The 57,671-nt window shown below is 45.5% G+C and carries 38 protein-coding genes and 1 pseudogene (1 of these 39 running past the window's edge); 16 read left to right on the top strand and 23 right to left on the bottom strand.

Annotated elements, in window-relative coordinates; genetic code table 11:
• The 7 genes from QUA54_RS22865 to QUA54_RS22835 all read right to left on the bottom strand — a co-directional run.
• Positions 1-1,034, bottom strand: the 5' portion of a protein-coding gene (locus QUA54_RS22865; protein ID WP_333416421.1) for a response regulator. The gene continues 511 nt to the left of window position 1, outside the view; 1,034 of the gene's 1,545 nt are visible here — the first part of the coding sequence; its start codon is at positions 1,032-1,034; its stop codon lies beyond the left edge, outside the window.
• Positions 1,034-6,961, bottom strand: coding sequence for an AAA family ATPase (locus QUA54_RS22860; RefSeq protein ID WP_333416420.1), 5,928 nt, complete (start codon positions 6,959-6,961; stop codon positions 1,034-1,036). Before QUA54_RS22860 ends, QUA54_RS22865 begins: the two co-directional genes overlap by 1 nt.
• 1,343 nt (positions 6,962-8,304) lie before the next feature.
• Positions 8,305-9,123, bottom strand: coding sequence for an MlaE family lipid ABC transporter permease subunit (locus tag QUA54_RS22855; RefSeq protein WP_333416419.1), 819 nt, complete (start codon positions 9,121-9,123; stop codon positions 8,305-8,307).
• A gap of 240 nt (positions 9,124-9,363) precedes the next feature.
• Entirely contained in the window at positions 9,364-10,401 is a 1,038-nt protein-coding gene (locus QUA54_RS22850; protein WP_333416418.1) for a patatin-like phospholipase family protein, read from the bottom strand.
• Between the two features lie 75 nt (positions 10,402-10,476).
• Complete coding sequence (mtnB, locus tag QUA54_RS22845) at positions 10,477-11,112, bottom strand: methylthioribulose 1-phosphate dehydratase (protein WP_333196659.1); 636 nt, start codon at positions 11,110-11,112, stop codon at positions 10,477-10,479.
• 190 nt (positions 11,113-11,302) lie between these two features.
• Positions 11,303-11,971 carry an HAD-IB family phosphatase gene (locus tag QUA54_RS22840; protein ID WP_333416417.1) on the bottom strand — a complete coding sequence of 223 codons (669 nt, stop codon included), beginning with the start codon at positions 11,969-11,971 and terminating at the stop codon, positions 11,303-11,305.
• Between the two features lie 266 nt (positions 11,972-12,237).
• Positions 12,238-13,071 (bottom strand): Crp/Fnr family transcriptional regulator, encoded by an 834-nt coding sequence (locus QUA54_RS22835; protein ID WP_445301574.1) that lies wholly within the window; start codon positions 13,069-13,071, stop codon positions 12,238-12,240.
• Positions 13,072-13,427: 356 nt separating this feature from the next.
• Between QUA54_RS22835 and QUA54_RS22830 the strand changes: the two genes are divergently transcribed.
• Positions 13,428-14,408, top strand: coding sequence for a DALR anticodon-binding domain-containing protein (locus QUA54_RS22830; protein WP_333416416.1), 981 nt, complete (start codon positions 13,428-13,430; stop codon positions 14,406-14,408).
• 101 nt (positions 14,409-14,509) lie between these two features.
• Here the strand turns inward: QUA54_RS22830 and QUA54_RS22825 are convergent, their stop codons facing one another.
• The 4 genes from QUA54_RS22825 to QUA54_RS22810 form a co-directional block, all read right to left on the bottom strand.
• On the bottom strand, positions 14,510-14,812 hold the full coding sequence (locus QUA54_RS22825) for a DUF4079 domain-containing protein (RefSeq protein ID WP_333416415.1): 303 nt from the start codon (positions 14,810-14,812) through the stop codon (positions 14,510-14,512).
• Positions 14,778-15,938 carry an ATP-binding protein gene (locus QUA54_RS22820; protein WP_333416414.1) on the bottom strand — a complete coding sequence of 387 codons (1,161 nt, stop codon included), beginning with the start codon at positions 15,936-15,938 and terminating at the stop codon, positions 14,778-14,780. The genes QUA54_RS22825 and QUA54_RS22820 overlap by 35 nt, the downstream gene beginning before the upstream one ends.
• Positions 15,935-16,306, bottom strand: coding sequence for a response regulator (locus tag QUA54_RS22815; RefSeq protein ID WP_333196667.1), 372 nt, complete (start codon positions 16,304-16,306; stop codon positions 15,935-15,937). Before QUA54_RS22815 ends, QUA54_RS22820 begins: the two co-directional genes overlap by 4 nt.
• A 402-nt stretch (positions 16,307-16,708) precedes the next feature.
• A complete protein-coding gene (locus QUA54_RS22810; RefSeq protein ID WP_333416413.1) occupies positions 16,709-18,172 on the bottom strand; it encodes an ATPase domain-containing protein in 1,464 nt (487 codons plus the stop codon).
• 97 nt (positions 18,173-18,269) lie between these two features.
• Here QUA54_RS22810 and QUA54_RS22805 point away from each other — a divergent pair, with 97 nt between their 5' ends.
• From QUA54_RS22805 to QUA54_RS22790, 4 genes and pseudogenes are all read left to right on the top strand, one after another.
• Positions 18,270-19,586 carry an FAD-binding oxidoreductase gene (locus tag QUA54_RS22805; protein ID WP_333416412.1) on the top strand — a complete coding sequence of 439 codons (1,317 nt, stop codon included), beginning with the start codon at positions 18,270-18,272 and terminating at the stop codon, positions 19,584-19,586.
• A 174-nt stretch (positions 19,587-19,760) separates the two neighbouring features.
• Positions 19,761-21,170: a (Fe-S)-binding protein gene (locus QUA54_RS22800; RefSeq protein ID WP_333416411.1), complete on the top strand. Its 1,410-nt coding sequence runs from the start codon at positions 19,761-19,763 to the stop codon at positions 21,168-21,170.
• Positions 21,171-21,384: 214 nt separating this feature from the next.
• Positions 21,385-22,356 carry a WG repeat-containing protein gene (locus QUA54_RS22795; protein WP_333416410.1) on the top strand — a complete coding sequence of 324 codons (972 nt, stop codon included), beginning with the start codon at positions 21,385-21,387 and terminating at the stop codon, positions 22,354-22,356.
• Between the two features lie 117 nt (positions 22,357-22,473).
• A pseudogene (locus QUA54_RS22790) lies at positions 22,474-23,190 on the top strand (Uma2 family endonuclease).
• Positions 23,191-23,332: 142 nt separating this feature from the next.
• Here the strand turns inward: QUA54_RS22790 and QUA54_RS22785 are convergent.
• The gene (locus tag QUA54_RS22785; RefSeq protein WP_333416428.1) at positions 23,333-25,579 is read right to left on the bottom strand and encodes a hypothetical protein; all 2,247 of its coding nucleotides are present in this window, start codon (positions 25,577-25,579) and stop codon (positions 23,333-23,335) included.
• 691 nt (positions 25,580-26,270) lie between these two features.
• On the opposite strand from QUA54_RS22785, the gene QUA54_RS22780 reads away from it, so the two are divergent.
• Positions 26,271-26,786: a phycobiliprotein lyase gene (locus QUA54_RS22780; RefSeq protein WP_333416409.1), complete on the top strand. Its 516-nt coding sequence runs from the start codon at positions 26,271-26,273 to the stop codon at positions 26,784-26,786.
• Positions 26,787-26,811: 25 nt separating this feature from the next.
• On the opposite strand, the gene QUA54_RS22775 is transcribed toward QUA54_RS22780, so the two are convergent.
• Positions 26,812-27,483, bottom strand: a complete 672-nt coding sequence (locus QUA54_RS22775; protein WP_333416408.1) for a hypothetical protein — start codon at positions 27,481-27,483, stop codon at positions 26,812-26,814.
• Positions 27,484-27,504: 21 nt separating this feature from the next.
• Here QUA54_RS22775 and QUA54_RS22770 point away from each other — a divergent pair, with 21 nt between their 5' ends.
• Positions 27,505-27,636 (top strand): hypothetical protein, encoded by a 132-nt coding sequence (locus QUA54_RS22770; protein ID WP_333416407.1) that lies wholly within the window; start codon positions 27,505-27,507, stop codon positions 27,634-27,636.
• Here the strand turns inward: QUA54_RS22770 and QUA54_RS22765 are convergent.
• The 3 genes from QUA54_RS22765 to QUA54_RS22755 all read right to left on the bottom strand — a co-directional run bounded on the left by QUA54_RS22765 (position 27,633) and on the right by QUA54_RS22755 (position 32,643).
• Positions 27,633-30,161 carry a DUF3769 domain-containing protein gene (locus QUA54_RS22765; RefSeq protein WP_333416406.1) on the bottom strand — a complete coding sequence of 843 codons (2,529 nt, stop codon included), beginning with the start codon at positions 30,159-30,161 and terminating at the stop codon, positions 27,633-27,635. The genes QUA54_RS22770 and QUA54_RS22765 overlap by 4 nt on opposite strands.
• Positions 30,162-30,462: 301 nt before the next feature.
• A complete protein-coding gene (locus QUA54_RS22760; RefSeq protein ID WP_039887172.1) occupies positions 30,463-30,579 on the bottom strand; it encodes a photosystem II reaction center protein I in 117 nt (38 codons plus the stop codon).
• Positions 30,580-30,657: 78 nt separating this feature from the next.
• Positions 30,658-32,643, bottom strand: coding sequence for a hypothetical protein (locus tag QUA54_RS22755; RefSeq protein WP_333416405.1), 1,986 nt, complete (start codon positions 32,641-32,643; stop codon positions 30,658-30,660).
• Between the two features lie 182 nt (positions 32,644-32,825).
• On the opposite strand from QUA54_RS22755, the gene QUA54_RS22750 reads away from it, so the two are divergent.
• A complete protein-coding gene (locus QUA54_RS22750; protein ID WP_333416404.1) occupies positions 32,826-36,401 on the top strand; it encodes an alpha-mannosidase in 3,576 nt (1,191 codons plus the stop codon).
• Positions 36,402-36,581: 180 nt separating this feature from the next.
• Here the strand turns inward: QUA54_RS22750 and QUA54_RS22745 are convergent, their stop codons facing one another.
• Complete coding sequence (locus tag QUA54_RS22745) at positions 36,582-37,769, bottom strand: anion transporter (RefSeq protein ID WP_333416403.1); 1,188 nt, start codon at positions 37,767-37,769, stop codon at positions 36,582-36,584.
• A gap of 292 nt (positions 37,770-38,061) precedes the next feature.
• Here QUA54_RS22745 and QUA54_RS22740 point away from each other — a divergent pair, with 292 nt between their 5' ends.
• Positions 38,062-42,030, top strand: coding sequence for a PAS domain S-box protein (locus QUA54_RS22740; RefSeq protein WP_333416402.1), 3,969 nt, complete (start codon positions 38,062-38,064; stop codon positions 42,028-42,030).
• A gap of 323 nt (positions 42,031-42,353) precedes the next feature.
• Here QUA54_RS22740 and QUA54_RS22735 read toward each other — a convergent pair whose 3' ends face one another.
• Entirely contained in the window at positions 42,354-46,802 is a 4,449-nt protein-coding gene (locus tag QUA54_RS22735; RefSeq protein ID WP_333416401.1) for a tetratricopeptide repeat protein, read from the bottom strand.
• A gap of 39 nt (positions 46,803-46,841) precedes the next feature.
• On the opposite strand from QUA54_RS22735, the gene rpiA reads away from it, so the two are divergent.
• The 3 genes from rpiA (at position 46,842) to QUA54_RS22720 (ending at position 49,954) form a co-directional block, all read left to right on the top strand.
• Positions 46,842-47,558: a ribose-5-phosphate isomerase RpiA gene (gene rpiA / locus QUA54_RS22730; RefSeq protein ID WP_333189599.1), complete on the top strand. Its 717-nt coding sequence runs from the start codon at positions 46,842-46,844 to the stop codon at positions 47,556-47,558.
• A 241-nt stretch (positions 47,559-47,799) separates the two neighbouring features.
• Positions 47,800-48,984: an aldo/keto reductase gene (locus tag QUA54_RS22725; RefSeq protein WP_445301575.1), complete on the top strand. Its 1,185-nt coding sequence runs from the start codon at positions 47,800-47,802 to the stop codon at positions 48,982-48,984.
• A 214-nt stretch (positions 48,985-49,198) separates the two neighbouring features.
• On the top strand, positions 49,199-49,954 hold the full coding sequence (locus QUA54_RS22720; protein ID WP_333416400.1) for a Fe-Mn family superoxide dismutase: 756 nt from the start codon (positions 49,199-49,201) through the stop codon (positions 49,952-49,954).
• Positions 49,955-50,151: 197 nt separating this feature from the next.
• On the opposite strand, the gene rsmG is transcribed toward QUA54_RS22720, so the two are convergent.
• Complete coding sequence (rsmG, locus tag QUA54_RS22715; RefSeq protein WP_333416399.1) at positions 50,152-50,895, bottom strand: 16S rRNA (guanine(527)-N(7))-methyltransferase RsmG; 744 nt, start codon at positions 50,893-50,895, stop codon at positions 50,152-50,154.
• Between the two features lie 98 nt (positions 50,896-50,993).
• Entirely contained in the window at positions 50,994-51,665 is a 672-nt protein-coding gene (locus tag QUA54_RS22710) for an ABC transporter ATP-binding protein (RefSeq protein WP_172184743.1), read from the bottom strand.
• A 381-nt stretch (positions 51,666-52,046) separates the two neighbouring features.
• On the opposite strand from QUA54_RS22710, the gene QUA54_RS22705 reads away from it, so the two are divergent.
• Positions 52,047-53,063 (top strand): Sll0314/Alr1548 family TPR repeat-containing protein, encoded by a 1,017-nt coding sequence (locus QUA54_RS22705; RefSeq protein ID WP_333416398.1) that lies wholly within the window; start codon positions 52,047-52,049, stop codon positions 53,061-53,063.
• A gap of 15 nt (positions 53,064-53,078) precedes the next feature.
• Entirely contained in the window at positions 53,079-53,531 is a 453-nt protein-coding gene (locus QUA54_RS22700; RefSeq protein WP_242720454.1) for a DUF3531 family protein, read from the top strand.
• A gap of 215 nt (positions 53,532-53,746) precedes the next feature.
• Here QUA54_RS22700 and QUA54_RS22695 read toward each other — a convergent pair whose 3' ends face one another.
• Both QUA54_RS22695 and ychF read right to left on the bottom strand, forming a co-directional pair.
• Positions 53,747-54,112: a phage holin family protein gene (locus tag QUA54_RS22695; RefSeq protein ID WP_333416397.1), complete on the bottom strand. Its 366-nt coding sequence runs from the start codon at positions 54,110-54,112 to the stop codon at positions 53,747-53,749.
• A 21-nt stretch (positions 54,113-54,133) separates the two neighbouring features.
• A complete protein-coding gene (gene ychF, locus QUA54_RS22690; protein ID WP_333365936.1) occupies positions 54,134-55,225 on the bottom strand; it encodes a redox-regulated ATPase YchF in 1,092 nt (363 codons plus the stop codon).
• A gap of 121 nt (positions 55,226-55,346) precedes the next feature.
• On the opposite strand from ychF, the gene QUA54_RS22685 reads away from it, so the two are divergent.
• Positions 55,347-55,703, top strand: coding sequence for a hypothetical protein (locus tag QUA54_RS22685; RefSeq protein ID WP_333196709.1), 357 nt, complete (start codon positions 55,347-55,349; stop codon positions 55,701-55,703).
• Between the two features lie 133 nt (positions 55,704-55,836).
• On the opposite strand, the gene QUA54_RS22680 is transcribed toward QUA54_RS22685, so the two are convergent.
• Entirely contained in the window at positions 55,837-56,085 is a 249-nt protein-coding gene (locus QUA54_RS22680) for a gamma-aminobutyric acid A receptor, epsilon-like protein (RefSeq protein WP_333416396.1), read from the bottom strand.
• Positions 56,086-56,443: 358 nt separating this feature from the next.
• Here QUA54_RS22680 and QUA54_RS22675 point away from each other — a divergent pair.
• Positions 56,444-57,671, top strand: a 1,228-nt coding sequence (locus QUA54_RS22675) for an aminotransferase class I/II-fold pyridoxal phosphate-dependent enzyme (protein WP_333416395.1), incomplete at its 3' end; no start/stop codon positions are given.

Raw genomic sequence — 57,671 nt, 5'->3', positions numbered from 1 at the left:
ATTAACAGAGTGCTATCAATACCCTGGTGAATATCCACTGGTTTCATCTCAGATTCATCTAAGCGCGAGAAGATTCGCAGCGACTGAATAATTTCGCGAATACGGTCTACGCCTACCTTCATTGAAGTCAGCAGTTTAGGCAAGTCTTCAACCAAAAACTCCAGTTCTATCTCGTCTATTTTATTTTCAATTTTTGCTCCAGAAACGGGGAATTCCTGCTGATAAAGATTCACGAGTTCAATCAGACTTTTGGTATAGTCATGGGCGTAAGAAAGATTCCCAAAAATAAAATTAACGGGATTATTGATTTCATGAGCTACACCTGCAACAAGCTGACCTAGAGAAGACATTTTTTCGCTCTGCACAAGTTTAGTCTGGGTCAATTGCAATTCGCGAAAAGCTTTTTCTAAGCATTGAGCTTGGGTTCGCAATTGAGCTTCCGATTGTTGCAATCCCGCCTCCGCTTGCAGACGCTCTTGAATCTCCTGTTTCAGTAATTGATTGGATTGGAAAAGTTCAGCCGTCCTTTCCTCAACTCGCCTTTCCAACTCCGATGCCAGCTTCAAGAGGGAGGATTCCGCTTTGACACGCTGTTCGATTTCTGCTTGCAAGCACACATTTTTCTCTAGGAGTTTCTTTGACAGGTTGCGCAGCTTCATGTGGACATTAACGCGAGCTAAAACCTCTTCGTGCTGAAGAGGCTTAGTGATATAATCAACCGCACCAAGACTCAAACCTTTAACCTTATCCACCGTATCAGCAAGAGCCGTCATAAAAATTACGGGAATGTCTCTCGTTAAATCATTGGCTTTCAAACGGCGACAAGTTTCAAACCCATCAATTCCGGGCATGAGCACATCCAACAGGATCAGATCGGGCGCGGCATATTCGACCTTTTGGAGAGCACTTTGCCCATCCCTAGCTACCAATACTTTGAAGCCATAATCAGCCAAAAAATCGAACAGGACACCTAAATTAGTGGGGGTATCATCTACGATTAAAATTGTGCTTTGTTCGGGAAATTCGTTACTCATTATTTTGCAGTCCTGTATTTCTTAATAAACTCCAAGATTTGTTGTTCTTCAAACCCTTTCACTAACTGGCGCAGATGGGTAGCAAAGGGCCCCCATTGCTCATTGAGTTGTTCTAACTTTGTAGCTTGCTCCCCAATAGCTCGAAGATCGCCCATCATAGCCAGATTGAATAAAATGGCGATTTCTTCATCGGGTGGAGCTACAAGTTCAGAACTTAAATATTTTTGTTCTGCTTCTGCTTTCCGAATTTCTTCCAAATTTTCTTCATAGATCCATTCTAACCCTAAATGAGTACGTAGTTTTTCTAAAAGCTCCTCTATTCGTATGGGTTTTGGGATAAAGTCATTGCAACCTACCTCCACACTTTGTTGTTTATCAAAATCAAAAACGCTGGCCGAAGTAGCAATCACTACTAAATTAGTCTGAGCTTGTAATTTGCGAATCCGGCGGGTCGCTTCTAAGCCACTCATTATTGGCATCATCAAGTCCATTAAGATACAATCGGGTTTAAACTCTTGCGCCTTGTTTAAACAGTCCTGACCCTCCGTTGCTTCCAGAATTTCAAATCCTAACGGCTGAAGCATTCCCGCCACGATCGAGCGATTCTGCCACTTGTCGTCAGCTATGAGAATTTTTCGCTTGCCGCCTTTGAAACCAACGATTGTGTGGGCATTGGCTTTTGCTGCATTAGTCGCCCATTCCGATACCTCTGGCAAATCTAAATCGAAGAAGAAAATGCTCCCTTGTCCTAATGTACTCTTCACCTTTATTTCACCGCCCATCATCTGGACTAATTGGCGGCTAATTGCCAGTCCCAACCCGGTTCCTTCAACCTTGCGATTGGCATCTCCTACTTGGTGAAAAGGCAAAAATATGTCTTGCAATTGCTCTGGTGCCATACCAACTCCGGTATCTTCCACTTGAAACCGGATTTTGCCATCCTGATATCCTACTTTGAATGCCACCCCACCTTTTTCAGTAAACTTAATCGCATTGCCGAGCAAGTTGATTAAAACTTGCCGCAACCGTTTTTCATCACCCTGGACGGCAATAGGTAGTTGGGTAATTGGCTCGTAAATCAGGGAGATTCCCTTTTGTTCTGCCCGAATATTGCAAATTTCAGCAAGGCCTTCCAAAAATTCTGAGAAATGGAAATTACTCAGGTGGATTTCCATTTTTCTGGCTTCGATTTTGGACAGGTCTAAAATATCGTTAATCAGGGTTAATAGGTGTTCGCCGCACTGACTAATGACGTTCAGACCATCTTTTTGCTGGTCAGCCAAGTTTTTTTGTCGTTTCAGGATTTGGGTGTAACCCAAAATGCCATTAAGTGGCGTTCGGAGCTCGTGGCTCATATTAGCAAGAAACTCACTTTTGGCAGAGTTGGCGGCTTTTGCTAATTCTTCTGCTTTTTGTAAATCGATATTTTTTTCTTGTAACTGTTGCGTTCTTTCTGCCACCTTCGCTTCTAAAGTAGCGTTGGCTGCTTCCAAATCTTTATAAAGACGGGCATTTTCAATCGAAATAGCTGCTTGAGAAGATAAAAGTTGTAAAACTTCTAAACGATCGGGAGTAAAAGCACCAGTTGTGAGATTATTTTCTAAGTAAAAAATGCCCGTAAGTTTTCCTTGATGAACGATTGGAGTACATAATACTGACTTGGGTTTTTGGTTGACGATATAAGTATCCGCTGTGAACGTTCCCTCACAGCTTGCATCGTTTAAGACAACATTTTCCTGAGTTCTGGCAACATAGTTAATCAAAGATATGGGTAGTTGCTGACTTTTTTCTACTGGTATTGTTTGCAGCACTTCTACATCGCTCTCTACGGTTCCATAGGCTTCTATTAGTAGATTCCCAGCTTTTTCTAAAATGAAAATGCCACTTTGAGCCCCCGCATTCTCGATCGCAATTTTCATCAATTTCGCCAACAGCTTACTCAGTACAATTTCACCAGAAAGAGCTTGAGATGCTTTGATCACAGTAGCTAGATCTAGAGATACTGCACTCCCTCCACTCGTCGAGGTAGTGGTCATAGTGACCTGGTTCCGTTGAGCTTCTGGCTTGGCTATCCGGGAAAGTATTTGAGGATATCTGGCTTCTAAATCTTTGACTATAGCTTTCGCTCCCCAGCGACTATATCCGTAGTAAGCATCGGTTAAATAAATCCGAGCAATTTTATTTTTAGCGCGGGAAAAATAAAACTCTGCTGCTAGTTCGTTGGCTAATGCTTCTTCTTGGATATATCCCTGTTCTTTAGCTCCGGCTATGGCGCGATCGTAATAATCGCTGGCTTCTAAAGGTTGTCCCAAAATCCGGGCTTTTTCTGCTTCTACTAAGTCATACTTATGCTGGAAGTTGCACGGCGCGTAAAACGCCCAGGTCTTTAATTTTTCTTGATTCGCTGTTAATTCACTTAGGTATTGTTCTTTCTGGCCTGGTTCCGCTTCGGGATATAGTGCTATGAGGGCAAGAGAATAGTAGAAGTTGTAGATACTCATGTGCATTAATCCTGCCCCAGTGTCGGCATATTTTAATGCTAAGTTGGCATTGGATACTGTTTTATCGGGTTCTTTAAATAGATAAGAGAGAATCATTTTGCCGACATGGTAAGCATAGAGCAAAGTCCCAGTGTTAGACGCCTCGATTCCTGGCAGTAGTTCTTCTTCATTAAAACTTTCACCTAGCAAAAAGTATTTATCTGAGTTTTTGTCGAGTAGATTGTCAACTATTTGCTGGTAAATTTTAACAAATAAAGTATCGTATTCTTGTTTGAGTTTAATGGTTAGGGCAACATACTTTGCCTGTTCCTGCTCAACTTTCTGTAGTTCCCTGCCGCTGAAAAATAACTGATTGCAATAATTGACTGTACTGTGACAAGCATATTCTATATCTCCAGTTTCTATACCACTTTGAATTGCATCAACCAAAGGTTCTAGGGTAGTATTAAGCGGATCTTTCCAAAATCTAACAAGACAATTAAATATACAAAGTATTTTTGATTTAAGGGTGATTGTGTTAAATCGCTCTAACAGAAAAACAGCTAATTTGCCAAAATTATATCCAGAATCTATGTCTCCTAATCCTCCACAGAGTAGCACTCCATACCAAACATAAGCAAAAGCAGATTCAGGCGAATTTCCATACTTAATAGACAAGGCTATTTTTGTATAAAGAATTCGCGGAAACATCGCAGGATTTACAATAAAAGCTGATGTTATAATAAGATTTAATATTCGCATAGTTGCGAGTTTATCGGGATCTGTCATTGCCGGCAAGTTAGCTAAATCCTCAAACATTAGTTTTTGAGGGGGTTCTTGCTCTAGGCTAATTCCGAACATTTCCAGAACAGCGATTCCATTATCTATAGCTGATTGTCTCTTATTTTGAGACATCTCTAACTGAATTCTAAGTTCGTAGACCTTGCCTTTTTCCAGAAGGGTTTTTGCTTGTTGCAGGATGGTTTCAGAAAGTTCTTGCGATCGCTCAAAATTAGTGTTTATATATTCAGTTTCTGCTGCTTCCAGATGAAGGTTAAACGTCAGCTCATATTGACTCTCCCAGCTATCCTGAGGGAGAAATCCTAAACCCACATTCAAATATTTGACAGCCGACTCATAAGCTGTGGCAGACTTGGCTTTCTGTCCGGCGATCAGATTGAGTTCTGCCAACTCATATCTTTCCCACTCCAAAGTGATTAAATCGGTGCCGTAATTGAGTTGGTTAACCAGTGCAAAGATATTTTCTTTTCGTTCTTCCGGCGTTGTAGAATGTAGCAGCAGTTGACCGATTTTTAGGTGAGTTTCTTTTTTATGGTCGTCGGGAATTAGAGAATAAGATGCCTGCTGCACTCGGTCATGCAAAAACTTATAGATGACATCAAACTGCTCGGGTGAATTTTCTGTCGATGTTTCCGAGTCAAATACCAGGGGGATTTTGTAGGAATTATTTAGCGGGATAACAAAACCAGCTTGTAGCGCTTTCCATAAATCTCTTGCCGTCTCTGACTGAGATTGTTTATTAGCAATTGCCAAAACTTCTAAACTGAATAGGTCTCCAATACAGGCAGCTAATTTTAAGACATTCTGCGTCTGGGAGGACAGCTTTTGAATTTGGCTGACCATCAATTCGACTACATTATCGCTGATATCAATGCCTTGAAGCAGTTGGATATCCCACTGCCAACAAACTCGATCGAAATCAAAGGATAGGAGTTTGTCTTGATAAAGGGATTTGAGCAGTTGATTTAAGAAGAAGGGATTCCCCTGGGTTTTCTTAAAAACTAACTCAGCCAGACTCAAAACTTGGGAAATTGGACTGCGAAGGGTTTCGCTCACTAATTGGTTGACATGGGAGATTTCTAAAGATTGGAGGATAATATTATTGACTAGCGCATTTGTCTTTTGAATTTGCTCTAAGGTATAAATTAAGGGATGAGTGGCACTGACTTCATTATCTCGATACGCCCCAATTAATAGCAGATATTTACTATCTGGATCGGTCATAATTAGCTGGATAAGCTTGAGCGAAGCTGAATCAGCCCACTGCAAGTCATCCAAAAATATCACTAAGGGGTGTTCGGCTTTACTAAACACCTGTATAAATTTTTGAAACACTCGATTAAATCGGTTTTGGGATTCGGTCGGTCCCAAAGTCGGAACCGCAGGCTGTTGGTCAATAATTTTTTCTACTTCGGGAATAACATCAATAATAATTTGCCCATTGGCACCAAGTGCTTCGAGAATTTTAGCTTTCCAAATTGCTATTTGAGCGGAATTTTCAGTTAGCAGTTGCCGCATCAACCCTTGAAATGCTTGAATTAAAGAAGCATAAGGAATATTCCGCTTAAATTGGTCAAATTTACCAGAAATAAAATACCCTCGTGCTCCGACTATAGGTTTATCAACTTCGTTAACCAAAGAAGATTTGCCGATACCTGAATAACCCGAAACTAGCATCATTTCCGTTTTCCCACCACTGACGCGAGCGAAGGCTTCTAGCAAACTAGCAACTTCTCTTTCCCGTCCATAAAGTTTTTGCGGAATCAGAAATTGGCTGTAGGAATCTAGTTGACCTATAATAAAGTGGCAAATCTCTCCTGAAGAAAGCATCTGCTGGCAGGTTTCCAAGTCAACCTTTAGTCCCAAAGCACTTTGATATCTATCTTCAGCGGTTTTAGATAATAATTTCATTACGATCTCAGAAACTGCATCCGGGATTTCTGAATTCAGTTCTTTCGGTGGTATTGGTGCTTTAGCTATATGGCAGTGAACGAATTCTAGAGGGTCTTTTGCGGAAAAAGGTAGCTTACCCGTCAGCATTTCATAAAATGTAACACCAAGGGAGTAAAAGTCGGTGCGGTAGTCCACCGATCGGTTCATTCTGCCGGTTTGTTCCGGCGACATATAAGCGAGAGTTCCTTCTAATAAGTTGGGATTGGTGACGGTTTGATTTTCTCGGTCTAAGAGAGAAGCAATGCTAAAATCAATGATTTTTACTTCCTTTGTCTCTGGGTTAATTAGGATATTTTGGGGCTTAATATCTTTATGGATCACATTACTTTGATGGATCTCTCCCAGAGTGTTTGCTAACTGAATGCCGATTTTGAGAAATGCGTTTATAGCTAAGGATTGATTTTTGAGAAAATCTTTTAAAGATTGACCGCTAAAATTTTCTACTATCAGCGCTAAGCCGTTATGATAGTTTTCTAAGGCTATGGGCTTGACTATTCCTTCACTGTCTAAATGTCTGAGGATTTTATGTTCGTGTCTTAAGCGGGAAATTTCTTCGATTGTCGGATGCTCGGTCTTGAAGGTTTTGATAATCGCGGAGGTTCTATCAACGTGTCTTGTGGCGCGATAAATAATAGTATTGACACTTTCGTAAATAGCTTCGCTTAGGTTGTAACCGAAAAAGCTAGGGTTCATGTGTGTAATTTCACTGATGATAAATTGAAGACCCGAGGGTATCTCAGTAGGTATATCTCAGTAGGTATACTGATATTTATGACAAAATTAAAAAAATATTCAAATGCACTACAAACAAGTATAATCTAAGGTTTTTAAATATTTTTTGAAGTTTAACAAATCTAAATATAAAAAAAACTAATACAGGGGGAACCCCTGTTATGCGGTACAATAAATAAAAATAAAATATCCTTGGTTAATCAAAGCTAATCAAAGCATATTCCCTCGCTCTCCGAGAAAAAATAGTGACAGCACATTTGGCAGAAAAGATGTCAATTAGAAAAGTAGCCACCAGATTTTAGGGAGCCTAAAAGTCTCGTCTAACAACAGCCACGAGCAACAACAAACCGAGGGAAATTTATAGCCGAAACAGAGAGGAAAACCGCAATTCAGTCATCTGACCAATGCGAAAGCATTCGTCAAAGCACTTGTAACAGCTCATCTTGATACCACCTTGGTCGATTTATCTGAATTATTTGCTATTAAGACCGGAAATTGGGTGAGTCGGACGGCAATGTGTCGCTGCGCGGCAAAAATTAGGACTACATCGTAAAAAAAACCCGGGTAGAGTAGGCAAGTCGCGACAGAAAGAGTCCAAAAATTAAGAGTGGAGTATTGGGACAAGATCAAAGATATGGAGGCACAAAACAAGCGTATTTTTCGAGGAAACCGGGATTCTACTGAGTGCGACCAGAACTCATGCCCGTTCACAGCTAGGGAGAAGAGTATCCAACCTAAAGCCATTTTATAGAGGGGCACTAATTTACAGCCCCTGGGGCAATTAGTATTAATCAATTGCTGGGATTAATGACAGTGAAGGATTCAACTGAGCGAGCGGCATTGTCGTATTTATTGAGCTGTTTTTATGTTATCAATTATGGACAGTATCTGTAGTAGTAATGGATAATTTACCCGCCCATAAACTAGCATCAATTGTGCGAATGATTGAAGCTGTAGGTGCGAGTGTTATGTGTTTATATCCATACTCTCGCCTATTTTAATCTCCTTGAACAATGGTTGTCACAACTCAAATTTTTTTTGCGGAGATTTGATCCAACTACCACGTCCATGATTGATATAATAATTGCAGTTGGGGTGAACAAACATGAATTCTCAACATTTAAGAAGTTGGGAAAGCTAATTGCTGCTACTGTACCTTATAACAGCGGTTACCGCTGTATTTGTTAGTTTTTTAGAAAGGAGCGAAAGTTTGTGTATGAGCCGTTTTAACCCCCGAGTATTATCAAATAGTTATTAACAAAGGCATGATCTAACTCTTGTTCTATCGCCCGTGCAACTCTCGATTAACCTCCGTTTCTCATAATCCCCAACTCGTGAAACATCAACAGCGATAAAAACAAATCAGCGACAAAAATAAACACCCACGAAGTCACCACCGCCGCCGTTGCAGCTTGGCCTACCCCTTTCCCTCCGCCCGTCGTCGTCAACCCCCAACCGCAACCGACAAGGGCAATTATTAACCCAAAAATAAAACTCTTAATCGCCACATTAACTAAATCCCAAGGCCCCAAAAAAGTCCGCACCGATTCCAAAAATACCGACGGTTCCAACTCGTAAAAATTAACGGCCACAAACAGCCCGCCCAAAATTCCCACCGCTACCGAAAAAATTGTTAACACTGGCAGCATGATGCAGCAAGCTATCACCCTCGGCACTACTAAATAATCAACCGGATTGGTTCTCAACATATACAGGGCGTCTATTTGTTCCGTCACCTGCATTTCTCCTATCTCCGCGGCAAAGGCCGAACCTACTTGTCCCGCCACCACGCCCGCCGTTAAAAGTGGTGCTAATTCGCCGCAAAATGCCAGAGCAAAAGCACCTCCTACCGCCCCAACCGCGCCAAAGCGAACCAATTCTCTGGCCGATTGAAAGGTAAAAATCATGCCGCCAAAAAAGGCTATTAGCAGCACGGAGCGGAAGGAATCCAGGCCTACTGTTACTAAATGTTCCATGATTTGGCGGCGGTCAATTTTGCCTTGGAGTATCCGCAGCAGCACTTGGCCACCCAGGAACAGCGTCACTAAAAACCGCTGAAACCACCTGTTATTGAAGGTTTCATCTAAATGTCGATCGCGCTTTTCTTGGCATTTTTTAACCAATGACTGATGGCTCGCGATTAATTGCAAACAGGGCGAAGCACTGCCACATAGAGATTTTCGGCAATCCTACAGCAATTATTGCACGATTTGTCAACATATTTTTTCAGTTGGCCTGCCCTGCGGTTGGTGGGTTATACCATTTTAGATTTTAGGTTTGACATTGGGACTGGTTGATTATGCGGTAATCATCAGTCATTTCCAATTATTCAATTCTAAAATCTAAAATCTAAAATCCTATGACTACTCGGCAAGCAACAAGTCGATAAACTTATCCAACTGTTCATTATATTTTTCGGCTTGATCTTTGCCAATTCTCAACAGTTCCGATATCTTCCCTTCCGAGGCATCATCAATCGGCAGCGGTTGTTCGTGGCTCAAATCTGGACTAATTCTCAAATATTGATTCGGTCTTTCAACCGCATCATAAATTTGAATTATTTGATAATTTACAGTTTCCGCAACTCCGGTCATCATGATATTAATTAAAGGCTCAACCCACTCTACTTGACCCCAATTTTTTACATCTTCGTAGGGGAATTTTTTCTGAGCTTCTCCCGTCCCCAAGGATAAAATTACCATATCTTTTGCTGTCGGCCCTTTGTCGGGGCGATCGTCAGGAATTCTGAATTTATTTCTAACTTCAGCATAGGCACAAAGCGCGGGATTGTTTGCGAAAACTCCCCCGTCAATTAAAGCGTAGGACTCGTTTGTCAAAGAGTAGATTTTGGTAACTTCAAAGTAAGAGGGAGCTGCCGATGTGGCTCTGGCGATATCTCTAATAAAATAGTCTTCTGCTGGATATTGTAGAGCATCTATTTTATCGAAAAAGTGAGCTTTTCTCCTTTCGATGTCGTAACTGCAAATTAAACAAGGTTTCAGCAGTTCGCTGAGTTTGCAATCTCTAAAGTTTTCCAAAAAGAATTGTTCTAAACGATCGCTGGGATATTTCTCATCTATCAAACCGTCTATAGATTTGAGTTTTTGCCAAAATGAACTCTTAAAAACGTCGCGGCCGCTCTCAATTGAAAAATTAAGAGCGTCTTCAGCCGACCACCGAGGCCTGGTGGGATTTTTGGCATCGGGACACAAATAGATGCAAGTTAAAATTCCTCCCGCACTCGTGCCGGCGATTAAATCAAAATAGTCAGCTATTCTCGCATCTGGGTTGCCGCTTTTTTGTTGCAGCTTTGACTCAATGCTAACTAAAACTTGCGCGGGTATAATCCCTCTAATTCCCCCTCCATCTATGGATAAAATTCTGGTATATTTAGCCATCATTGTTGCCTATTTTCGATGTTTGCTGGTTTCCTACTCTCAAATTCCCAAGCCTCCGAATTCATGCACCGCTCAATCTCAGCTATCCCATCTTAAATCTAAATTTAATTGGCGGGCTGCGATCGTATAGCGAAAAATGTATTCTACAATTTCTACGTAATTGTAGGCGGCGGCTGGCGAGTCTGCCCAGACTGTGATGCCGTGATCGCGAATTAACAAAGCTGGTACAGACGGCGCACAAATGGCAAAGAATTCGCAAATTGCCTTGGCTATTTTAGGGACTTCCAAATAATTTGCAAATAGGGGTATCGCCACCTGCGGGTTTTCCTCCCATACCCCCAAACCTTTCAGCATTTCGATCGCGGGTAAAGGCACTGCATCTCCTGCTGTTAGCCGAGAAACTAAATTTGCCTCGATCGAGTGCACGTGATAGCAAGCTTTAGCGTCTGGAAAACAATTGTAAACGGCTAAATGAATGCTGGTTTCGGCCGAAGGGCGGCTGTGCGGAACAGGTTGCTCGACAATTGCGCCGTCTGAGTTCATTCGGATAAAATCTTCTTCAGTTAACTGCCCTTTGGCGCGGCCGCTAGCAGTAATCCAGAAAGTGCCATCTGGTAAGCGGGCTGAAAGATTGCCAGCAGTCCCAACCATCCAACCGCGATCGTAAAAATGTTTGGCTGCTGCAATTAAATCCGATCTCAAATCGCCACTCATTCTTTACAAATCCTCAGCTTTTAATCTACTTTTTACGTTAATAGGAATTGCCCTGCCCTATCTAAAAGTAGGGTGATACGTGCAAAGCTTACCAATACATATAGCTCTAAACGTAGGGTGCGCCACAAGCAACTTACTAAATACACATACCGCATAGTGCGATTTTTTTGGCGCAATTCCTAGTTGAGTTTCAATTCCATTTCTGGGACAAACTTTCCAACACGTCAAAAAAATTATCCCATTTAGTATAAGGCTTTTGCTGTTCGTCTAGATACTCGGCAAGCCGATCGCGCGCAAACACCGACGAAGCCTGCAAAGCCATATTAAAATCCGTCAGCGAATCTCCGATCGCCACTTGTTCCTCGGCCGGGTGCTGGCCCATCACCCGCACCTTAGACACCAATTCCGTATCTCCTTCAAACTCAGAATTGACTTGCAAGCGAGGGCCGCTAGCGTCCACATCCACAGCGTAAATAACGCTCGCCCGGTGTACCAAATCGCCCATTACCGTCTCTACCATGACGCGAAGACCACCGGACACGATCGCAAAATCTACCTTTTTCTCGTCCAAAAAATCCAGCAATTCCAACAATCCCGGCCGCATCAGCCTTCCCCTAGAAAATTCCACAATTTCCCCGTAACATTCCGAGGGAATAGACTCTAGTAACTGTCGCACTCCCGATCGCAAACTCAGCCTTCTAGCGTATATTTCAGGCATCAGTTGAGACGACAGTTCCGGTGCGAAATGCTTGAGCATTGCCACAAAAGTTTCTTCAACAGTTATCGTGCCGTCAAAGTCGCAGAATACCACCCGTTGCTGATTGTTCGGGATTGAAGATTTTTGCTTGTCATCGGTCATTCGATTTTAGATTTGAGATTTTGGATTTTGGATTGACCCCACGGATAAATTCGGGGGCTTGATGATTTTAGATTTGAGATTTTGGATTGATTCCACGGATAAATTACGTGGCGGGTACCATCAAGAAATTTTTGGTCATTGTCAGTCGCACAAGAGAGAGAACTGGAAAAGTTTACACAATTTCTCGTACACTGTCGAGCGACAGACACCCCGACAGCCAAAAACTAATAGCTGCGCGCAGTGTTTTGGCAATCGTCCGGAGGATTTTATGCAGATTCTTCGAGAGAATCTTCATCTTCCAGGGAATCTTCCAGAGAATCTTCATCTTCCAGGGAATCTTCCAGAGAATCTTCCAGGGAATCTTCTAACTCCTGCTTTTGGTTTTTTGTCTTTTGGGGGTTAGACTTAGCCGGCAAACAGATTAAATTATCATCCTCAGTATTAATCAAACCTTTCGATCGCAACTTACCCATCAGCCGCGTCACCGTCACCCGCGTCGAGCCGATCGCGCTGCCAATTTGAGCGTGAGTCAAGGCCCAAGGCAGCCGGTAGCCCCGAACCACGTCCGGTTCGCCGTCACCTACGTAAGGTTCGCCGAACTCTTCGATCAACAAAGTGAGAAATCCCAGCAGTCGGTCGATCGTCCGGCGCTGTCCCAAAGTGCTCAGCCAGAGAAGTTTCCGCTGGTGTTGGTAGCGAAACGCATCCAAAATTTCCCTGCGGAAGTGAGGCCAATTATCTAAGTCGTGCCAGTACATCCACACTACGTGAGTTTGATCGGCGTGGGCGTAAGCTTGGAGAGTAAACGGAGACTGAGCAACGAGTTCAAAGGGCTGACCGGCGCCGACGAAGCCCAAAAAAGCTTCTTCTGTAGTTTTGTCAACGGATTTCGACTTCCCCGTCGCAGCGCTAACTTGAGCGCTACCTACGAGTCGCACAGAACCTTTCTGGACTAAATACAGCAGTCCGGGTCTTGCGGGAATCCGCTCATCTTTGCTAAAAGTCCGGCAGCGGTAGTGTTCCTGGGCCCAGTCGATAATTCGCTGCCAAGTGATAAAAGGTCGATCGATAGTCTCTAGAGGTGTGGAAGTTGATTGCATAGGTGAGGCTCTGGGATATATTTAATCAGTGAGAAAAACAGCTTCTGCCAGCAGTGCGATACAAAGTGAGACCACCCATCCCCGATCGAGCTTGCACGCTTATTAACTGTGCAGACTTTTCTTAGTTTTACCGAAAGATTCAATGTAGCAAAAAATACATCAAAATGGTAGAATTCAGCAAAAAATTTGTCGTAAATTATTGTATATTTAGCCCAAAAATCGCTAGAAAGCAGATGAATTCGATGCAGCCCCGCCCGGAGCAGCCGATCGCCCATCTGTGACATCAGCAGTTTAACGTACAAGAACAGTGCAAGTGGTAACAGTCGATCGTTGCTATTACCGCAGGATGAGCCGATATGGATACAGCAAATCTCTCGCAGTGCCCGGAAGTTACAGTGAAGTGTTTCTTGCTTTCAAGGTTCCAAAGCGCGATCGGCCAGCAGGGGACACTAGGGGAAATTCCGTTAAATCTCATAGGTGGCACCATTCTCAAGAACGGGCAAGATGCCCGTTCCACAAGAGATGAATTTTCTCGCTTCACAGGCATCCTGCCCGCCCATAAAAAGCTTATTGAGAATGGTGCAATATTTCCGTTAAATCGGAGTAAAGATAGCGCGCGGGTGCTGTACGTGTCTGCGATCGCCCTGAAATTGGCTAAAACTTGGCAGCAGACACCGCAGACAATCGCGGCACAGTTGGCCGAAACTCTCCAACCGCTGTGCTACCCAGATTTCGCCGTTAAAGTAGCGCCGGCGGGAATTATTGAGCTGGAGTTGACTGATGCAGGTTTAGCCGTCTGGTTGCAGCGTTTAGCTCAAACAAACCTCCCAGTTCCAGAATCTCGAATATTATCTCCTGTTGTGTCAGCCGATCGGCTGTTTCCGATTCAGTACAGCCACGCGCGCTGCTGTTCCCTGCTGCGAATGGCCCACCGCGATCGGATAATTTCGATCGCGCAGCCAGATGTCCCTACAGCGCCGCAAATTTGGTCGCTGGCGAGTCCAAATCCTATCCCTTGGATTGACGAGGGCGATCGACTGCGGTTAGTGCATCCAGCAGAACGCCGTTTAATATCCCAACTCTTAACAGTGCTAGACAATTTATATCCTAATTTTGAGGTAAAAAACCGCGAACAACCTGTCAATTATTTCAAATTAGCCAATAGTTTGAGCGAAGCATTTCAGATTTTTTACAGCCAGTGCCGAATTTGGGGAGAAGTTAAAATAGAACAGCCCAAACTCGCCCAAGCTCGATTGGGTTTAATATTAGCAACTCAATCTTTGCTGCGATTTATCCTAGAAAATTTGTTTAACGCTATTGCTCCTTTAGAACTTTGAATTAGTCAGTATAAAAAAGTAATAACGAACATAAAATAAAGGATTTTACTGTGGCGCTGTTTCCGACAAGTTTTATTTTTGAAATCGCATTGATAAATGAGTTATTTTTGCCAGCTTAAACAAATGTCCAACAAATAGCGATAACCCGTTACTCTTTGACAGAGAAATAGCAGCAGCGCGATGCAGTTTAAAACAGTGTGAATTTTTCGCCAGCGGTGCGATCGAGCATGATAAATTTCCGCTGCAATTGCCCGCGAAAAAACCCTCAAAAGCGTCCCATCGATGTTGTAATAAAAATGAGCAACCAGCCATTCATCATCTCTGCGAAAAATCCCGTCTTGCAATCCCAATAAAATGCCTGCATCTAGTTTAAGGCGTTGCAGGCGAGAGTTGATCTTGTTCAACTTTTGCGATCGGCAGCGTTACTGTAAATGTACTGCCGACGCCTTCTTCACTGATCAAAGTAATTTCGCCACCGTGCAAGTCTACGCATTTTTTAACAATGCTCAGCCCCAGCCCAGTACCGGGAATGCGACCGACATTTTTAGCCCGATAAAACGAATCAAACAGCCGTTCTTGGTCTGCAACAGGTATGCCAATTCCTGAATCCTGGATCGAAAAAATAGCCTCAGTTTCAGTAAGTTTGAATTCAAAAATTACTTCGGTATTTGGGGGAGAATACTTAATAGCATTTGACAGCAAATTGCCCAGAATGCGCCGGAGCAAGCTTACCTCCAAACACGCGATCGCCGATTGACTGTGATTAACAAAAATCAGCGTCACCGGATCGGTTTGAGGTTTCAACTTCAGGCTGTTCTGAAATTCCACTACCAACTCATTACAAAACTTTGCTAAGTCTAGCGGTACCAAGCAAAACCCGGCTTGTCCTGACTCAACACGGCCGAGCAGCAGAACATCGTCTAATAACTGATCGATACCTTTGGCGGCTGCTTGAGTTTTGTCTAACAGTTCTTGTGTTTTCTCCTCTGTTAATGTCAACTTGTACTTGGTAAGAAGTTGTGTAGTGCCGATGATGAAATTCAAAGGATTGCGAACATCATGGGCAATCATGTACAGCAAAGATGTTTTCATCTCATTGAGCTCTTGGGCTGTTTGCAGAGTGCGATCGAGCTGGTCGTGAGACAATTTGAGAGTTAAAGACAACTGGCGCGATCGCAGCAAAATCTCCACCCGCGCTTGCAATTCTATTTTCTCTATCGGAGCGATAATCAAATCGTCAATACTTTGCCAAATAAATTGCGTTGCCATCCCTACATCCGCTCGGGATGTAATCAAAAGGAAAGGCAAGCATACCGGGTGTTCTGCCTGTTTTTGGGCGGCAACCCATTGCCAGTGGCGTTTCAGCGAAATACCGTCAATTATCGCCAGGTCAAAAGATTGATTAAATGGTAAAAACTCCTCACTATTTTCTGTTGAGTGTGGCAGCAATACCTCATAGTAAACTGCTAGCCATTCTAATAACAGGCGGCGATTTTCTTTCTGTTCGACAAGTAACAAAATTTGACTCACGCAAGTTCTCCTAGCAAGCTGTGAACAATTCCCAGCAAATCTCTAACTATCAAAGGTTTTACTAACATATTCCGAGCACCGTGGCAGAGGCTTTCGTGCTGAATGGCAGCGCTTTGTTTGGGCGAGAGTATCAGAAAAGGGATTTGGTGATTTCGCAGGTGTTCGCAGCAGTCCCAAATCCGGCGGTCGAAACCAGAAATATCTACTAAAGCCATTCCGATCCTAGCAGGCTGACTGATAGCTTGTACAACCTCTTCAAAACTATAAGCTGCGATCATCTGGTATCCTTCTTTGTTGAGAAATTGTGCTAATAGTTCCAAGTTTCGGTGATTGCGGTCAACCGCTAAAATTATTGAGTTTTCAGTCATCTATCAGCTTCCTTTCAATACGGCTTCTACTATTTTAGATTTTAGATTAAAGAATTGAAGAATAGGGAATGACTGATTGTATATGGGTTTGGATCGTGCATAAAGTTGGAGTTTTTTTTATCTGGTATTAGCTTACTTTTCGGCGAGAGATTACATCGGTTCTCAGTTGAGTGAAATACAGTAGGGGTACAGGACACGACCGCGTGCCCTTTGCCCCGACTGTATTTCATAGAATTGAAAACTACACTACGATAAAAGTCGAAAAATACACAAATTTACCAATATATTTAAGTTTTCCAGGACAGAGGCTAGTGGTGAGGTGCGCGGTGCGCACCCTACTAATTTGATTCACGACTGCAAAATTAGCTCCAATTGCCCAAAAACAGCACGACAAGCCCCGATTCAATCTTCATCCGGTTCATCTTCAATCCACACCGGCGCCGAACTCAAAATGCCGCGCAGCCCCCGTATCGGTTTGCTGACTTTGATGCCGTAGCGAGTAATCTCGAGTTCTCGCAAAGTTCTCTCGAAATTGCTGACTCGTTTTTTAATTACTCCGATCGCCTTGCGGATTTCTGTCCTATTATGCAGTTGGCGTTCCAGATAACGTATAAACAGAAGATTATCCGCCAAATAGCTAATCCCGATTTCGGTCAGCCGAAAATCTCCGCTAAGGGCTTCTACCTCATTAATCAAGATAACGGTGACTCCCATATTCTTGAGATACTTGCACAAAGCGTGCAAATTGTTCACCAAATCTTGCCCCTGCATCGAAAGCTGATAGCCAGAAATACTGTCAATCATCACAATCTGCGTCTTTTCCTGCTCCACTTCCTGCCGTACCATACAGGCAAACTGATCCGGCGAGTACAGCAAAGGTTCCACAGGTATCACCGAAAGACTTCCTTGCCCGATCATCGCCCCAACTGGGATGTTAACTGATTCGCAGCGCTGCAGCAGAGTAGAAGTTGACTCCTCAAAAATGTAAACTACCGATCGCTCCCCCCTTCCTGCGGCTTCTTTCATAAACTGAATCCCCACCGTCGTTTTACCCACGCCGCTAGGCCCGCTAATCACCGTCACAGTCCCCCGTTCCAGTCCCCCGTGCAGTAGTTCGTCGATTTCTGGAACCCCAGCAGAAATCGCTTCCGCAACAAAATCCTGTTGAAAGTTGTCCGGAAGCAGTCGCGGAAATACCTCCATACCAGCCTGAGTCAGGCGCAGCGAATGGTGGCCGCTGCGGAAATTGGAGCCTCGCAGCTTGGTGACAGACAGGGTGCGTCCTTCAGGGCGCAGTTCCAAGTAAATTACTCCGTCGCTGATGAATTGCAAATCGTCATCTGGAGCACTTGAAGTGCCTTCGGAGGTGAACACCACCGTCGCCCCCCCTTCCACCAAAAACCGCAGAAAAGACAGAACTTGCTTGCGAAACTGAAACTCATCCGCAGCTAAGTAGCGAAATTGAGTGATCGCGTCCAAAAACACCCGTTGTGGCTTGACAGCTTCGACTCGCTCGATAATCTTTTGTGTAGTCGGTTCTCGCTCCACCTCGGAGGGGGAGAAAATGTCATAAGTCTGAACTTCTGTAAAGAATTCTGAGGATGGGCTCAAATCGAGGAACGCCATCGCTTCAATATCAAAACCGAGAGTTGCGGCATTGGCGCGCAATTGCGCTTCCGGTTCTCCTAAAGTAATAAACAGGGGCGTTTCTCCCAGAGCCACACCTGCTGCCAAAAAGTGAAAGCCAAGTGTAGTCTTGCCAGTACCCGGGCCGCCGCGCACCAGATAAGAGCGTTGAGGAATCAGGCCGCCGCCAATCACTTCGTTGAGACCGGTAATTCCCAGAGAAAGTCGGTTTTGAGACATTTGTTTTTTCATGTTTTGAATATCGGGCCCGTATTAATATTTAATAGTTTTAGGCAGTGTTTTGATGATTTTTTTTACCGGGCGTCTGATAACCTTCATGAAATCTTTTTCTACCGAAAATTACGTTAGCACACAAGAATTAGAAAGTATTGTCGGCAATGCTGGAATCAGTCTGCCGCAGTACACAGAGGTATTTTGGCAAGAACGGATAGAAAAAGCAGTTGCCCCGGGCACGAAAATAGATTGTACCGTTTACCCGAATACTCAGGAAGAACTGGCGGCTGTCATTGCTTGGGCTGGGCAAAATCGCTGTGCAGTCTTGCCTTGTGGCAGTGGCAGCAAACTTGATTGGGGCGGTTTAGTTAAGGGAGTTAATATTGCTGTCAGCACTTCGCGCCTCAATCGGCTTGTAGAACACGCTGTGGGCGATTTAACCGTGACTGCGGAAGCGGGGATGAAGTTTGCCGATTTGCAGCAAATTTTAGCCGCAGCAGGTCAATTTTTGCCGATCGATCCGGCGTATCCGCAACAGGCAACTTTGGGCGGCATTGTCGCTACTGCTGATGCGGGTTCCTTGCGGCATCGCTATCGCGGGGTTCGCGATTTGCTGTTGGGAATTACCTTTGTGCGATCGGACGGTAAAATTGCCGTAGCCGGAGGTCGAGTTGTTAAAAATGTCGCCGGTTACGACTTGATGAAACTGTTTACTGGTGCTTACGGCACCTTGGGCGTCATCAGTCAAGTAACTTTCCGAGTTTATCCGCTGCCTGAATCCTCGGGAACCGTAGTGCTGACAGGGCAAACTAATGCTTTGTCCCAAACCGCTCAAATCTTATTATCCTCTGCTTTGACACCAAGTGCCGTTGATTTGCTGTCACCTGAATTAGTCGCAAAATTAGGCTTAGGAAAGGGCACGGGATTAATCCTCAGATTTCAAAGTATCGCAGAAAGTGTTAAACAACAATCAGCCCGCTTGCTGGAAGTTGGCGAAAAGCTGGGTTTGCAAGGCAGTAGCTGCTGCGAAAATGATGAGCATCAGTTATGGCAAAGATTGCCAGAAACAATGTGGAATTCTGCCACAAAGTCGGCAATTATTTGCAAAATAGGAATCAGGCCGTCGGAAGCTGTAACGGCAATTAACGAATTGCCGGTACAGGACGCTTGGATTCATGCAGGCAGCGGTTTGGGGGTTTTGCGGTTTGAGAATACGACGGCTGAAACGCTGTTGCAGGTACGCAGAGGGTGCGAAGCGAAAGGCGGTTTTCTGACTGTTTTAGCAGCGCCGGCCGACATCAAGCAACAGTTAGATGTTTGGGGCTATACTGGAAGTGCGATCGATTTAATGCGCCGGATTAAACAGCAGTTTGACCCGGAAAATATTTTGAGTCCCCATCGTTTTATAAGCGGTATTTAGTTTAAAGTTTGTAATCAGGACTTGACTCGTTCAGGAGTTCTGTAAAAAGTAGTTTGACACGCTACTTATAGCGGTAATTTTCGCGCTGCAAACCAACATATAAAGGTTCTGCGTAAATTCCATTCAACTGACTAAAATCCTTGTTACGAACCAAAACAATTAGGTAAGATATATATGCAAACTTCAGAAAAATCTCCAGTTCCCAGCGACGATTTAAAACCGGCCAAAGAAAGCAATTTTCTAGCACAAAATCCCCACTTACAAACCCTCGAAATCCCGGGTTTCGACCCCCACAATCCGCCAGACCCGAAATTAATCGATACTTGCGTGCACTGCGGATTTTGCTTATCAACTTGTCCGAGTTATCGCGTACTCGGCAAAGAAATGGATTCCCCCAGAGGCCGCATTTATTTAATGGATGCAATCAACGAAGGCGACGCACCATTAAATGAAGCAACTTCGCAGCATTTCGATACTTGTTTGGGCTGTTTAGCCTGCGTTACAGCTTGTCCGTCTGGAGTTCAATACGACAAGTTAATTTCCGCAACTCGCCACCAAGTTACTAGAAATCAGGAACGCACTTTTTCCGATAATGTAATTCGCACTCTGATTTTTAATCTCTTCCCTTATCCTCACAGATTGCGGCCTTTGCTTGTACCGCTGTTTATTTATCAAAAATTAGGACTGCCAAAACTTGTCCGCAAAACAGGTTTGCTGAAAAAAGTATTTCCCCGCTTGGCCGCGATGGAATCAATTTTGCCGAAAGTTACTGCTGATTCTTTCCGGGATAATTTGCCAGAGGTAATTCCGGCACAAGGCGAAAAACGCTATCGAGTCGGCGTGATTTTAGGCTGCGTGCAGCGGCTGTTATTTTCGCCAGTTAATGAAGCTACGGTGCGAGTTTTGACGGCTAACGGTTGCGAGGTTGTAATTCCGAAAAGTCAGGGATGCTGTGCTGCTTTGCCGGAACACCAAGGCCAAGCGGAACAGGCGAAAGCCTTAGCGAGACAAATGATTGATAGCTTTGAAAATACTGGCGTTGATTTTGTGATTATCAACGCTGCTGGGTGCGGCCACACTTTGAAAGAATACGGTCACATTTTAGCAGATGACCCGCAATATAGGGAGAAAGCTGAGAAATTTGCTGCTAATGTGAAGGACGTGCAAGAGTTTTTGGCAAGTGCGGGAATTACGGCAAAACTCAATCCTTTGATTGAGGGAGATTTGACAATTGTGTATCAGGATGCTTGTCATTTGTTGCACGGGCAAAAGATTAGTTTGCAGCCGCGTCAGTTGTTGCAACAAATTCCGGGGGTGAAGTTAAAAGAGCCTGTGGATGCGGCTTTGTGCTGTGGGAGTGCGGGGGTTTACAATATGCTTCAGCCGGAGGTTGCTGATGAATTGGGAGTGCAAAAGGTGGAGAATTTGCTGAATACTGGGGCGGAGTTGATTGCTTCTTCTAATCCGGGTTGTTCTTTGCAAATTAAGAAGCATTTGGAGTTGCAGGGAAAGGAAGTTACTTTAATGCACCCAATTGAGCTTTTGGATTATTCGATTCGCGGGGTGAAGTTGCTGAGGAAGTAGTTTTGTAGGGCGGGCGGTGTCTGCCCTATTTTCGCTGCTGAGTGAGATTTTTTTTCCATGAACCGCAGAGGGCGCGGAAGAAGAGAGAAGAGAGCAAGAGGTATAGGCTATTCTATTGAGAAATGGATTTTGAAAAATGAAAAGAGCTATTTCTAGCTTTTTATGTCTGCTTATTTCGGGTTAAACTTTTTCGCAGCAGGAGTCAACAGCAGCTTTGCATCCCCCCCGACAGTCTGTTCAATCGTCAATTTCATCTTCATCGCCGGAAGATAAGCAAGAGTCGATCGCGCTTTTTCCGATTGTTCAAAATAAAAAATACGGCTTTATTGACTGTACAGGCAAAATCGTTATAGAACCCCAATATGATTATACTTGGCGCTTTACCGACGGTCTGGCAGTAGTCGTAATCGATTCTAAGTGGGGTTTTATCGACAAGACAGGGAAGATTGTTATCCCCCCACAGTTTGATGAAGTTTGGGACTTTTCGGAAGGGTTGGCCAAGGTAATGTTAACAAATGGTTCCAAATGGGGCTATATCGACAAAACAGGGAAAATATTAATAAAGCCTCAATTTGATGATGCTGAAGATTTTTCTGAAGGGCTGGCAAGGGTAGAGATTGGCTCGAAATACGGGTATATAGACAAGGTGGGGAAAATAGCGATCGCAATCGAATTTAATGATGCTTACGATTTCTCTGAAGGACTGGCTCAAGTACAAGTTGATGACAGAGTGGTCTTTATAGACAAAATGGGTAAAATAATTGTTGAAAACTTTGATGCTGCTATGGACTTCTCTGAAGGGTTAGCCGCAGTTGAGATTGGTGACAAGTGGGGCTATATTGATAAAACAGGAAAATTTATTATTCCTCAACAGTTTAAAGATGCTTTTAAATTTTCGGAATCGCTAGCAGCAGTTGAGATTGGTGACAAGTGGGGCTATATCGACAAAACAGGAAAGATGATAATCTCGCCACAGTTTGATGAGACTAAAAATTTCTCTGAAGGACTGGCATCGGTAAGGATTGGGAACAAGTGGGGCTATATAGACAAGACGGGAAAGATGGTAATAGAGCCACAGTTTGATGTGGCTTGGAAATTCTCAGAAGGGCTGGCGGCAGTGGAGATTGGCGATTTGCAAGGCTATATTGACAAAATTGGAAAGTTTGTTTGGAATCCGACAAAGTGAACGATTTATTTAAAAGGGCGATCGCACTTCTCACCTTTCCCACAAGCTCGATCGTACTTCTGACATTTCCCACAAGCTAAAATTAAATTCAACAGTCCCTAACCCCGGACAACAGTTATGGTAACTCAACTCAAGTCTCCTCAAAAACCTGATGTAATTTACCCCGACAGCGACGGCCAACCAATGTCAGACAATACCAAACAATTTCGCTGGATACTCATCATCCAACAAAATTTAGCGTGGCTTTTTGCCGATGACCCGAATGTATTTGTCGCGGGCGATTTGCTGTGGTATCCCGTCGAAGGAGATAACAAGATTCGCGTCGGCCCGGATGTGATGGTAGTCTTCGGCAGACCGCAAGGAGATAGGGATTTTTACAAGCAGTAGGAAGAAGAAAATATCGCGCCGCAAGTAGTGTTTGAAATTCTTTCTCCCGGTAACAGGCTAACAGAAATGAATAAAAAACAGGTATTTTACGATCGCCACGGGGTAGAGGAATATTACCTGTACGACCCGGAACGCAACGATTTCAGCGGTTGGATGCGTTCACAGGGGCGTTTGGACGTAATTGATGCGATCGAAAATTGGGTCAGCCCCCGACTCGGAATTCGCTTTGATTTGTCGGGTGAAGAGTTGCAAATTTATCGCCCTGACGGCGAACCGTTTACAAGTTATGAGGAGGTTTCTCGCAGCTTGGAACAAGCCGAACATCTTGCAGAACAAGCCGAACAGCGGGCAGAACAAGAACGGCTGCGGGCAGAACAAGCCGAACAGCGGGCTGCTGTACTGGCAGAAAGACTGCGATCGATGGGAATTGACCCGCAACAATTGTAAACTAGACGGGGGAAAAGAGCGATCGGGCTACATTAAGCCGTAAGGTGCGGACTGTGCACCCTCATAATTAATATCAAACCCGGTTAATTTCACATTGTATTTGTAAGGACACGGCATTGCCGTGTCCCTCCCTACACGTAGGTTATTTTTCCCCCTCTTCTAACCTCAAAAAATGCACCTGTCCTGAAGCTTCCGCCGCCACAATTGTCACTCCATCCGGTGCAATAGCACAAGCTTTCAACGCACTATCTCCCCTGAAACTAGCAACTACTTTTCGACTCAACAAATCCCAAACCTTGAGAGTATTGTCATCCGAAACTGAAATCACCCTATTTCCCACAGTCGCTACAGATGTTATCGAATCGTCATGACCTACCAAAGTAAAAATTTCTTTTCTACTTGACAAATCCCAAACTTTAAGATTGTTTTCTCGCCCGCCCGAAATCGCCCATTTGCCATCGGTTGTAACTGCCACAGCATTCACAAAACTCTCATGACCTTTGAGGGTGAAAAGTAGATGTTTGACGGCTAAATTCCAGACATTTGCCAAAATATTCTTTTCTTTCCCCAAACTCCAAACTTTCAGAGTTTTGTCCCCGGAAGCCGAAATAATCCGCTTGCTGTCGGGAGTAACTGCCACAGCTTTTATCCCGTCCTCATGACCTGATAAAGTAAAAAGTTCCTCTCCTGTGTCTAAACTCCAAACTTTAATAGTTGTGTCTCCAGAACCGGAAATCGCCATCGTTCCGTCTGGCGTCACTGCCACAGAATTTACCCAGTCCGTATGACCCGTGAAAGTAAAGATTTCGTGTCCGGTTTCTAGATTCCAAACTTTCACAGTTTTGTCCCCGGAACCCGAAATTACTCGCTTGCTATCCGCTGTTATGGCGATCGCTTTTACCCAATCTTTATGACCGGGAATAGTAAAAATTTCCTGTCCGTCTTTGAGGTCCCAGACTTTAATGCTGTTGTCTCCTGAACCGGAAATCGCTTTAGTACCGTCCGCCGTCACTGCTACAGCATTTACCCAGTCATTGTGACCTGCAAATGATAAATTTTCTTTGCCTATTTCTAAGTGCCAAACTTTGAGAGTTTTGTCAGAGGAACCAGAAACTATCCGCTGGCCGTCGGGGGTAACAGCCACAGCATTCACTGGGGCTATGTGATTGGTAAAAGTGAAAAGTTCTTCTTTTGTTTCCAGATTCCAAACTTTGAGCGTTTTGTCGCCGGAAGCTGAAATTACTCGTTTCCCGTCGGGAGTGACTGCCACAGCTTGAACGAAACTGGCGTGTTTTCCTAAAGTGAAAAGTTGTTTTCTTTCTGACAAACTCCAGACTTGAACAGTTCCGTCATAACTGCCGGAAATTATTTGTTCGCCGTCGGGAGTAACTGCTACACTTTTTACCCAATCTGCATGACCGGTGAGAGTAAAAAGTTCTTTTCCCGTTTCTAGGTTCCAGACTTTTATGCTGTTGTCTCCCGACCCAGAAATCAACCGTTTGCTATCAGGAGTTACTGCTACGGACTGGACAAAACTGCTGTGACCTTTGAAGTTAAAAATTACTTCCCTGGTTGTCAAATCCCAAACTTTTATGCTGCCGTCCCAAGAACCAGAAATTATTCGCTTGCCGTCGGGAGTTACTGCTACTGCTTCTACCGCAAAAGTATCGCCTGCAAAGGTAAATATTTCTTGTCCAGTTTCTAAATCCCAAATTTTAATAGTATTGTCCCAAGAACCGGAAATTACTTTAGTGCCGTCGGGCGTGACAGCTACAGCATTGACGTAGGTAAGATGACCTTCGAGGGTTGAAAGTTCTTCTCCTGTTTCTAAGTGCCAAATTTTGAGAGTGTGGTCGGAGGAGGCAGAAATTGCCCGCTTGCCGTCGGGGGTGATTGCTACAGCTTGTACCCAATCTGTATGTCCGGTGAGGGTGCGCAGCAATCTCCCGCCGGGAGGAGTAAAGCTGGGGGTTAGCGGCTGCAGCCAGGGGCTTTTTTGGTGTTTTGCTTGTGCTAGCAGTGCTTGAATTTCTGGACTTTCAAAGCGCATCAAGCGGGCAATTAGTTGGGTGGCTAGTTGGGTTTTGTCTTTGGCTAGAATGTGGGCAGACAGACGAATTGCTTCTTGGATTAATTGGAGTTGGTCGCCTTTTTTGTCTGAGGTAATTATATCGGGACTTGTTGCTAAATCGTAATCTTCTATTAGCGCCTGTACTCCGGATGCTGACAGCTTGGCTTCAATAAAATTGTAATCTGTTAGTAAGCTGTATAATTTCTCGGAGTCTGAAGTCGCTGCTAGCTGACTTGGCAAGATTCCTAAATAGTGTCTCTGTTCTGCAGGCTGCATTTTATCCAGCCCTTGTGTAAACTCGCTCATGAATTTGTGGATGTCTTTTTTAAATGTATGCGATCGCTAGCTGCACCCTGCCGAAAACCCGATCGAGAATCTTTTCTCTTGACTTAGCATGACATATTTGAATGCTATGTGCTAGGGTCTGCTGTCCTTGGTTTGGTTATGGTTCGATGAATTGCTGCTTTTTGAGTCTGAGTCTGCTTTGAGAATTTTCAAGGAGTGCGATTATAATCAATCGCTGCCAATATAATTCAACTCAGCAACGCCCAATTAACCGATCGATCGACAAAAGCTGACATATATCGTTGTCTTTCTTTACATAGCCGGTCTTTGGGCGATGATTGTCGATCGATAAACACACTCAAGCTAAAAATTTTCAGGTATCGCAATCCTATTTGATGTGGGAACAAGGCTTTTTTTAACGAAACACGATTCTGGATGCTCTAATTTTCTGTCAATGGGGCCGCATCAGCGAGGCAGATGTCGCCCTGGTTTGGTTTCGTACCTCAACCATATCTGCAATCTGCTTCGCCAAAGCTCTCAGAAAGCTTTGCAGGCGCGCCCCCTTCCTCTAAAATATAGAATAGAACTTGCACTGTTAAACCGGGTTTCTAAACAAAATCATTGGTTTGACCGCTAGGTAGGTAGGAAGAAACCGGGTTTCTGACTCCATAGCGCGCAAGTGGCGATCGCAAATAAGGCAGTATTGACTTTAGAGACAAATTTCATGGATGTTATCGAGTTTTTCGAGTTAAGTGCAGGCAAATGGTTTTCCCAGCGCACCGTACACGATCTCAATTCTGGGAAATTGCAGGCAGGTAAATCCGACCTCAAAATAGAAATACTGACAGCTAGCGATGCAGCAGTCGTCAAACTTTGCCAAAAACACTCCATTAACCCGGCCTCAACTGGGCTAACCAGCGTTCGGATTACTTGGGACGGTATTCCCGATCGCGACAAAGCTAAACAAATCGGTTCTACCATACTAGCGATCGTACCAAATCCCGACAATCCCAGCGAAGGCAAAGTGTTGCAAGACAAGGGTAACAGCCGCTACGTGATGGGCGACGACGTGCTGACATTGATTACAGAATCAGACACTCTCCATGCCGAAGAAAGGCTGTGGTATCTCATGCCCAATTTGCGGCTGCGGACTAGCGTTGTTAAGCAAGCTAACGGTACCGAACAAGCCTCTTTTTGTTCGGAAATTCGGATGGGAGGAAGTCCCCAAAATGAAAAGTGACAAATAACTATCTAGTTCCCAAAGTTTACACTCTATTTCTGCTTTCTCCCTTCTTTCTTCGGCCTTCTCTGGCAATCGCTTTTAACTTGGTATGAAAATCAGTGTGTTTGACAACTGGGAATGATTTTGCCACAGGTTTGTCCGCTAATTTGTGTTCAGCTTCGGCTCGATCGGCGAGGGCGGTAACAGCCACATCTTCATATACTACAAATTCTGTATTTTCTTTTGTGCGATCGTCGGCTGCGGGCAATTTTCCTGTTTCCTCGGCATCTGTGTTCGGGATTTCTGCATGAAGCGCCACATCAAGTTGCGCCTCTGACGGCCCGCGAAAATCTAACTCTGCGGCACTAAATTCCGATTCCTGGTTCGATAAAAGTATATCTTCCTGTGGCAGTTGAGCAGCACTTTCCCCGGTTAAACTTTGAGGAAAATTATTGCAGACCAAGCGTTCAAACTCGCGATTGAAATGATAGAGAGGTTGACCTATTCGATGCCACATACTCAATAGCTGTCCCACAGAAACAGCTTTGTAGCGCCCTTGATAAAGCGCTTCAACCACTGCTAAACGCAGCCAATAGCCGGGATACTTGGTCAGCCATTCACCCGCCAATTTCTCGGCTTTTTTGCCACCTAGGTCAAAACCGTAGTGAACCAGCAGAGCCGCTGCTTGTGCAGATATTGCTGTCACTTCTGTCATGGGAACTTGGGAATTGGGATTTTGAAGGAAGAGGGAAGAAGGAAGAAGGAAGAAGGAAGAAGTGTACGGAATTTAATGGATGTAACAGATAGAAGGAAAAATTACGAATTACTTATTACCCATTACCCATTACCGATTACCCAATTGAATTAATCGGATAAACGCACGCCTCCTTCTACAGTTCGCGCGTCCCCGGAAAAAGGTTGGGGAGTCCCATTCCAGTTGAAGTCGCTAATTCTAAAAGTCAGGCTGCCGACTTGACGCTCAGGATTAAAACGCAAAATAATTGCGTAGCTGCGACGGCTGTATTCTACAGTGTAATTCGTACTGATTGCTTCCCCGCTTTCTAAATTAATAGCACTTTGAAATCCGACTCGAAACCCTCCGTAAACTTGCTGGACAAGTCCAAAAGACAGGACTCTCAAATCTACTAAGCGATCGAATAAAAACGGCGAGATACCGTCGCGCCCCACCTGGGTATAAGTCACGTTAAACCCAGTGTAATCGAGGAAAGGGCGGGAGAAATGACCGAACTGCCCTTGAATGCCGACGCTGCCAGCGAGGGAATTTTGTCGATCGCCACTGCTGTAATAAGTACCAACTCCCCGGAGTCCCAAGGCCAGTTGCAAGAAAGGAACCACTGGCGTCCGGGTATACCTCAAACCCTGGGTGGGAGTGCGGGGCAGCGGTTCGCCCTCCCACAAGTTGAAGCCGCGGCTCAAGGCGAAGCTAACTTGGGAACGCCCCAGATCGACGCGGTTGTTTTCGCGCACTGGTTCGAGCAAGTCTGCTCGATCGGTGTCAGCATTGATAAATTGATACCCGGCTTGGTAGCTGAGATTGATGCCAGTGCCTCCGAGTTGGATGACTGGGGAAGTGAGGACTGCCCCGAGGCTGCTCTGCACGGTTTGATAGCCCAGAGAACCGTTAAACAGCCGATCGCGATAACTATATTCTGCTGCCAGAGAGTGAGTGCCGATCGACTGCTGCAGGCGCAAATTGCCCCGAAAGCTGTTTTCCGGCAAATTCGGGAAATTTTCAAAACTCAGAAATATTGCCGAGCCGTCGAGCCTGGTGCGGGGGCCGAGACTAGCGCGTAACCTCGCTTTCAGCCCGTAGCTGTCGGGAGAAAACGGATTACCGCCGTTCTCTGCCACGAGCCGCTGCAGGTAAATTTGGGGCGTCAGGGTCAGCCGCACCGGCCCGTTTTGCAACACCTCAAAACCGCACTCGGCATACAAACCGCCGCGGTCGCCTCCGTCGTAGCCAAAGGTCAAACACGGGCCGTTTTGTTGCCTGCTGTCAAACACTTGCCTGCGGGGATACACGGGTATTTTCACCCGGTTGTCGAACACCAAGCGGGGTTGAGTTGTGACCAATTCCTCAGCCGTGGGCGAAATCCTTCTAATCGTCGCCCTCCGGGCCCTGTATTCAAATTCCGGAGGCGAAAACGGGTCGTTAGTAATCCGAATGTTGGTTGCTACCCTCGCGCCGTCTGGCAGCAGTTCGATGCGTTCTGCTTCAAAGCGGACGCGGTTGACGGCGCCGACCACTTGGGGGGCTGCTAACTGTCCGCCGCCGCCGATAGTCACTGTAGCAGCGCCGGGGGATTTGACTCCGCGCACGGGCTGCTGGCTGGTAATTCGATCGCTCAGCGGCTGTTCCAGAATCGTCCCAGCACTGATATCTGTCGGCAGTGTGGGAGTCAATTCGCTACCTGCTGCGGGCAGGAATATTTCGCCGCTGGCTTGTTCGACTGCGCCGCTGTTGAGGCCGAGATTGAACTCCATCTGCTGGCCGCGTACTACTTGTTGGCCGCGGGTATAGGCGACATTGCCGGATGCTACCACTTGGCGGGTGACTAAGTTGACGATCGCCCGATCGGCATCAATCACAGTTTGCCGGAACCGCACAACGACATTACCAACTGCCGTGACAATTTGCTGCTTGTCGTCGAATTCTTGGCGGTCGGCCTTAATTTCAATAGTATCGGCCGGACTCACCGGAAACGGCACCGTCCGCTGAGAAGGCGCAGTGCGGACTCCCGGCGCCGCTGGTTTAGGCTTCGGTGTCGGCGCAGCGGGTGTTCTGGGTGCGGGCGTCGTTCCCGGTGTGGGAATGTCGAACTGCTGTTGCCCGCTGGGTGCTGGTTCTGGCGCGGGTTCTGGAACGGGAATTTCAGCAGGTTCGGGAGAGTTATCTTCTAACTGCCGGCCTTGGGCCTGATACCAACTTTCCTGCTTTCCGACAAGATTCCTCTCCTGTTGTTTCTGTGCCTCTGCGGTTCGTTTCCGATTGCGAATGGCAATGGCATTTTCTACTGAACCCAATTGGTAAGACGTAAACGAGGAATCTTTCGGAGTTTCCGCAGTTTTGGGTTCTCCCACAGGAGGCCGACGCTGAAATCCCACCACTGCCTCGCCGCTTTCCACTTCCGCTAGGGGGTCGGGCATTTCTGGAGGCCGATCGGTGGCTGGGGTGGTGCCGAGGAGTGTGGCTGCGGGTGCTGCTGGGGCCGGTGTGGGTTCTGGCTGAACGATATCTGGGCTTGGTTCCGGTATTTCTGCGGGGTTGCTGCGGGTGTCTCCATCGCCGGCCGCCACAGTGAGGGCAACTTTTTTTGGCTTTGCGATGTAGATGATGGCAGAGGGTTCTGGCGGCGGTACCGGATAGGGCATAGTTACAACAGGTAAGTCATCCGATTTTAGATTTTAGATTTTAGATTTTAGATTTTATAGGATGCAATTTATTGAAAATTTTTGCATCTAAAAGGCAACTGTTTAGAGATTAATCTGATATCTAAAATTCCCCGTGGCTTTGGCGCGCCGGAATAGGGCTGCTTTCCGAACTTGCTTCCGCCACAAGATAACCTCGCTGCTGGTGCGAGGTCAAGTTTTTTTAGACTAATTTTTGCGGGTTTGCGGGCTTGCTGGGGGGCTGCGGTGGCGTGCCCCCCAGCAAGCGGCAGAGATAACTTGTTTATTCCATGTCTCTGCGGTTGGGGTTCCGGGCTGGGTCATTGGACAAAAATCCAAAGATGAACAGGGAAACAAAAAATAAAACAACTACATTAACTACGATTTTGAGGGTTAGCACTGTGGGAGTCTCCAAAGATGGCATAATACTGAGCTGATTTGCTGCTGTTGCGGCAACTTTTTTATCATAAGCTAAAGATTAGTCAATTTTCTCTTTGCTTTTGAGGATTTTTGGCAAGTTGATTTTTGCCCAATTCCAGAGTTGCTCCGCGATGTTTTCTAGTCGCAGCATGACTCGATCGAGCCATTCGAGCACTTGTTCTAGCGGGTGCTTAATGTATCCCATCGATTCTGCTTTTGTTTCTAAGTAGTCGCCCTCGGGTGGGACGCCTGCGCTCTGATTTTTTGGTTCGGCAGCAGCGGGGGTTGCGGCGGTGTATCTGCTGGTTTGCGCGGTGATTGCTGCTGGGGATTGGCTGTTTTGTCGGGTGTTCGGGTTTGTGTTTTTTGGCACTTGGGTTTCCGGCGCGCGCCCTGGGGTTGATTCTGCTGCGAGTGCAGAGCTATTTTTTTGAGTAACTGCTAAATCAGATAAATCAGATGCTGTTTGGGGTTGACTTTTTGGGCTTTTTGCCAGCAAGCTCTGTTTTAGCTGCCCTAGCAGGCGGTGAAGTGCTTCGGGGTAAGGGGAGATTGAGACTGCGGTCGATCGACCTTCTGGCATTTCTCCTAATTCTGCAACTTTATGATTGACTTTTGGGCTACTTTGTGATAAAGGGATTTGAGCTGCTGCCTCGGGTTCGGAACTGCCCTCGATTAAATGCTGCGGTGCTGCTTCCCCGAATAAGTCTTGCCAGTTCAGCCACGGTCGATCGACCTCTGGGCTTTTTTGCGTGTTTTCTTGTTCTTGTCGCTGTTTCAAAGAATACTGAATAGCAACTGCTTTTTCCGTATTATCACTTGCTGCTGTTTCTTTGCCGAGGAGGTGGTCTACTGACGACCAAATAATTCCCTCGATGTTTCGAGCGTATTTTTCGAGGATTTCGCGGGCGGACAAATCTAAATTGGCGTCTGTGCCGGATGTATCAATTTTTACTCCGGGGGCTTCTGTGGGTGCGACGATTGTTTTTGCCGCTGGCGGTAGGGTTAATTCTTCGAGGTTGACGGCGGCGCGATCGAGTAATGTAACAAAGGAGAGAGGACTAGGGGGTCGATCGAACTTGCTGTTAAAATTAGTTTCTAGTTTTGGGGTATTGTAGTCGATCGAATTCGATGCCGCAATTGACTGCTGTGCGGTTTTTGCTTCAATCTGGGCGCGGGCTTTTTGGACTAGGATTGAATTGCGGTCGATCGATTTTTTAACTGCGAGGATTGATTCTCCAAACTGATTTCTTTTGAGAGCAACCGGGCTGGTCTGAAGCCATGCCATCAATTCCCAAAAACGACGCATCGGCGGCAACTGCGCTTTTTTAGCCGCTGACTCCAAACCGAGATTAAATTTTAATTCTTTTTGGGTAATTTCCCGCCGTTCGGGCCCGATGTTGGCAATTTCCCAAGTTATGCGACCTTCGAGCATTTCCTGCTGTTCGGGTGTCAAAATATCTAATATCTGATTTTCTTTTCCGACCAATACTAAAGTGCGGGCTGGGATAAAACTGGCAATTCCCTCAACTTTCGGTTGCGGTTTTAATTCAGTTTTAGCAAGCGGGTGTTCTAAGACGGAAGTGGTTTGATGCTTGGCGATTTGTCCGCTCAAATTGATAGCCGGAGGTAAATCGTTAGCAGCATTTCCCTGATTAATTAACAGCGGGAAGCTGGCTAAAGTTTTCGCAGTTTGCGATGAGTTTAGCAAATTTTCGGCTAGGTGCAAAATTTCGGCGATCGAACTTTCCTCGGAAGTTTCCCCCTGATACCAATTTTGTTGCAAATCGGGGTTTTCGTCGCCGCTAAATTCTTGCAGTTCCGGTAAATCTACTTTTTGGCTTGATTCGCGCAACTGTCGGCCCAGCATTCGGGAACTTTGCACCAGCAAATAAGCTGGATAAAGCAGAATTTGGGTGGCGGTGAGAGTTGCTTCTTTAATTTGACGCCAAGTTCGATCGTAATTGTCGGCAACTTGGCGGGACTGTTTCGATATAAAATTTAATAGTCGGCTTTGGTAGGGGCCGTAGTAACCGTTGGACATAAGTTTTATTATTGAATTCAGATTTTTGATTCGCGCCGGAATTGCTGAATATTGCTGTAAAATCAAAGCGAGATCTTAATCGCAGCTTCAAACCCTCTGAAACCTTTATTTCTTCGCGTCCTTTGCGTCTTCGCGGTTCAATCCGATCTTTGATTAATACACAATTCCTATTTTAGCGAAATATGAGCGCTTCTGTGTCACCTGCTAGCAACAATATTTCTGCCACTGTCGAGAAGTTGCGCCGCCTCAGCCAAGTGGAGGTTCAGTCTGGCTGGAGGTACTGCGATTCTGACTCGGCTGTCTCTTCGGTAAATATTTGTAACAGCCCTGTTGCCGAACTTAACGGCAAAGGACATATTGCGTGGCCGTCGGGGAAACAAGTTTTGTATTTGGGCCAGCAATTTGTAATTCCTGACAATTTGCACGGCTATCCTGTGGTTGGTTTGCGGTTGCTGCTGGGCTTGACTTGGTGGGCAGAAGATGCTCAAATTTTTGTCAACGGCGAGTTAGTCGGACAGGGAGATTTATTTGATTTTGCCGATCGAGTTTTGTTGAGTTCGTCGGCCAATCCCGGAGATGAATTTTTAGTAATTTTGCGGTTGGTAAGTCCGGGTCACGATAGCGGTGCTTTAGTGCGATCGATTTGTTTGTACGAAGCTGCTGACTCTTGTTGTTTCGATCCGGGTTTTGTTGCTGCCGAATTAGAGATTTTGCAGAATTCGCTAACTCGAAATTTAGAAAATTTAAATTCCCAATACCTCTCTACTGAAAAAATAGCAAATCGCCCCATGTTTGTCAAGGGGGAAACGCTGAAATCTGAGATTGATTTGGCGCTTGGTTTGATTGATTGGTCGGCGGTGTGCGATCGCGAAAAGTTCGATCGATCGCTGTCTGTTTTGCGGCACAATTTACTGGGATATCTGCGGGCTTTTTCTGGGGATTTAGATGATGGAAAGGCAGAGGCCGCAGAGGTCACAGAGGAAGGAAGAAGGAATGAGGTTTTTGATGTTGGAGAAAACAGCGAAGCTACATCTATATATATAGGAGAAAGCGGCGCTCGGACATCTATATATACAGGTAAAATTTATTTGGTCGGTCACGCTCATTTAGACTTAGCTTGGCTGTGGCCTGTCCCGGAAACTTGGGAAGCGGCAAAGCGAACTTTTGAGTCGGTATTGAAATTGCAATCGGAGTTTCCCGATTTGATTTTCTGCCATTCAACTCCCGCGCTTTATGCTTGGATGGAAGAACATCGGCCGGACTTATTTGCAGCGATTAAAAAACAGGTGGCGGCGGGTTGTTGGGAAGTTGTCGGCGGGATGTGGGTAGAACCGGATTTAAACTTGATTTCCGCTGAATCAATGGTGAGGCAAGTTTTTTACGGCCAGCGTTATGCAAAAGAAAAATTTGGGGAATTGATGCGGGTGGCTTGGCTACCGGATACTTTCGGTTTTGGGTGGCAATTACCTCAGATTTTGCGGCAAGGTGGAGTTGATTATTTTGTGACGCAAAAGTTGCGTTGGAACGATACAACGGAATTTCCCCACGGTGCGTTTTGGTGGGAAGGGTTGGACGGTACTAAAATTTTTAGTATGATGTCTCCTCCAATTGGCGAAAGTATAGAATCTGTGAAAATGGCAAGTTATTCTTTTGACTGGCAAGTTAAGACTGGTTTGCAAGATGCTCTTTGGTTGCCTGGGGTTGGCGACCACGGCGGTGGCCCGACTCGTGATATGTTGGAGGTGGCGAAACGCTGGAAAATGTCGCCTTTTTTCCCGAGGTTGGAGTTTGCGAAATCGGTTGATTATTTGTCTTTGATTGAGAGTCAGTTTTTGCCAGAAGTTGCAGAAAGTTTGCCCGAAAACGATGTTCCACAATCGGACAATCAGGAGAATTTGCGGTCGCGAGAATTGTCCAATTTGTCGGTAATTTCGGATGCAAATCCTCCCATCTCACAACTCAAAACTATTCCCCGCACTCTCCCCATTTGGAAAGACGAACTTTACTTAGAATTCCACCGGGGTTGCTACACGACTCGCGCCGACCAAAAACGCCAAAACCGCCGCTGCGAAGAATTGCTCTACCAAGCGGAGTTGCTGTCTTCGCTGGCAACGATTTGTACTGGTGCGGTTTATCCGAAATCAGAATTAGAATCAGCTTGGAAACAAATTTTGTTTAACCAGTTTCACGATATTTTGCCCGGTTCTGCGATCGCCCAAGTTTACGCGGATGCTAATCTAGGATGGGTCGGGGTCGATCGCAGTTGTCGCGAAATCCTGCTAAAATCTTTGGATGCAATCTCGGCTCAAATTTCTCTGCCGAATCCTCCGCAGCCCGACGCTCAACCGATTTTGATTTTCAATACTCTCAATTGGTCGCGCTCTGAGGTTGTCGCCGTACCGCTTCCCGATGTGACTGATTCAGCTTGGCAAATTTACGATTTTTCAGGACAGCCACTGGTGTCGCAGATTGTCAGGAGCGATCGACTCCAATCGCAATCTACACTGTTATTCTGGGCAAATAATCTCCCCGCCGTTGGCTACCGGGTGTTTTGGTTGTGTCGCGAAGACGCTCAAACTGTAGATAATGCGTCCGCAAGTCCAGAAACCGAAAAAAAGACACAGTTCTCAAAACTTACATACGGTATAGCACAAAAAAACACACCTGGTCAAGAAACGCATTTTGCAGCCGCACAAATGGTTTTAGAAAATGAATTTATTCGGGCAACAGTAGACGGACAAACCGGGGATTTATCCAGCATTTGGGATAAAGTAAATAACAGAGAAGTCTTGAATGCAGCAGGCGGCAATCAACTGCAAGGATTTCAAGACAGCGGTCAATATTGGGATGCTTGGAATATCGATCCAAATTATGAAAAACATCAACTACCAGCGCCGATACTGAAAGATATTTCCTGGGTAGAGCAGGGAGAAATACGGCAGAGTTTGCGCGTAGTCCGACAAATTGGCAAATCGGAGTTTTGCCAAGATTATATAGTAGAAATAGGTTCGCCTCTGCTGAAAATCAAGACAGTGGCAGATTGGCAAGAAACTCACGTTTTAGTAAAAGCAGCCTTTGGGTTAAATGTAGAAGCAGATTTTGCAACTTGCGAAATTCCCGGCGGTGCGATCGCACGCACAACCAAGCCGCAAACACCCGCCGAAAAAGCCAAATGGGAAGTGCCGATTTTGCGCTGGACTGATATCAGCAATGACGGTTTTGGAGTGAGTTTGCTCAACGATTGCAAATACGGTTGCGACCTTCAACCGAATCGAATTCGGCTGACTTTGCTTCGGGGTTCGACTTGGCCGGATGAACAAGCAGATGTAGGAGTTGCGGAATTTACTTGTGCCGTCTATCCCCATGCTGGAAATTGGCAAGAGGCCGGCACAGTTCGGCGCGGCTACGAGTTGAATTTGCCTCTGCTAGTAAAGGTGTTACCCAAGTTAGAGAAAAATGACCGCAAGACTCTGCCGGCAGTTGGCAAGTTCTTGGATTTGTCCGCCGAAAATTTAGTGTTGATGGCTTTCAAACAATCGGAAGACGATTCTGATGTGTGGATTTTGCGGTGTTGCGAAGCCGAGGGGAAAGAGACTGTGTTAGAATTCAAGAGTGATTTGGGATTAGAAATTGTAGAGGCAGTAGATTTGTTAGAACGGCCTGCCAATTTGTCTGAAAAGTGGCCCGAAGGACGAGGATTTAAGATAGAGCCTTGGAAAATCGCGAGTTTTGCAGTTGTGCGCCAAACACAGACCTAAAGACTTTATACCGAAATCTGCAAGGATTTCTCAACCTACCTCTTTCGCTCTCATCTATTCTCTTATCATCTCCCCTGTGCGCCCTCTGCGGTTCATGGAAAACAAATCCAGTTAGCACAGGTAAAAGCGGGAGGTTAAAATTTAATTGTATGAACACGATAGTGCGCGAATTATCGCCTTTTAGTACAGCCAAAAAAAAGCTATTCCCAAAGTAACGAAAGTCAGCGGCAGCCCGAACCGCAAATGTTCTTTAAAAGTCAAATAATCGCCTGATTTTCCTGCAACTTCAGCTACAATTAAATTAGCCACAGAACCCAACAAAGTTAAATTCCCCGCTAGAGTAGAACCCGCCGCCAACAACAGCCAAGCTTGTGTATCTGTTTTGACAATCACCGATTGCAGAACTAACACCGCCGGTACATTAGAAATTAAGTTAGAAAGAATTACCGTTACTCCCAACAAACTCAGGGGAGTACCAGTCAAATTAGTTAAATTGTCCAACAAACCCAGTTGTTGAGTTGCTTTAGTAATCACAAACAATCCCGCAAACATTACTAGCAAATTCCAGTCAACGCCTTGCAAAATGCGATCGGACTTTACGCGCCTAGTGATTAACAATATACTCGCAGCAATCCAAGCAGATTCTGCTAAAGGTGCACCCGCTAAAAAAGCTACTAAAAGTCCTGCTGTCACCCACAAACTTTTTCCTAGTAAAGGCTTGAACAATCGATAGCGGACTTGGGTAACCTGCGGCAAAGATTTGCAAGAACGCACTTCTGGATAAAGCAACCACAGCCAAGCTACTTGAACCAGCAAACAAATTAAAGCTACCGGTGCGAGAGAGCGGGCAAATTCTAAATAACTAATTCCCGAAAAAGAACCGACGAGAATATTTTGCGGATTCCCACTCACAGTCGCCACCGAACCTAAATTAGTTCCTCCGGCTAAAGCTAAAAGATAAGGGATAGGATTGAGAGACAAAGAGCGAGTCAGACTCAGTGTTAAAGGGGCCAGCAAAATAGCAGTAGTGTCGTTGAGAAAAAATGCCGATAGAATGCCGCTGCCAAAAGTAATGGCCACCATAATGCCGAAAGGAGAACGAGTAAAGCGAGTTAAAAACTCCAAAGCGAGTTGAAAAAAACCGGATGCTCCCAAAGCCGAATTAACGATCATCATTCCCAGCAAAAAAACGATCGTACCTGGGTCGATCGCCTCCCAAGCAGTTTTGAGGTCCAGTATCCCCAAAGCCACCGCAAAAGCTGACCCAACAATTGCAACTGCCGCCCGGTTCATCCGCAGTCCCGGCAAATATCCCAAACCGAATCCCAAGTAAGTCAGTCCCAATACTAGGTATTTGAGTGTTATCATATATACTTAAAACTATTGATTGCCGTTTTTTTCGATTGTCTGGGATGCTAAAAGTACAGACCGGGTAATTGCAGCTAAACCTGCTGGCATTGCAACTAGCGGGAAATATCGCCGGCAGACGGTCTACCAACTACAAACAAAGTGGTTGCATTGGGAAGCGAAAAGCAGGGTGCTGGACAAGTTGTAAATTTATTACAACTTGTAACTTTTTTCAAACAACAGGTTTAATTTAGTTTCACAAGAAAGTTAAATTCCAGAAAGTAAAATTAATTACAGTCGAGTTAAGCTAAAAGTGTTTGCTAAAAAAAGTAATTCAAGCAACCCAGAAACCAACAATTCTCACTTAACCGACACGGAGGGCGAGCTCGCGGCAGCCAAACTTTCGTACGGTCAACAAGTCGAACAGGATTGGTATCTAACTCTCTACGACAATTTTCCTGGCATTTACTTCGTCCTAGACGCTTTGGGAAGAATTTTTTCGCTCAATCAATTCGGCGAGTCTCGCCTCGTTTACAAATCGCAGGAATTAATTTGTCATTCAATTTTTAACATATTTTACTGCCAAGAGCAAGGGCAAATGCAGGCAGAATTTGCCGGATTGGCCCAGCCGGAAAACGGTACGGCAACTCCAAAAATTGCCTGTTGGGAAGGTAATTTGACTTGCAAAGACGGCAGGATTATCGCGGTAAAAGCAACCGCGCGCGCAATGCTTGCGGTTGACTGGAAAATAGAGGAAAATACCAATGGTCGCTCAATTGCCAATTTCCAACTGCCGGCTGTACTGTTAGTTTGCGAAGAAATTAAAACCGCTTCGCAATCATCGAGGCTATCGGTGCCGCCCAAACAGAGAGAAAATTGGCGCAGTCCAACTTGGGCGATCGCAAAATTAGCCAAAAGTCAACTTAAACAACGCCACAATCTAGAAGGATTCATCCGCGAAGTAACAGAAACTGCTGTCAGTATTGTCAACTGCGATCGAGCCAGTATTTGGCTGTACGGCGAAGACAAAACGCATCTTCACTGCATCGACCTTTACGAACAAAATACTAAACTCCATTCCGTACAAATAATCATCACAGCCGCCGACTGTCCGGCATATTTTCAAGCTTTAAGCTCCGCAAGTGCGATCGCAACTGTGGCAGCAGAAAATGACCCGAGAACGCGAGAACTTGTCGGTCCTTATTTTGCCGATCGGGGCACCACGACTTCCCTGTTAAACGTACCGATTGTGCTGGCAGGTCAAAGGTTGGGAATAGTCAGCGCCGAACGCCACGGTTCTGACGGCGATTGGACGGAAGAAGAACAGGAATTTACCCAAATATTAGCAGATTTTGTATCGTCAAGTTTGTCAGTTAGCGAAAGCTTTAAATTAGAAGCAATGCGACGCGAACAGCAGCAAAACTTGCTGACCAAATACTACGACCAACTAGAAGAAAGAGTAGAAAGACGCACTGCTGAACTCAAAAAAGCAAACCAAAAACTGCAACAAGAAATAATTAAAAGAAAACAAGCAGAAGCAGAACTGCGCCGGCAGCAACAAGAACAGCAAATTATTTTTGATTCCGTGCCGGCGATGATTTGGTACAAAGATACCGAAAGCCGCCTGCTGCGAATTAATCAAGCTGCCGCTGCATCGAGAGGTTTGCCCGCAGCTCAATTAGAAGGTAAATCTTTTTATGAAATATATCCAGATGAAGCAGAGCAATATTATTTAGAAGATTTGGAAGTAATCAATTCCGGTCTTCCCAAACAGGGTAAAGTCGAACTGCTGCCAACTGTCTCGGGTCAAAAATGCTGGGTGCGGACAGATAAAATACCTTACCGCGACGAAACAGGTAAAGTTGCTGGCGTGATCGTGTTTGCAGTAGAGATTACTGATTTAATTCGAGTGGAAAAAGAACTGCGAGAATATCGCGATTGCCTCGCAGAAAAAGTCGATAAACGTACTGCCTTGTACCGGCAAGCTATGGCCGCTTTGTACTCGGCAAATATGCAATTGAAACAGCTAATTAGCAACAGCTACTCCCGCGAAAATGGCAGGAATAGAGTAGTACCGAGCTTGCTTGAATCCGAAGCTTATTTTGAAGCAGTTGCCGTGGCTGACCGCGACACAATTTTGAGCGTCAGCAGCAATTTTGCCGAGCTGTTCGGTTACGAACCTGCGGAAATGGCCGGAATGAGCTTGCTGGAACTGCTGTCGCCGAAATCATACAAACAAGCGGCGCAAATGATTTCAGCAGCCACCAATACAGTCTGTGAAACTATTTTTCTCAGGCGAGACGGAACTGCTTTTCCCGCTGATGTGCGCAGCAAATTCGTATTGTGGGAAGGTCGTTTAGTGCAGGTAAAAGCAGTGCGAAACCTCACGGAACGCAAATTAATCGCAGCAGAATTAGAGCGATCGCGCTCTCTGCTGCACGCTACCTTGGAAGCAACGGCAGACGGCATCCTCGCCGTTACTACCGCCGGAGAACTGATTAGTTTTAACGAAAAGTTAGTCCAAATGTGGGGAATTTATGAAGAAGTTAGAAACTCAATGGATAGAACGGTGCGGCTGACATTTCTCACCAAGCAAGTTAAAGATCCGAGCGCTTTTTTGCAGAGAGTTAAAGAAATTTATAGCGATGCGGAGTCCGAAGGCTGCGATATTATTGAATTTAAAGACGGCCGAACTTTTGAGCGCTACACGCAGCCGATTCGAGTCGGACAAAATATTATTGGCAGGGTGTGGCGCTTCCGCGATATTACCTCTCGCGCAAAGGTGACGGCAATGTTGGGAGATTCTCAAAGGCGCTTTCGGGCAATTTTTGATTCTTCTTTCCAATTTGTGAGCTTGTTGAAACCGGACGGCACTCTGCTGGAAGCTAACCGAACTTCTCTGGATTTCGCGGGAATTAAGCTGCGGGATGTGGCAAATAGACCGTTTTGGCTGTTGCCGTGGTGGGGAGATTCTGAGGAAGTTCGGGAACAGTTGCAAGATGCGATTTCTCGATCGGCAAAAGGTGAATTTGTTCGCTACGAAGTGGAACTTCAAGGTGCAAATCGGACGGCAATTGTTGATTTTTCTCTCAAACCGGTCGCGGATGAAACTGGCAAAATAGTATTGCTGCTGCCGGAAGGTCGGGACATTACTAAAAGTAAGCAAGCCCAAGTAGCGCTGCGGCAACAAATAGAACGGGAACGCCTGATCGCACAGATTCAATCGCGCATCCGTTCTTCTCTGGATCTCCAAGATATTCTCAACACTACAGTAGCGGAAGTCCGGGAGTTTTTGGCAACCGATCGCGTCCTGATTTTCCGCTTCCGACCCGACTGGAACGGAGATGTGGTGGTGGAGTCAGTTGGAGAAGGATGGATTCCACTGAAGGGGGTGCCAATTGACGATTGCTGTTTTGCTAATACTTACATCGGACAGTATTTAATGGGCCGCATTCGCGCCATAGAGGATGTTCATGCTTCTAATTTGAGCGAGTGTCACCTTAATTTTTTGGCGGCGTGTCAGGTGAAGGCAAATTTGGTAGTGCCGATTGTCCAGCAGGGAATGGAACCTAGGGAAGGTAACGGTTCTTGTCAAGTGCCGAAGTTGTGGGGTTTGCTGATTGCCCACCACTGTTCGGGACCCCGCCAGTGGCAGCAGTTTGACATGGATTTGCTGAGTCAGTTGGGTACTCAAGTGGCGATCGCGATCGAACAATCTTTACTTTACCAACAGTTAGCTGGTGCTAACCAGCGGTTGGACGCGTTGGCGAATTTGGACAGTCTGACTCAATTAGCTAACCGCCGCCGGTTTGATGAGGTGATAAACGGGGAATGGGAGCAGTCTAGCTCTTCGGAACCGCTATCTTTGATTATGTGCGACATTGACTGTTTTAAACTTTACAACGACAATTACGGCCACCAAGCCGGGGATGCTTGTTTGCAGCAAGTGGCGCGGGCGATCGGGGATGCTTGCACGAACGCACCTGCAGAACGCCTCTATTTGGCTGCTAGGTACGGCGGCGAGGAATTTGGGATAATTTTGCCAAATACGGATCTCGTGGCTGCACAGGCTGTTGCTGAGGGAATCCGCAGCCGCGTCAAAGCCTTGGCAATTCCCCACATCAAGTCTGTTGTCAGCGATTGCGTGACTCTCAGCTTGGGAGTTGCGGGCGTTTCGGAAAGTCAACATTCCCCGAAAATGCTAATAGAAGCGGCGGATAAGGCACTTTATCGAGCTAAGTCTGGCGGGCGAGATCGAGTGGCGATCGCGATTAGTGAGTAGTCAGGTTATTTTAGATTTTAGATTTTAGATTTTAGATTTTAGATTTGGGAATTACTGATGAAGCTGCTGGTTTGGAGCTTGTCTACAGTTGCATTCTTTTTTTGAAACTGGTATTACTAAAAAAACGATCGCCCTAACTGGCATAAAGTTAGTGCGATCGCGGTACTATGAATTAGCTATCTATTAATCAGATTCGGCGCGGAATTTTTACGCATTTCCACGACGATTGTTACAAGACTTCACAGAAAGAGGAGAAGAGTGGGAGATGCGGAAATTTTTCCTTCTAATGACTAATGACTAATGACTGCTGACTACTGACTAACCTATTTAGCTAACAGTTTTTGAAACACCTCATACATATCCTCAGCCAACTTTTTAGGATTCCACAAAGGGGCGAGATGTTCTGGCTGCTTAGATTTTACTAAATGCTCTTTCACCGCATTTCTCAAACCCGCATCGCGGCCAAACTTAACTCCCAACTGCGTGTATTCCTCCCAACTCCACGCCGCACCAACATCAAGATTTGCACTTTTCATAAAAGCGTAACCCATCCGCGAAAGATATTGGTCGCCAGATCGAGTTACCACTGGCAAATTCGCCCACAAAGCCTCTAAATTGTGAGTTCCCCCGTTGTAAGGATAGGAATCTAAAAGCACGTCGGCTACATAATAAATAGCCCGGTGTTCTTCCTCACTTCTGGTTTGCCCTATAAACTTAATCCGAGCAAAATCTACTCCCTGAATTTCGCATTCTTCGCGGTAAGTGCTGTGAATAACATCGGGGTCGCCTTGACCTTTGCGGATTAACAAACTCTCTGGTACTTCCTTAAGGATTTGAACTTGAGCTCGTACCATTTCGGGATTGGTTTTTCTCCCTGGCGCAACGCACAGATAAGTCATTTTATCCAAGCCAATTCCGAGAGCATTTCTAATCGCCTCTCGATTCACAGGAATGCTTTGCAGTTCGCCAATTGCTACGGAACAAACAGGCAATCTCACTAATTGTTCTAAGTAATTTTTTTCAACACCAGGGGGGTGAGTGTGTTCGTCGCACAGAAAGTAGTGATTATCTGAAATGTATGGTGCGTCGAATCCTAGCCAAGAAACGCAAATTCCCGCAGGATATTGGTATAAGACTTCGACATTTGTTGGCACTGTCATCGAGTCTAAGTCTATCAAAACATCCAAGTTGTCTTGCGCTACTTCGGCGAAGATTTCGCCGCCATCAGCAAAGCCATTTGGATATTTTTTAGGCCAGTAAAACTTGCCCGCCATTTCTTCAAACCGCTGCGTAACTTCATCTCGATTGAGTTTCCCGGTGACGTAAAGGTGAACGTGGGGGGTAATGCGGCTTAATTCGCGGATTAAAGCTTCGCTGCACCAGCCTACCGAGTGGCGGCGGAAGTGTTTGGAAAGAAAGCCGATTTTTAAAGGCTGTTGTTTTATTTGGTAAGTGGCTGGCTTGATTCTGTTAATTTGCTGCCGCAGCGGGACGGCTTTTTTGTAGTATTCTTTGGCAATTAGTCTGTAGAAACTGGCATTTTTTTCGCGGTTGTCTCGCAGGTGAGAAACTGCAAACAGGAAGATTTCGTAGAGCAGTTTTAGTTCGATTACGCTAAAGCTTTCCACCTTTTCGTAGCAGAGTTTTTCGATTTCTTCGAGTTTCTGAATAGCTTGTTTGCTGACACCGGATTGCAGGTAGGAAAAGACGTAGGCTGTAGCTGACATGATTGGGGCGACATCGCCGCAGTTTTCGCAGTATTTGTCGGCTACATTGCGGGCTCCGGCAAGGTTGGTGGAATGGCTTAGCAAGTCGCACAGTTGTTGGTGGGCTTCGCTGAATTTGGGGTTGCATTGGATCGCCTTTTCAAAATTGGCGATCGCCTCCAACGGCTTATCTTGTTTCTGAATGTGTCCCATGCGGCAGTAAACCTCTGCCCAATCCGGTTTTAATGCCAAAGCTTGCTGATAACTGGCTAAAGCTTCTTCCAGCCGTCCCTGCATGGAAAAACAACTGCCGAGGTTAGCGTGAACTTCCGGCCAATCGGGCTTGATTTTCAGAGTATTGCGGTAATTAGTAATTGCTTCGTCGTACTTGTTTTGTTGTAAAAAAGAGTTGGCTATATTGAAGTGCAAAACTTCTAATTGCGGCTTTAAAGCTACAGCTTTCTGATAGTAAGCGATGGCGGCGTCGAGATTGCCTTGTTGCGATCGCGCGCTGCCGATGTTACCGTAAGCTTCGGCCCAATCCGGTTTAATGGCGATCGCTTTTTCGTAGCTTTCGATGGCTTCGTCGCGCTTTCCTTCGCTGAATAGTCGATTACCTAAGTTAAAATGGAAGTCTGCGCCGACTAGCTGCGGGTTGAGTTCGGATGTTCTTTTAAAACAGGCGATCGCTGCTGCGATGTTGCCGTGTTTCTGATATACTTTCCCTAAATTCCAGTGAGCGCCTGCTAAATCTGGACTGAGGGCAATGGCTTGCTGGTAATGGGCGATCGCTTCTTCCAAACGCCCCATTTTGAAATACATACTGCCGATATTGGCCCGCACTTCCGCAAAATTTGGCTGCAATTCTAGGGCTTGAGAATATGAACGAATGGCAGCTTCAACTTTGCCTACTGCTTGCAAAGCATTGCCTAAAGTGACGTAAGCGTGAATGAAATCTGGTCGGATTTTGATCGCTTGCTGGCACGCGGCGATCGCCTCTTTAATTTTACCTTCAACTAAAAACTGTTCTGCCAGTTTTTTGTACGGTTCTACTTCTTGAAAATTGGCAACTTGCCCGCTATCTGGAACATTGAGCGAGGTAACTTGTTCGGAAACTTCGGCGGGGTTTGTAAACGGAGTATTTAAAGTCTCAGTGGTGGGCGCTGGCGGCAAATTAATGCTCGAAGGCTGCAAGCCGTAGCCTTCATCTTTGTTGACAGATACTGGTTCCTGTTCCTCTGATTCTGTTTCTAATTCGATAAATTTGCTGTCGGTAGTTTCCCGCTGTTTTTGTGCTAGCAAACTCGATAGTTTCTCAGCAGCGCTGGCATCTCCCGGTTGCAGTTGCAGCACTTTTTCATAGCAAGCAATTGCTGCATCTAAGTTTCCTTGCTGCTGCAAAACGCTGCCCATCATCAAATTAATCGAACACAATTTAGGATTAATGGCGAGAGCTTTTTGGTAATAATTTGCTGCCTGTTCCAATTGCCCTAACTTGTAATACATACTGCCGAGATTCGCGCTAGCTTCGGCAAATCTCGGCTGAATTTCTAAAGCTTGCAAATAAGCTTTAATTGCCATTTCCAGCTTGTCTTGAGCGTGCAGGGCATTGCCCATTGTCAAATAAGCCGGAGCAAAATTTGGTTTGAATTTAAGAGCGAGATTGCAACAGGCGATCGCACTTTCAAATTCTCCTTGCAAAACATAAACTTCCGCCAACTTTTTGTGAGATTCGACATCTTCCCCGTTAAACTCTAAAGCTTTCTTGTAATCTGCGATCGCCTCATCAAGCCTGCCTGCATCTTTCAGCCGATTTCCCTTGACAAAATAAGCTTGAGCTGCTTCTAAATCCACCAACGAATCCGTTATCATTTGCTCTGCCATTCTTACAGGTTGTACAGTAATACTATTCAGCCATTCTACCCACTGTCGGGATCGCACAGACCAAGTACACCCTCGATTTATATATTCTACCTGCTGTCTCAGATGATTTTCAGCAGTTGCGCCGCCCGCACCCGTGCCCTCATTTAAAACTCCGACTATCGCCTCTAAAAACCGCCTTGTATATCCCTCCCAATCTGGTTTACCAGCCCGCTTCCAATTAGTTATCGATGCAAAATTTTCCACGCCTGACATTGAAACTAGACGGGCAAATCCAGCAGTTGTTTCCGGCAAAGCTGCCAATTCACTCGTCACAATCCGGCAACCGCAGGCCATCGCCTCCATCACGGCAATAGATGAGGTTTCCAAATAGGTATTCGGGTAAGCTAAAACCGCGACTGAACGCAGTTGCCGGACGAGTTCTGGTTGCGGTACGGAACCGACGTACTCGACGCCTTCTGTTTCCTGACACTGGCGGTAAAGTTGACCGAAAAAAAGCTGGTTATCATTGTCGTCTATTTGGTGTACTTTCATGCTTGAAAATACTTTTAATCTGGTTCCGGGGACAGCTTGACGAATTTCGGGAAATACTTTTAACAAAATATCAAGTCCGCGAAATGGAGTGCTGGTGTAAGCTAAAATTGGCGGTCGAGATTTATAAGAGAGGATAGAACTGTTATCGGGAAAAATGTTAGCAAAACAAGGTGCGATCGCATTTCTTAAAACACAACTGCGATTGGAGTCAATCCCAAAGCGCCGGTGAAATTGCTCGCGCTGCCAGTCGCTGACAAATACAAAGGCATCGCAAGCATTGATTTCTTGCTCATTCTTAAACTTTTCGAGGAATACAAAGCCCGGTTCGTTATGAATCCACAAAATTAATTTAGTTTGTCCCCCCAAAAGCGGCTTAACTTCCAGTGCTTTGCCGACTATATTGACTATAACTAAAAAATCGAGCGATCGCAGCAATTCTAAATTAGATTTGTCCCCCACCCTGCGCCTGCAATCAACGCCGCGCGACATCCCCGACTTGGAAGTATTGTTGAGCAAAAATACTTCGTTTCCCTGTGCTGCCAACGCCTCGGCTAAGTAACAAATAGCCGACTGAGTGCCGCCCAAAGGTTTGCAGTAAGGAGTTTCAATTTTGTAATCCCAAGTGTAGGTATCGAGAAATCCGATTTTCATTAAATGGTATAATCTTAAAACTATTGAGGAGTACCCAAGATGACCACAGAACAAGATCCCGTAAAATTGATGAAACAGCAAGTCGGCTTTGCTGCCGCCGATCGCGTAAAATCTGGTATGATTGTCGGACTCGGCACGGGGTCAACTACAGCTTATACTATTCAAGCATTGGGCGATCGCATAAAATCAGGTGAACTCAAAGATATCAAAGGAGTGCCGACATCTTTTCAATCAGAAGTGTTAGCCAAACAGTACGGAGTACCGCTGACAACACTAGATGAAATTGACAAAATTGATGTTGCTATTGACGGCGCTGATGAAGTAGATCCCCACCTCAACTTAATTAAAGGTGGTGGCGCAGCCCACACCCGCGAAAAAGTAGTTGATTACCTCGCAACTCAGTTTATTGTAGTAGTTGACGGTTCCAAAATGGTTGATAAATTGGGTTCGACTTTTCGCGTTCCCATCGAAGTTATACCGATGGCATTAACACCAGTGATGCGCGCTATTGAAAAATTGGGTGGCAAACCCGAACTCCGCATGGGTGTGAAAAAAGCAGGCCCGGTAATTACCGATCAAGGTAATATGGTAATTGATGTCAAATTTGATGACATTGCCAACCCCGGAGAAATGGAAAAAAGCTTGAATAACATTCCCGGTGTGTTAGAAAATGGTTTGTTTGTAGACTGTACAGATTTGGTTTTAGTCGGCGAAATCAAAGACGGAAAACCCGTAGTACGGGAGATTTCTAAATAGTCAAGACTGGCCCGCTGGTGGTCAAAAACTATTTGTGGAACAGGCATCTTGCCTGTTCAATAGAGTGCTGGAATATGGGAGTTACCACCCGCAAAAATACCAAAAACAAGGTTTCTTACCCTATAGCAACCGCCAAGACTATTAAGAGGTTCTTAATCAGTGAAACCCTTGCGATTGTTACATCTTCCTTCCTTCTCCATTCTTCCTTCTTCCTTCTGCTATAGCTTTGACTTTGATTATGATGATGCAATATCGCAGATTCGGTCGCACAGAATTATCCATGCCCGTCTTTTCCTGCGGTGGCATGAGATATCAGTACAAATGGCAAGACGTGCCAGCCAATGAAATTCCGCCAGACAATCAACAAAATCTAGAATCGACGATTAGCTACTCGATTGAATGCGGAATCAATCACATAGAAACTGCTCGCGGTTACGGCACTTCCGAAATGCAATTGGGGTGGATTTTTCCGAATTTTCCCCGCGAAAAATTGATAGTGCAAACGAAAGTTAGCCCCAAACCGAACTCCCAAGAGTTTCGCGAAGAATTTGAGAAATCCTTAGCTTATTTGCAACTAGAATACGTCGATTTACTGTCGCTACACGGCATTAATACGTGGGAATTGCTAGAGGAGTCTATGCGTCCGGGCGGCTGCATGGATGTGGCGAGAAAGTTGCAAGCCGAAGGCAAAGTTCGGTTTATTGGTTTTTCAACCCACGGCCCGACGGATGTGATTGTCAAAACAATTGAAACTAATCAATTTGATTATCTTAACTTGCACTGGTACTACATCAATCAAATTAATTGGTCGGCTATTGAAGCTGCTAAACGTCACGATATGGGCGTTTTTATTATCAGTCCTTCCGACAAAGGCGGTCAACTTTACAGCCCGCCGCAAAAATTGGTAGACTTGTGCTATCCGCTGAGTCCGATGGTGTTTAACGATTTGTTTTGCTTGTCGCATCCGCAAGTACACACTTTAAGTTTAGGCGCAGCCAAACCTGAAGATTTTAACGAGCATCTGAAAGCTGTAGAATTGTTAGATAGAGCTGATGAAATTTTGCCACCGATATTAGCCAGGTTGGAAGATGCAGCAATTAATAAATTAGGAGAAGATTGGTTTAAGACTTGGCACGTCGGTTTACCAACTATAGAAAATACTCCCGGAGGTATTAATATTTATGTGATTCTGTGGCTGTGGAATTTGGCGCAGGCTTACGATACGATCGACTATTGCAAGATGCGCTACAACCTCTTAGGTAATGCGGGCCACTGGTTCCCGGGCCAAAAAGCCGATCGCCTCGATGAATTAGACTTGCGCCGCTGTCTAGCCCACAGTCCCCACGCTGCTAAAATTCCCGGTATTCTTCAAGCAGCCGATCGGCTTTTTGGAGGCGAAGCCATCCAGCGCTTGTCCCAAGAATAATCAAAAAACAACCCGGTTTCGAGACAGAAACCGGGTTGGGGAACCGGAGCACGTGAGTTAGTTACGCGCACACAATTAGCCTATACTTGAGAAACTCTCACAACCATCGCCCATCCGTCTCATCCATTCGGGCGATCGAACTTTTTTTCTAAACTCGCTCCCATTTTGCTTTAATCTGAGATAAAACAGTTAATAATTCACTTAGGTATTTTTTATGACTCTCAAACGCCGAGATTTCTTGTATTTGGTGACTGCCACCGTCGGAGCTATTACCGCAGGTGCTTGCCAAGCGTCAGGAAATAATGTATCGCAAGCAAGTCCAGTTGCAGAAAGTCCAAAAACAGCCCAAACTCCCGGACCTTTTACACTTCCGCCTTTGCCTTACGAATACAATGCTTTAGAACCGCACATCGATGCGCGGACAATGCAATTTCACCACGACAAACACCACGCCGCTTACGTTAAAAACCTCAACGATGCTGTCAGCAAATATCCGCAGCTCAAAAATATCACTGCTGAAAATATGCTGCGAGATTTGAGCAAAGTGCCTGAAGATATTCGCACAACCGTGCGCAACAATGGCGGCGGACACCTAAATCACAGTATGTTTTGGGCAATCATGACTCCCAACGGCGGCGGCGAACCCACAGGGGCAATTGCAACAGCAATTAAGCAAACTTTCGGCAGTGTTGACGATTTTAAAGCAAAATTTAACGATGCCGGCACTAAGCGTTTTGGCAGCGGTTGGGTTTGGCTAGTCCGCAATAAAGCAGGCAAACTTGAGATTACAACGACTGCCAATCAAGACACTCCTTTGATAGATGGCAACTATCCAATTATGGGTAACGATGTTTGGGAACACGCTTATTATCTCAAATATCAAAACCTGCGCGCCGACTACTTAAAAGCTTGGTGGAATGTTGTTAATTGGGCGGAAATTAACAAGCGCTACGAACAGGCGATCGGTTAGTTTAACCAGATTTGTAGTGGCGCTGTCTTCGCTTCAGCGCAACTACAAACATTGTTTTATGTAGATTGAAAATATTAGGATAATCGGCGAATAGAATTCGCGACTATACAAACAAAGTCCGCGCAACGCGAGACTCATAGAAGAGAGAAATTATTTAACCTGGTTTCGTATTATAAACCATTGAAAAACTGCTATAGCTAGCGCACGGGACGCTCGAACTGCTGTACAACTTTCCGCAAGTAAACGCAGTGCCGCGCCCCCTGACTCGTCGGCGTTGTGAATGCTTCTACTGACTCAACTTTACCGCCCAAATGCTCGATCGCCCTTTGCAACTCCGTTTCTTCCTCCACCGTCCAATTCCCACGGTAAAGTACCGCCAAACCGCCATTTTTCAGCAGGGGCAGCGCGCATTTAGCGCAGACAGGAGCGGCTCCAACTGCTCGGAGAAGTGCTAGATCGTAAGCTTGTTTGTGCTGTGGCGCTCTGGCAATTTCATCGGCTCTGCCCAACAAAGTCGCCGCATTTTCAATCCCTAAAGACGGCACAACTGTTTCCAAAAAAGTAATTTTTTTGCGCGTAGAATCGAGCAACGTAACTGATAGTTGCGGCAGGGCGATCGCGATCGGCAACCCCGGAAAACCCCCACCCGTCCCAATGTCGATCGCTTTGTGCACCGGCTCGGCGGACAATTCGGGATTTTCCGCCGAATTGTGATTAGCTGGCAGCAGTCTCGCAATTCCCCGCAGAGAATCCCACAAATGTTTTTCCCAAAACTCCATCGGCTCAGTAATTCGAGTTAAATTCAAGGAGCGATTTCCCTCGACAATTAACTCATAAAGCCGCTGAAATTGTTGCTGCTGCGACTCATCCGGCTGCCAATTCAGCGTTTTTTGCCACAACTCGTTCATCTGGGGCAATACAGGCATTGTAATCTGATTCATCTTCTATTCCCACTCTTTTGTAAGCTCTGCAAATTCTCTGCACTTAAAAATGCTTCATAAATGCGATAGACTAGCCCGCACTAACTAATGACTAATGACTAATGACTAACAAAACTCGTTTCCTTAGCTTCTAGCTTAGCCCGATCGACCTCCTGCAAATCCCCGTGGTCTAAAGTCCAAAATCGGTCAGCAACGCTCAGCAAATCGCTAGCATCGTGAGTAACAATCAACAAAGTCCAGTGACTTTTCAACTTGCTCAACAAGCTTACCAACTGCCGCCGCATCGACCAATCCAAACCCGCCGTCGGTTCGTCCAAAAGTAGCAAATGCGGCTGCCGAATTAACTGCACTGCCAGGGCTACCCTCCGCTGTTGTCCGCCGCTCAAAGCGTGGGGGGAAGCGCGCAGCGGCAAATGTCCGAGCCCCACTTCTGCCATTGCTGAGTTAATTTGTTCTTGTCCCAATTCAGGATGTCCCAGTCGCAATTCTTCTAAAATTGTGCCTCCGCAAAAATGCCTTTCTGGAAACTGGAATACTAACCCCCCTAACTGTTGCAAGTGTTCCGGTGTTAATTCTTGTTCCCGCCAACGGATGTCGCCGCTAGTTTTTTCTGCTAAACCTGCTAATATTTCTAATAGCGTACTTTTGCCAGAACCGCTGCGACCGACAATCAGCCCCATTTGCTGCGAGGGAAGTTCTAAGTTAATATTTTTCAGAATAGCATTCGGACAGGCTGTAGGATGATATACTAAGTTTTTTAGATAAAGCATTAACGCAATTGGTAATTGGGGAGAAGGAAGTTCGCTAACTAACAGTGTACGGGATTTAATGGATTTAACGGATTTGTGCTATTAATAGTTAAGGCTGTTTCTGGTTGTTGCCGATCGCACACAATTATTTTACAGAAATCTTAACAAAAATTCCCTTTTTTTCAGGATTGGCGTTTGATTTTTCTGTTTTTTCATGGTATATTTTAATAATGGAAATTATTCCGTTTATATATTAAAATTCACACTTCCATTATTAAAATATACCGCAACATCTAGAAAAAATCAAGCAAATTTCACTCTTTTTTTGGTCGCAACCCGAGAGTCTGAAAATTTAACTCTCTTGTTTCTAGTTTACAGTATATTCCATTGAGAGAATTGACGATGACGAAAACCCCTTTAGCATCGCTGGGCAAGCAAATGTTAAGTTCTAAACAGACAGTGCGGGCGATCGCCTGTGCAGGAGCGATCGCCCTCAGCATCTGCATTAACTCGGCAGTAGCGGGCGATCCCTTTCGCAACAGCAACCCGCAGGCGATCGGCCCCAATACCGAAACCGCTTTCAAAACAATGTTTCAGCAAGGAAACTACAAACAAGCAAAAACTCAAATTCAACAAGCACTATCAGCGGAACCAAACGAGCCGCTAGCCTATGCAATGGCAGCCTCCCTCTCATACATCGAGCAGGACTTAAACTCGATGAATTCCTACGCACAAAAAACCCGCGAAGTCGGCGAAAAATTGACTAAAACTAATCCATTGCGCGGCAACATCTACACAGCAGCAGGTCACTTTCTAGAAGGGTCGCACATTATAGCTAAAGAAGGAACAGCCAAAGGCGCGCCCCAAGCTTTGAGTAAATTGCGAGTAGTATTTCAATACCTAGAGGCCGCCGATAAAATAGCGCCCAACGACCCCGAACTTAACCTGATCAAAGGCTACATGGACTTAATTCTAGCCACAAACCTGCCCTTTTCCAACCCCAACGAAGCCATTCAAAGACTGGAACAAAAAGCCTCTCCCCGCTACTTAGCGTATCGCGGCATGGCAGTAGGCTATCGAGACTTGAAAAAGTACGATCGCGCTTTAGAATTTGCGAACAAATCGCTAGCAGAAACCCCAAATAATCCAGAAGTTCTCTATCTCAAAGCACAAATCTTGTTTTCCCAATCCCAGGGGAAAGACGGCAACAAAACCTTACTTGAGGAAGCCCGAAAAAACTTCGACGCAGCCTTAGCAAAACCCGACCAACTGCCACGCAGTTTAGTAGCCGAAATCTTCTTTCAGCAGTGCAGAACCCGCAACCGTCTCGACAGCCAATCTCGCGCCTGCGACCCGATGCGCGATAAAATTAGAGATGCAGATGGAGTCTGGGGGCCGACAGCCTTACCACCACTATAAAAACACCAAAAAACTATGCAAGTAGAGTTTCGCGAGTTTAACCCCTTTGACCTCTGGATTTGGCTGAAGTTCAGCAACGTGCCTTCAAACGGTGAAAAACAGTATGTTGAAGAAGTGTTTGACTCTTGGTTTTTCTTGGGAAAACTAGGAGGATTTAATGCGGAAAATTTGCAAGTTCAAGATGAAGGCTTAGATATCAGCCAGATGAATTACGATGTTAATCTAGCCGACCAAAGCATGATGGCTTTGATGCACAATATGGGAGAAATGGAGTATCAAGGTTCTTGGGCTCGCTGCTGGTTTGATTTGGGCACTAGCGATGCGATCGGCCTCGATGTTTTGATTAATGTTTTCCAGCAACTGAGCAAAGAATTCGTAACGATTGAAAAACTCATTATTGGCGGGGAAAATAGAAACTGGCCCGTTGACAACACTCGCCGTCGAGAGGCTTTTGCTGCTGATAATTAGTGATTAGTGATTACTCATTAGGGGCGGATTCTACTCGTTACTAGGCTCTGCCTGGTAACGCATATCCGGAGGCTCTGCCTCCTATTTTACTGCTCCGAAAGCGAGGCAGAGCCTCTGGACATTGATTCCTAGGCAGAGCCTAGGAACCAGTTAACTAGAGATATTTGGTATTGCTAACAAGATAGATAAACCCGCCTCTACCGCGTTACCTCGATCTACCTTACACTTGGCAGCGTACTCAACACCTGATAGAGCAAAGAGTTGATAAAACCGAGGGCGATCGCCCCCAGCAAAGCACTCCAAATTCCCCACCGCAAGCGAAATCCTTCGACAAGCCAAGCCGCCAATCCAAAGATAGCAGCATTAATCAAAATCATAAACAAACCAAAAGTTACCAACACAAATGGAAAACCCAAAACCACAAAAAGCGGCCGCACCAAAGCATTCAGCAATCCAAAAACGGCAGCCGAAACCATCGCTTTTCCAAAAGTGTCAATGTCCACCCCGATGGGCAACTTGGAAATAATAAAAAAGCTCACCGAAGTTACCAGCCAAGCAATTGCCAGCGAAACGATATCCATGTGTTCATCTCCTTAAAAAAGCTAAACATTAAATCGGAACAACAGCACATCCCCCTCTTGTACAATATACTCTTTTCCTTCACTGCGAACTAAGCCTTTTTCCTTAGCCGCATTCATCGCGCCCGTAGCAACCAAATCTTCATATGCTACAGTTTCGGCCCGGATGAAACCCCGTTCAAAATCCGAGTGAATCACCCCCGCAGCTTGCGGTGCTAACATTCCCGCGATAATCGTCCAAGCGCGAGTTTCTTTCGGCCCGCTAGTAAAATAAGTCCGCAAACCCAATAATTCGTAAGTAGCTCGAATCAGAGATTTCAAGCCACCTTCTTTTACTCCCAGAGATTCTAGGAAATCCGTTCGTTCTTCCTCGGATAACTCCACCAATTCTGACTCAACTTGCGCCGAAACTATGACAACTTTAGCATTTTCTTTAGCTGCTACTTCCCGCACTTGTTCGACATAGCTATTTCCAGTTGCTAAATCGTCGTCAGACACGTTAGCAGCATAGATAATTGGTTTGTTAGTCAGTAATTCCAAACCTTTAACTAATTCAGCTTCTTCATCTGTGAAATTGTACTGCCGCGCCGGTTTCCCCGCATTCAAAACCGCGACTAATTTTTCGAGTACATCCACTTCTGCCTGAGCTTCCTTGTTGTTGCGGGCCAGCTTGCGAGTGCGATCGAGCCTGCGTTCAATTTGAGCTAAATCTGCTAAAATTAATTCGAGATTGATAATGTCAATATCTCGCTGGGGATCGACAGAACCCGCAACGTGAATGATATCATCATTGTCAAAACAGCGGACAACGTGGACGATCGCATCTACAGCCCGAATGTGAGACAAAAACTGGTTTCCCAGTCCTTCCCCCTGACTCGCCCCCTTCACCAAACCCGCAATGTCCACAAACTCCATCCGCGTCGGCACAGTTTGCGCGGAATTGGAAATATTGCTCAGCACCTTCAACCGTTCGTCTGGCACTGCCACGATACCGGTATTTGGCTCGATCGTACAGAAAGGAAAATTAGCAGCAGTTGCCTTGGCATTAGCAACCAAAGCATTAAACAAGGTAGATTTGCCAACATTAGGCAATCCGACAATTCCGGCGGTGAGCATAGGTATTTAGAAACATATCACTGTATCAAAATATCATAAGAAATAGCAATATATCTGACTTGTCCCTTCTAACTTCTACAGCTAAGCTTGAATAAATATCTAACTTGAGGTAGATAGGTAAATGATTAACAAGTTGTTAAGCAAAGTAACGATCGCTGCGGGGCTCTCGCTGCCCCTGTTAGCGCTGACAGCAGCTAGCGTTTTCGCTGAGATGGTCAAAGTTTCGGTGATTAACAACAGCGGCAAGACGATGACAGCCGTTTATATTTCTGCTCCCGATAAGGATACTTGGGGAGAAAACGAGCTAGACGGCTCGATTGCCGATCGGGAAAAGGCAGATTTTGAGTGGAATCAAGCTGACTACGGCGGCTCGGATGCGGGCTGTGTTTTTGATGTCAGGGCCGAATACTCTGACGGCAAATCCACTGATTTGGAGGCTGTTGACCTTTGTAAAGAGACTGCGCTCAACTTCAATTAATTGATAATTTAGGCAAAAACCGAGTTTTTTCAAGTCGGATATTCAACAAAAAGATTGGCGACTTTGGAGAAACCCGGTTTTTGAGATCGACCTGACAAACAATCTTAAATTTCGCGATCGACTAAAACATAATTTAAATAGGTTCAGGGATTGTCTGAGGAATAGGCCCTGGCACCGTCTGAGGAATTGGAGAGGGAACAGTTTCCGGCACCGGTTCAGGAATGGGCTGGGGAATTGGCGCAGGAACCGGCTCCGGTACTGGTCCGGGAATCGGTTCGGGAACGGGGCCCGGCACTGGTGGCGATGCGGGTATAGTCGGCAGCCCCGGTTCGGTGGTGGGAATCTGCGGGCCTGGAAATGGATCTGGAGTGGGATAAATCATGTTAGTTTTTTGCTCGCTAATAGAGGTGTTTCAAAAACATTTGCTCGCAACTACTCGCTATATTTTATAACAAAGATAACTGAGTTGTGGTAGTGTTCTATATCAGAATTATAAACTAAAGATTGCGGCGGAGACATCTATCTAAATAACTATAATTAATTGTTACTTCCAGAGAAAGTTATTCCTTTGGTATTAAATTAAGTATGTGGTTACAAATAAACATTAGATGGCGAGGGCGCGTGAGTACAGAAATAAACGGCGTGAAAGTAAAGACCTTGGCTCACCCCCCTACAACAAGATATTATGGTTTTTTGATACCGCTCTACTTAGATATCAAATACAGCAATCAGGATTAAGCGTGTCACCAGCCAACTCTCAACAACAAACGCCTCTATTAAATGCCTTGCGCGATCGCACAAATCACCCACACGCCGCATTTTATGCCCCCGGACACAAAGGCGGACAAGGAATCTCTCAACCCCTAATTGACTTATTCGGTGCGGCAGTATTTAGATCGGATTTGCCCGAATTGCCGGAGTTAGACAATCTCTTTAATCCAGAAGGTGCAATTGCCGAAGCTCAAGACTTAGCCGCCGCAGCTTTTGGAGCAAAATCAACTCGGTTTTTGGCTAACGGTTCGACTTGCGGAATTATCGCCGCCATCTTAGCGACTTGCGGCCCCGGCGATAAAATTATCTTGCCTCGAAATATCCACTCCTCGGCGATTTCAGGTTTAATTTTATCGGGTGCAATTCCGATTTTTGTCAATCCAGAGTACAACTCGGATTGGGATATTGCCAACAGCATCACCCCAGAAGCCACAGCAGCAGCATTAGAACAACATCCCGACGCGAAAGCGGTAATGATAGTTTACCCAACCTATCACGGCGTCTGCGGAGATTTGCGGGCGATCGCCCAAATTACCCATCAATACAACATACCGTTATTAGTAGACGAAGCCCACGGCGCGCACTTTAACTTTCATCCAAACTTGCCAGAACCGGCACTATCAGCCGGTGCCGATTTAACTGTACAATCAATCCACAAAACCCTCGGTGCAATGACACAAGCATCGATGCTTCACATCAAGGGCGATCGCATAGATATCCAAAAATTAAATAAAGCATTGCAGTTAGTACAATCTACCAGTCCGAGTTACTTATTATTAGCATCCCTAGACGCAGCCCGCCAACAAATCGCACTCCACGGCGAACAGTTAATGACCAAAACTTTACTGCTAGCAGAAAAAGCGCGATCGCGCATCAGTCTAATTCCTTGCTTATCAGTTTTAGAACCGTTAAATACACCGGGTTTTGCAGCATTAGACCGAACCAGGCTAACAGTAAAAGTATCCGATTTAGGAATCACAGGATTTGCCGCCGATGAAATTCTGCACTCTCAACTCGCCGTTACCGCAGAACTTCCCATGCCCCGACATTTAACATTTATTATCAGCCTGGGAAATACAGAATTAGATATTGACAATTTAGTTAAAGCTTGTACTCTTTTAGAAGGAAGAAGGAAGAAGGAAGAAGGAAGTTCGGCAACGGATTCTGTAACGGATGTAACGGATGTAACGGATGTCA

The sequence above is a fragment of the Microcoleus sp. MOSTC5 genome (assembly GCF_036701825.1).
Taxonomy (GTDB): Bacteria; Cyanobacteriota; Cyanobacteriia; order Cyanobacteriales; family Microcoleaceae; genus Microcoleus; species Microcoleus asticus.
Note: the sequence above shows the minus strand (reverse complement) of the source record. Positions and strands in the feature narration are given on the sequence as shown.

Bases quoted from the DNA above. Each gene is read 5' to 3' on its own strand.
- QUA54_RS22840 (WP_333416417.1), bottom strand. From the start codon at position 11,971: ATGACCGATGACAAGCAAAAATCTTCAATCCCGAACAATCAGCAACGG.
- mtnB (WP_333196659.1), bottom strand. From the start codon at position 11,112: ATGAGTGGCGATTTGAGATCGGATTTAATTGCAGCAGCCAAACATTTT.
- ychF (WP_333365936.1), bottom strand. From the start codon at position 55,225: ATGCTCACCGCCGGAATTGTCGGATTGCCTAATGTTGGCAAATCTACC.
- QUA54_RS22695 (WP_333416397.1), bottom strand. From the start codon at position 54,112: ATGGATATCGTTTCGCTGGCAATTGCTTGGCTGGTAACTTCGGTGAGC.
- QUA54_RS22780 (WP_333416409.1), top strand. From the start codon at position 26,271: ATGGATGTTATCGAGTTTTTCGAGTTAAGTGCAGGCAAATGGTTTTCC.
- QUA54_RS22860 (WP_333416420.1), bottom strand. From the start codon at position 6,961: ATGAACCCTAGCTTTTTCGGTTACAACCTAAGCGAAGCTATTTACGAA.
- QUA54_RS22685 (WP_333196709.1), top strand. From the start codon at position 55,347: ATGATTAACAAGTTGTTAAGCAAAGTAACGATCGCTGCGGGGCTCTCG.
- QUA54_RS22720 (WP_333416400.1), top strand. From the start codon at position 49,199: ATGACTCTCAAACGCCGAGATTTCTTGTATTTGGTGACTGCCACCGTC.
- QUA54_RS22835 (WP_445301574.1), bottom strand. From the start codon at position 13,071: ATGCAATCAACTTCCACACCTCTAGAGACTATCGATCGACCTTTTATC.
- rsmG (WP_333416399.1), bottom strand. From the start codon at position 50,895: ATGAATCAGATTACAATGCCTGTATTGCCCCAGATGAACGAGTTGTGG.
- QUA54_RS22805 (WP_333416412.1), top strand. From the start codon at position 18,270: ATGAAATCTTTTTCTACCGAAAATTACGTTAGCACACAAGAATTAGAA.
- QUA54_RS22710 (WP_172184743.1), bottom strand. From the start codon at position 51,665: ATGCTTTATCTAAAAAACTTAGTATATCATCCTACAGCCTGTCCGAAT.
- QUA54_RS22705 (WP_333416398.1), top strand. From the start codon at position 52,047: ATGACGAAAACCCCTTTAGCATCGCTGGGCAAGCAAATGTTAAGTTCT.
- rpiA (WP_333189599.1), top strand. From the start codon at position 46,842: ATGACCACAGAACAAGATCCCGTAAAATTGATGAAACAGCAAGTCGGC.
- QUA54_RS22810 (WP_333416413.1), bottom strand. From the start codon at position 18,172: ATGTCTCAAAACCGACTTTCTCTGGGAATTACCGGTCTCAACGAAGTG.
- QUA54_RS22750 (WP_333416404.1), top strand. From the start codon at position 32,826: ATGAGCGCTTCTGTGTCACCTGCTAGCAACAATATTTCTGCCACTGTC.
- QUA54_RS22775 (WP_333416408.1), bottom strand. From the start codon at position 27,483: ATGACAGAAGTGACAGCAATATCTGCACAAGCAGCGGCTCTGCTGGTT.
- QUA54_RS22700 (WP_242720454.1), top strand. From the start codon at position 53,079: ATGCAAGTAGAGTTTCGCGAGTTTAACCCCTTTGACCTCTGGATTTGG.
- QUA54_RS22745 (WP_333416403.1), bottom strand. From the start codon at position 37,769: ATGATAACACTCAAATACCTAGTATTGGGACTGACTTACTTGGGATTC.
- QUA54_RS22725 (WP_445301575.1), top strand. From the start codon at position 47,800: ATGATGCAATATCGCAGATTCGGTCGCACAGAATTATCCATGCCCGTC.
- QUA54_RS22680 (WP_333416396.1), bottom strand. From the start codon at position 56,085: ATGATTTATCCCACTCCAGATCCATTTCCAGGCCCGCAGATTCCCACC.
- QUA54_RS22765 (WP_333416406.1), bottom strand. From the start codon at position 30,161: ATGCCCTATCCGGTACCGCCGCCAGAACCCTCTGCCATCATCTACATC.
- QUA54_RS22735 (WP_333416401.1), bottom strand. From the start codon at position 46,802: ATGAAAATCGGATTTCTCGATACCTACACTTGGGATTACAAAATTGAA.
- QUA54_RS22815 (WP_333196667.1), bottom strand. From the start codon at position 16,306: ATGACTGAAAACTCAATAATTTTAGCGGTTGACCGCAATCACCGAAAC.
- QUA54_RS22830 (WP_333416416.1), top strand. From the start codon at position 13,428: ATGGATACAGCAAATCTCTCGCAGTGCCCGGAAGTTACAGTGAAGTGT.
- QUA54_RS22755 (WP_333416405.1), bottom strand. From the start codon at position 32,643: ATGTCCAACGGTTACTACGGCCCCTACCAAAGCCGACTATTAAATTTT.
- QUA54_RS22850 (WP_333416418.1), bottom strand. From the start codon at position 10,401: ATGATGGCTAAATATACCAGAATTTTATCCATAGATGGAGGGGGAATT.
- QUA54_RS22800 (WP_333416411.1), top strand. From the start codon at position 19,761: ATGCAAACTTCAGAAAAATCTCCAGTTCCCAGCGACGATTTAAAACCG.